Origin of the sequence: Hymenobacter sedentarius (assembly GCF_001507645.1) — a bacterium.
GTDB classification, from domain to species: domain Bacteria; phylum Bacteroidota; class Bacteroidia; order Cytophagales; family Hymenobacteraceae; genus Hymenobacter; species Hymenobacter sedentarius.
This window is the reverse complement of record NZ_CP013909.1, coordinates 1721036-1778706: the sequence shown is the minus strand read 5'-3', so window position 1 is coordinate 1778706 and position 57671 is coordinate 1721036. Positions and strand designations below refer to the sequence as shown.

At 61.7% G+C, this 57671-nt stretch carries 35 protein-coding genes and 2 tRNA genes (1 of these 37 cut by a window edge); 19 read left to right on the top strand and 18 right to left on the bottom strand.

The window, feature by feature from the left end; all coding sequences use genetic code 11:
* Positions 1-91: 91 nt before the first annotated feature.
* Positions 92-2404 carry a patatin-like phospholipase family protein gene (locus AUC43_RS07280; RefSeq protein WP_068191472.1) on the top strand — a complete coding sequence of 771 codons (2313 nt, stop codon included), beginning with the start codon at positions 92-94 and terminating at the stop codon, positions 2402-2404.
* Positions 2405-2434: 30 nt separating this feature from the next.
* On the opposite strand, the gene AUC43_RS07275 is transcribed toward AUC43_RS07280, so the two are convergent.
* From AUC43_RS07275 to AUC43_RS07265, 3 genes are all read right to left on the bottom strand, one after another.
* Positions 2435-3361 (bottom strand): NAD(P)/FAD-dependent oxidoreductase, encoded by a 927-nt coding sequence (locus AUC43_RS07275; protein WP_068191470.1) that lies wholly within the window; start codon positions 3359-3361, stop codon positions 2435-2437.
* 141 nt (positions 3362-3502) lie between these two features.
* Complete coding sequence (locus tag AUC43_RS20865; RefSeq protein WP_157780974.1) at positions 3503-4096, bottom strand: T9SS type A sorting domain-containing protein; 594 nt, start codon at positions 4094-4096, stop codon at positions 3503-3505.
* A 491-nt stretch (positions 4097-4587) separates the two neighbouring features.
* Complete coding sequence (locus AUC43_RS07265; RefSeq protein WP_068191466.1) at positions 4588-7389, bottom strand: 4-alpha-glucanotransferase; 2802 nt, start codon at positions 7387-7389, stop codon at positions 4588-4590.
* A 160-nt stretch (positions 7390-7549) separates the two neighbouring features.
* Between AUC43_RS07265 and AUC43_RS07260 the strand changes: the two genes are divergently transcribed.
* Together AUC43_RS07260 and tamL are read left to right on the top strand one after the other, a co-directional pair.
* Positions 7550-12802: a translocation/assembly module TamB domain-containing protein gene (locus AUC43_RS07260; protein WP_068191464.1), complete on the top strand. Its 5253-nt coding sequence runs from the start codon at positions 7550-7552 to the stop codon at positions 12800-12802.
* Between the two features lie 18 nt (positions 12803-12820).
* Positions 12821-15259, top strand: coding sequence for a translocation and assembly module lipoprotein TamL (gene tamL / locus AUC43_RS07255; RefSeq protein ID WP_068191462.1), 2439 nt, complete (start codon positions 12821-12823; stop codon positions 15257-15259).
* A 228-nt stretch (positions 15260-15487) separates the two neighbouring features.
* Here tamL and AUC43_RS07250 read toward each other — a convergent pair whose 3' ends face one another.
* A complete protein-coding gene (locus AUC43_RS07250; RefSeq protein WP_068191460.1) occupies positions 15488-16666 on the bottom strand; it encodes a hypothetical protein in 1179 nt (392 codons plus the stop codon).
* A gap of 634 nt (positions 16667-17300) precedes the next feature.
* Between AUC43_RS07250 and AUC43_RS07245 the strand changes: the two genes are divergently transcribed.
* A complete protein-coding gene (locus tag AUC43_RS07245) occupies positions 17301-19307 on the top strand; it encodes a tetratricopeptide repeat-containing sensor histidine kinase (RefSeq protein ID WP_068191458.1) in 2007 nt (668 codons plus the stop codon).
* An 868-nt stretch (positions 19308-20175) separates the two neighbouring features.
* Here AUC43_RS07245 and AUC43_RS07240 read toward each other — a convergent pair.
* Positions 20176-20250 (bottom strand) — tRNA-Val (locus tag AUC43_RS07240).
* 99 nt (positions 20251-20349) lie between these two features.
* Positions 20350-20427: transfer RNA gene (locus AUC43_RS07235), tRNA-Val, on the bottom strand.
* Positions 20428-20676: 249 nt separating this feature from the next.
* Between AUC43_RS07235 and AUC43_RS21770 the strand changes: the two genes are divergently transcribed.
* Positions 20677-21573, top strand: coding sequence for a TerB family tellurite resistance protein (locus tag AUC43_RS21770; protein ID WP_068191456.1), 897 nt, complete (start codon positions 20677-20679; stop codon positions 21571-21573).
* 90 nt (positions 21574-21663) lie between these two features.
* Here AUC43_RS21770 and AUC43_RS07225 read toward each other — a convergent pair whose 3' ends face one another.
* Both AUC43_RS07225 and AUC43_RS07220 read right to left on the bottom strand, forming a co-directional pair.
* Positions 21664-22782, bottom strand: coding sequence for a mechanosensitive ion channel family protein (locus AUC43_RS07225; protein WP_068191455.1), 1119 nt, complete (start codon positions 22780-22782; stop codon positions 21664-21666).
* A 99-nt stretch (positions 22783-22881) separates the two neighbouring features.
* A complete protein-coding gene (locus AUC43_RS07220; protein WP_068191453.1) occupies positions 22882-24144 on the bottom strand; it encodes an ABC transporter permease in 1263 nt (420 codons plus the stop codon).
* 241 nt (positions 24145-24385) lie between these two features.
* On the opposite strand from AUC43_RS07220, the gene queA reads away from it, so the two are divergent.
* From queA to AUC43_RS07205, 3 genes are all read left to right on the top strand, one after another.
* Positions 24386-25435, top strand: coding sequence for a tRNA preQ1(34) S-adenosylmethionine ribosyltransferase-isomerase QueA (gene queA, locus AUC43_RS07215; protein WP_068191451.1), 1050 nt, complete (start codon positions 24386-24388; stop codon positions 25433-25435).
* Positions 25436-25527: 92 nt separating this feature from the next.
* Positions 25528-26250, top strand: a complete 723-nt coding sequence (locus AUC43_RS07210; RefSeq protein ID WP_068191448.1) for a 2-C-methyl-D-erythritol 4-phosphate cytidylyltransferase — start codon at positions 25528-25530, stop codon at positions 26248-26250.
* A 158-nt stretch (positions 26251-26408) separates the two neighbouring features.
* Positions 26409-27194 (top strand): enoyl-CoA hydratase-related protein, encoded by a 786-nt coding sequence (locus tag AUC43_RS07205; protein WP_068191446.1) that lies wholly within the window; start codon positions 26409-26411, stop codon positions 27192-27194.
* Positions 27195-27355: 161 nt separating this feature from the next.
* Here the strand turns inward: AUC43_RS07205 and AUC43_RS07200 are convergent, their stop codons facing one another.
* Positions 27356-28201, bottom strand: a complete 846-nt coding sequence (locus AUC43_RS07200; protein ID WP_068191444.1) for a hypothetical protein — start codon at positions 28199-28201, stop codon at positions 27356-27358.
* A gap of 181 nt (positions 28202-28382) precedes the next feature.
* On the opposite strand from AUC43_RS07200, the gene AUC43_RS07195 reads away from it, so the two are divergent.
* From AUC43_RS07195 to AUC43_RS07180, 4 genes are all read left to right on the top strand, one after another.
* The gene (locus tag AUC43_RS07195; protein ID WP_068191441.1) at positions 28383-28988 is read left to right on the top strand and encodes a DUF4142 domain-containing protein; all 606 of its coding nucleotides are present in this window, start codon (positions 28383-28385) and stop codon (positions 28986-28988) included.
* Between the two features lie 52 nt (positions 28989-29040).
* Positions 29041-29640 (top strand): DUF4142 domain-containing protein, encoded by a 600-nt coding sequence (locus AUC43_RS07190; protein WP_071885833.1) that lies wholly within the window; start codon positions 29041-29043, stop codon positions 29638-29640.
* 249 nt (positions 29641-29889) lie between these two features.
* Complete coding sequence (locus tag AUC43_RS07185; protein ID WP_068191437.1) at positions 29890-30594, top strand: DUF4142 domain-containing protein; 705 nt, start codon at positions 29890-29892, stop codon at positions 30592-30594.
* Between the two features lie 97 nt (positions 30595-30691).
* On the top strand, positions 30692-31381 hold the full coding sequence (locus AUC43_RS07180) for a TMEM175 family protein (RefSeq protein ID WP_068191435.1): 690 nt from the start codon (positions 30692-30694) through the stop codon (positions 31379-31381).
* Here the strand turns inward: AUC43_RS07180 and AUC43_RS07175 are convergent.
* Both AUC43_RS07175 and uvrA read right to left on the bottom strand, forming a co-directional pair.
* Positions 31378-31785, bottom strand: coding sequence for a hypothetical protein (locus tag AUC43_RS07175; protein WP_068191433.1), 408 nt, complete (start codon positions 31783-31785; stop codon positions 31378-31380). The two genes, AUC43_RS07180 and AUC43_RS07175, sit on opposite strands and share 4 nt — an antisense overlap.
* A 141-nt stretch (positions 31786-31926) precedes the next feature.
* Positions 31927-34974 (bottom strand): excinuclease ABC subunit UvrA, encoded by a 3048-nt coding sequence (uvrA, locus tag AUC43_RS07170; protein ID WP_233254126.1) that lies wholly within the window; start codon positions 34972-34974, stop codon positions 31927-31929.
* A gap of 262 nt (positions 34975-35236) precedes the next feature.
* On the opposite strand from uvrA, the gene AUC43_RS07165 reads away from it, so the two are divergent.
* Positions 35237-35917 (top strand): hypothetical protein, encoded by a 681-nt coding sequence (locus tag AUC43_RS07165; RefSeq protein ID WP_157780973.1) that lies wholly within the window; start codon positions 35237-35239, stop codon positions 35915-35917.
* Between the two features lie 75 nt (positions 35918-35992).
* Here AUC43_RS07165 and asnS read toward each other — a convergent pair whose 3' ends face one another.
* Positions 35993-37387, bottom strand: coding sequence for an asparagine--tRNA ligase (asnS, locus tag AUC43_RS07160; RefSeq protein WP_068191430.1), 1395 nt, complete (start codon positions 37385-37387; stop codon positions 35993-35995).
* A gap of 198 nt (positions 37388-37585) precedes the next feature.
* Here asnS and rpoN point away from each other — a divergent pair, with 198 nt between their 5' ends.
* The 3 genes from rpoN (at position 37586) to AUC43_RS07145 (ending at position 44707) form a co-directional block, all read left to right on the top strand.
* Positions 37586-39178 carry an RNA polymerase factor sigma-54 gene (rpoN, locus tag AUC43_RS07155; protein WP_068191429.1) on the top strand — a complete coding sequence of 531 codons (1593 nt, stop codon included), beginning with the start codon at positions 37586-37588 and terminating at the stop codon, positions 39176-39178.
* A gap of 204 nt (positions 39179-39382) precedes the next feature.
* Complete coding sequence (locus AUC43_RS07150; protein ID WP_068191427.1) at positions 39383-42205, top strand: PAS domain-containing hybrid sensor histidine kinase/response regulator; 2823 nt, start codon at positions 39383-39385, stop codon at positions 42203-42205.
* A 423-nt stretch (positions 42206-42628) separates the two neighbouring features.
* Complete coding sequence (locus tag AUC43_RS07145) at positions 42629-44707, top strand: OmpA family protein (RefSeq protein WP_068191425.1); 2079 nt, start codon at positions 42629-42631, stop codon at positions 44705-44707.
* A 203-nt stretch (positions 44708-44910) separates the two neighbouring features.
* Here AUC43_RS07145 and floA read toward each other — a convergent pair whose 3' ends face one another.
* From floA to proS, 3 genes are all read right to left on the bottom strand, one after another.
* Positions 44911-45915, bottom strand: coding sequence for a flotillin-like protein FloA (floA, locus tag AUC43_RS07140; RefSeq protein WP_068191423.1), 1005 nt, complete (start codon positions 45913-45915; stop codon positions 44911-44913).
* Positions 45916-45946: 31 nt separating this feature from the next.
* On the bottom strand, positions 45947-46411 hold the full coding sequence (locus AUC43_RS07135) for an NfeD family protein (RefSeq protein ID WP_082684964.1): 465 nt from the start codon (positions 46409-46411) through the stop codon (positions 45947-45949).
* A gap of 170 nt (positions 46412-46581) precedes the next feature.
* The gene (proS, locus tag AUC43_RS07130) at positions 46582-48057 is read right to left on the bottom strand and encodes a proline--tRNA ligase (protein ID WP_068191418.1); all 1476 of its coding nucleotides are present in this window, start codon (positions 48055-48057) and stop codon (positions 46582-46584) included.
* A gap of 271 nt (positions 48058-48328) precedes the next feature.
* Here proS and AUC43_RS21800 point away from each other — a divergent pair, with 271 nt between their 5' ends.
* Both AUC43_RS21800 and AUC43_RS07120 read left to right on the top strand, forming a co-directional pair.
* The gene (locus AUC43_RS21800; protein ID WP_068191416.1) at positions 48329-49714 is read left to right on the top strand and encodes a hypothetical protein; all 1386 of its coding nucleotides are present in this window, start codon (positions 48329-48331) and stop codon (positions 49712-49714) included.
* 79 nt (positions 49715-49793) lie between these two features.
* The gene (locus tag AUC43_RS07120; protein ID WP_068191414.1) at positions 49794-51401 is read left to right on the top strand and encodes an OmpP1/FadL family transporter; all 1608 of its coding nucleotides are present in this window, start codon (positions 49794-49796) and stop codon (positions 51399-51401) included.
* A 192-nt stretch (positions 51402-51593) separates the two neighbouring features.
* Here the strand turns inward: AUC43_RS07120 and AUC43_RS07115 are convergent, their stop codons facing one another.
* Positions 51594-52622, bottom strand: coding sequence for a hypothetical protein (locus AUC43_RS07115; RefSeq protein WP_068191412.1), 1029 nt, complete (start codon positions 52620-52622; stop codon positions 51594-51596).
* A 104-nt stretch (positions 52623-52726) separates the two neighbouring features.
* Between AUC43_RS07115 and AUC43_RS07110 the strand changes: the two genes are divergently transcribed.
* Entirely contained in the window at positions 52727-54967 is a 2241-nt protein-coding gene (locus tag AUC43_RS07110; protein WP_068191410.1) for a S9 family peptidase, read from the top strand.
* Positions 54968-55149: 182 nt separating this feature from the next.
* On the opposite strand, the gene AUC43_RS07105 is transcribed toward AUC43_RS07110, so the two are convergent.
* Both AUC43_RS07105 and prmC read right to left on the bottom strand, forming a co-directional pair.
* A complete protein-coding gene (locus tag AUC43_RS07105) occupies positions 55150-56811 on the bottom strand; it encodes a catalase (protein ID WP_068191408.1) in 1662 nt (553 codons plus the stop codon).
* A gap of 279 nt (positions 56812-57090) precedes the next feature.
* Positions 57091-57671: the 3' portion of a peptide chain release factor N(5)-glutamine methyltransferase gene (gene prmC / locus AUC43_RS07100; protein ID WP_068191407.1), read on the bottom strand. It continues 277 nt past the right edge of the window; 581 of the gene's 858 nt are visible here — the last part of the coding sequence; its start codon lies beyond the right edge, outside the window — the gene reads right to left on this strand; it ends in the stop codon at positions 57091-57093.

The following is a 57671-nucleotide window of genomic DNA, read 5'->3' as shown; positions in this document are numbered from 1 at the left end:
AGGCCCTTTACCTGGCCCGCACCCAACAACCCGCCCCGCACCGGAAGCGTAGAGGAGACTGCTTTGTTTAAAAGCACAGTAACTTAGATTTATGCAAAAAATGATACCGCGCATTGTGGCGCTTTTGGGGTTGGCCTGCTTGCTGCCTTTTGGGGCCTCGGCCCAGCGGGTGGGCGTGGTGCTGAGCGGCGGCGGCGCTAAGGGACTGGCCCACGTAGGCGTGCTTAAAGTATTGGAGGAGAACGGAATCCCCATCGATTACATCATTGGCACCAGCATGGGCTCCATTGTGGGGGCGCTATATGCGGCGGGCTACTCCCCGCGCGAGATGGAGCAGCTAATGCTCACGCCGGAATTTCAGAACTGGGTGAGCGGCAAGCCCACCGAGGACAAGACCTTCAACTACCTCACGGCTGAGCCTTCGCCCTCGGCCCTACGGGTGGGCGTTGCGCTGGACTCCACGTTCAAGGCCCGCATCAGCACCAACCTGGTGAACGACCTCAACCTCAACTTTGCCCTGGCCCGCACGCTGGCCCCGGCCGCCGCGCAGGCCAACTACGATTTCGACAAGTTGTTTGTGCCCTTCCGCTGCCTGGCGGCGGAGGTGTTCACCCGCAAGCAGGTCATCCAGAAAAGTGGCTCGCTGGCCGATGCCGTGCGCAACTCCATGACCGTGCCGCTGGCCTTCCGCCCCATCCGCAACCCCGACGGGCGCTACCTCTTCGACGGCGGCATCTACAACAACTTCCCCACCGATGTGATGCGCAAAGAATTCGCGCCGGACGTCATCATCGGCGTGAACGTGGGCGACGTGGCGTACAAGAAGTACCCCTTCAAGAACGACGACGCGCTGCTCACCGGCACGCTGCTTTTCCTGGGCGCCAACGTGGCCGACACCCTGAGCGTGGGCAAAAACGGCGTATTCATCCAGCCCGACCTGGAAGGGTTCGGCGGCACCGATTTTGACCGGGTGCACGACCTGATTGCCAAAGGCGACACGTCCGCCCAGCGCCAGCTGGAGCAGCTCAAGAAGCGCATCACGCGGCGTGTGGACACGCTGGAGCTCCAGAAGCGCCGGCAGGCCTTCCAGGCCGGCGCGCCCGAGCCCAACTTTGTGCAGGTGCGGGTGCAGGGGCTAAGGCCCGACCAGAACACCTACGCGCAGCAGTTCTTCCGGCGCTCGGGCCGGAACTATACCATCGACGACCTGGAAGAAGGCTATTTCCGGCTGGCGTCGGATGACTTTTTCCGCAACATCTACCCGCGCATCAAGTACGACCCCGCCCAGAAGGGCTACGTGATGAGCGTGGACGCCCGCCAAAACAACAACGTGACCGCTGAAGCGGGCTTTGTGCTGAGCAACCGGCCCCTCGACAACCTGTACGTGGGCGTAGAGTACCGCTACCTGCGCCGCCTGCTGTACTCGGCCACGGCCAACGTGAGCCTGGGCCGCTTCTACAACGGCGCACAGGGCAGCTTCCGCATCAACGTGCCCGGCCGGCTGCCGTTCTACGTGGAGCCCACCGCCACCTACAACCGCTGGGATTACCAGAACACCAGCGGCTTGCTGGGCCGTGACGTGCTAAGCACCCAGGTGCGCCAGCAGGATACCAAAGTGGGCGCGCAAGTAGGCATCAGCCCCAACTACCGTAGCCGGGTTTTGCTCGATGTGGGCGCATTTTACCTGAGCGACGACTACGCCAACGTGTCTGAGATATCCAGCACGACCAAGCTCGACAAAACCAACTTTCGGGGCGGTACCGTGGCCATACAGTTTGCCCGCAACTCCCTCAACCGCAAGCAATACGCTACCAGCGGCAAGCGCGCCGTGTTCACGGTGCGTGGTGTGAGCGGCTCGGAGGACTACAAGCAGGGCGACACTTCCATCTTGCCCGGCTTCTCACAAAACCACCAGTGGGTGCAACTCCGCGGTACACTCGAGAAATACTTCCCTTTGAAGGGCGACAAGCACGCCTGGGGCTACTACGCCGAAGTGGTGGTGAGCGGCCAGGGCACCTTTGCCAATTACCGCTCCAGCATCACCACGGCGCCGGTATTTGCGCCCCTGCCCGACTCGCGCACCTCGTTTATGGACAACTACCGCTCACCGCGCTACGCGGCCGTGGGCTTGCGCTACACCATGCCCTTCCTAGGCAAGCTCGAGTGGCGCAACGAAGTGTTTACCCACGTAAACTACCAGCCGCTGCGGCAGGGCGATGACCAGCGCGCCGTGCGGCTCAACAGCTTTGAGCGCCCCCGCCTCACGGCCAGCACGGGCCTCGTCTTCCAAACGCCGGTGGGGCCGCTGGCCCTGCACGCGCTGTTTTACGACGACCCCGCCCGCCGCTTCAGCGTGTACGGGCACCTGGGCTACCTGCTCTTTCGCAGCCGCGCCCTGGAATAAGCCTGGGTGCTTCGGCGGCCCGCCGTCAGCTCAACGCGGGCATTCCTCGCGGGTAAGGGCTTCGTTGATGACGATGGCAGCCCGGCTGCCGGCCGCCGCGGCCAGCAGGGCCTGCTGGGCGCCGGGGGTGGTGTCGCCGGCCGCGTACAGGCCCGGCACCGAGGTTTGCATGCCCGAATTGACCCACACGGCGCCTTTGCTGGTGTGCCGCGCCCCAAGCTTTTCGGCCAGGGAGCTGCGCTGGTACTGGGAAGCGTGCAGAAACAGGGCCTTCCGCTCGAGCTGGCTGCCATCGGCAAACTCGATGCACTCCAGGTCATCGGTGGCCGAGCCGATGAGGCGCGTGATGTGTTCTTCGCGGATTTTGATGTGCTGCCGCCGCAGCCGGCGCCGGGCATTCTGCGTCAGGTGCCCCGGCCCGTTGGTCACCACCACCACGTCGTGGCTCCAGCGGCTCACCAGCAGCGCCAGGCCCGTTACGATGCGGCCCTGCCCGTACACGGCCAGGGGCTGGTTGCGCACCTCCCACCCGTGGCAGTACGGGCAGTGCAGCACCCCCCGCCCCCACAGCTCCCGGAACCCCGGCAACGGCGGCAGTACGTCCAAGACACCCGTGGCCAGCAGCACCCGCCGGGCCGTGATGCTCACGGGCGTATCGTCGGTGGTTAGACAGCCGGAGGCCCGAAAGCCTTTTTCCAGCGGGATTACCTCGTTAATTTCCAAGCACTGCATTTCCACCGTGGTGTACTGCTGCAGCTGCTCCTGGCCAAGCCGCAGCAGCTCGGCGGGAGGAATGCCGTCGCGCGTGAGAAAGCCGTGCACACCGGGCGAGGCCTCGTTGCGCGGGGGGCCGCCGTCGGCCAGCAGCACCCGGCGCAGGCAACGCCCCAGCGTAAGGGCCGCCGACAAGCCAGCGCTGCCCGCCCCAATAATCAGAACGTCGTATTGAAATTGCATCGAAAAGAGAAAAGAAGCCCAAGCCGTTCTAAACCACCGCCACGGGCCGGAGGTTGCGTCAGACAGCTCAACTAACCCACAAAAAAGCCCCTCCCGAGACGGGAGGGGCTTTTTTCATTTGCCGGTGTGGCGGCAGTTGCCTTATTCTTTGATGAGGCGCTTGGTCAGGTTCACCACCTGGCCGCCGTTTTGGCCGCGCACCAGCAGCGTGTAGCTGCCGCTGGCTACGGTGCGCAAATCCAGGGCGTGGGCCAGGCCCGTGTTCAGCGCCGCCCGCAGCACGGTGCGGCCGGCGGCGTCGAGCACGCTCACTTGGTACACGCCAGCCGGCAGGGCCGTCAGGTCGAGCTTGGTGCCGGCGGCCGTGGCCGGGTTGGGAAACAGGCTAATGACCGGGGCCAGCACCTTGGGGAACGTTACGCTGTGCACGGGCGAGAAGTTCTCCGTGCCATCGGCATCGACCTGCCGCAGGCGGTAGTACACCACGCCCGTAGCCTTGGCGCCGATGCCGGCATCCGTCAGGGTGTAGTCCGTCGCCGCCGAGCTCGTGCCCTGGCCCTTCACCTGGCCAATCTTGGCGAAGTCGGTGCCGTTGAAGCTGCGCTCCACGTCGAAGTGGTCGTTGTTCTTTTCGGAGGCGGTGCGCCAGGCGAGTTGGGCATCCTGGTTTTTCACCGCGGCCGTGAAGGCGGTCAGCTCAACGGGGAGCGGATACGCCCCAATATTGATTGTCACGCCTTGCAAGGTTATGCCCCCGGTAGCGTCGGTTGTTCTGGTTTGTACAGTGTACGTGCCGGACCGCAACAGCGTACGGTCGGTAACGGTGAACTGGTCTGTGCTAGCATTCAGCCCAACCCCGGCCGGAAGGCTCGACCCACTCAGTACGGCATTGGTAATACTCCCGTCCGCATCAGTCACGGTAGCCAGCGAATACCCATTGGCATATGCCCCTGTCTTGGACGGGGCAGAAGTATATATTGACTCGGTTTCGAACAAGTTGACTCCTACCAGTGAAGTGGTTCGGCCGCCCGTAACGTCCACGGTGTTCACGGTGAAGGAATACCGGCCGTTGGCAAGAGCCGTGGCGTCGCTTACGCTTATTTTCCACTTTAGACGCGCCTGCTTTTCCGCCGCCAAATCGCCTGATTCTTTAGGGCTTAAAACAAAAACGGCCCCGCTTATGCGGGGCCGTTCATATAGGTAAGCTTAAAGAAATACGGAGCTAATCAGCTGCGGCCGCTGGCGGCGACCAGCGCCTGCAGCGGCTCGTTGAAGCCTACGGCGTCTACCAGTTCCTCCAGGGGCAGGTGTAGGCGGTACTTCCAGAAGTGCGTGGGGTTGCTGGGCACGTTGATTTGCTCGTCGTGCGGGTTGGCGCGGCGCAGATTGCGGTCCATGGCCAGCAGGTCCTGCAGCGGGAAGATGGCCCACATGGCGGGCGAATGCAGGTGCTGCACCACGATTTCGCGCGCTACCCAGGGCTCGCAATAGAACGGCGCTACCTCGCGCCAGTGGCCCAGGATGGTTTCGAAGAAGCGCTGGGTGCGCACCCGGTCTTCTTCCCACCAGCCGCGAACGGTGCTCATGTCGTGGCTGCTAGTCGTGACCACGCTCAGGTAAGGGGCGGTGTCGGGGTGGCCGAACTCGGTTTCGGGGTTGGAGGGCATGCGCTGGATGTTCAGGCCCAGGATGCCGAGTTCCTTCATCACGCCGGGCACGGAGGCCGGCACCATGCCGAGGTCTTCGCCGCAAATGAGCATGTCGGTGGCGTAGCGCACGGGCGGCAGCTTCACGAGGCCCTGCTGGCGCCAGAACTCCTCGTGGCGGCGGAAGAAGAAGTCCACGTAGATGTCGTCGTAGAGGCGGCGGCGGTCTTCGTCGGTGTCGAGCTCGCGGAACGAGTAGCTCTTGTTCAGGGTGATGCGCGGGTGGTAGAAGTCGTCGCCGGCGGGCACAAACAGCACCTCGTTTACCAGCTGGAACAAGCCCTTCTGCAGCCAGGCAAAGTAGTCGGCGTGCTCGGGCGCGGCGGCCAGCTTCTGGGCGATGTAGGCCTCAATCTTGCGCTGGGTATCCACGGCCTTCTTCAGGTGAATGCGGCCGTAGCTGGCGTCGTACATGTACTCGTCGAACACGGCCTGGGCTTCGCCCTGGAAGATGTCCTGCAGCATGTGCCAGCGGATGTACGGCTCGCACAGGCGGCTGTAGTCGAACCAGCCCAGGCGGCGCTGAATCTCGTGGCGGTGCAGCGGCAAGGCCGGCGAGAAATGGCCCAACAAGCCCTCCACCGATTCAATGGGCATTTCCCAGATGCGGAAGAAGCCCAAGATGTGGTCGATGCGCAGGGTATCGAAGTAGCGGGCGAGGTGGCCCATGCGCTGCTTCCACCACTTATAGCCGTCCAGGGCCATGCGCTCCCAGTTGTAGGTGGGGAAGCGCCAGTTCTGGCCGGTGGTGGAGAAATCATCCGGCGGGGCGCCGGCCTGGCGGTCCATGTGGTAGAGCTCGGGCTGGGTCCAGGCGTCCACGGAGTGGCGGTAGATGCCGATGGGCAGGTCGCCCTTCAGCACCACACCGCGGCTGCGGGCGTAGGCCACGGCCGCGCGCAGCTGCTGGTCGAGGTGAAACTGCGTGAAGAAGAACAGGCCGTACTCGTCGTAGTCAGGAGCGGTTTCGGCGGTGAGTTGAGCTAAGTTCTGCGGGGTGCGGAACTCGGCGGGCCACTGCTGAAAATCGGCGGTACCGAACCGGTCGCGCAGGGCCGAGAAGGCAGCGTAGGGCACCAGCCAATCGGCCTGGCTGCTTAGGAATTCGCGGTAGTCGGGGTTGGCCAGGAAAGCCTTTTTCTCCTGCTGGTAGAGCAGCTTGAGAAACTTCCACTTGGCGTTCATCACCGGCTCGTAGTCCACAAAGTCTTTGGCGTTCAGCTCCTGCTTGAGCTGGGCCATTTCGCTGGCAGCTTGCTTGTCTTTGAGGGTGGCGATGCCTTCGAGATGGATGAACTGCGGATGCAGGGCAAACACCGAAATGGCGGCGTACGGGTAGGAATCGACCCAGGTGTGGGTGGCCGTGGTGTCGTTGATGGGCAGAATCTGCACCAGCTTCAGGCCGGTTTGCACGGCCCAATCGGTGAGCAGCTTCAGGTCGGCAAACTCGCCCACGCCGAAGCCGTTTTCGCTGCGCATGGCAAATACGGGCAGGGCCACGCCGGCGCCGCGCCACGCATCCGGGTAGCGGTAGGCTTCGTCATTGAACACCCGGGCCGCGGTGCGGTTGGTGGTGGCGGGAATCACGCGGTTTTCGCCGCCCTCCATGTCCAGGGCGTGGCCGGCCTGCGCATCCCAGATGGCGTATTTGTACTGGCAGTCCTCGGTAGGGTTTTGCAGCGTGACGGTGCCGGCCCAGGTCGGGAAGTCCTTATCCGACAGCACCAGGCCTTTGGTGTTGTCCCAGGCGCCCAGGGCCGGGTCGGAGCCGAGAACGCACAGGCCGTACTGCGGCGGCACACGCGGCGCCATCAGGCGAAACAGGGTTTGGCCGGCGCCGGGGGCAGCCATGGGAGTAGCCGTTGGGGTTGCTACCGGGGCTACGGTCACGGCTTTGCCGGATTTGGCTTTTTTCCCTTTGCTGGCTGGGGCAGCGGGGCCGTTTGTGGCGGGCCGCCGAAACAGGGCCTTGGTGAAGGCAGCCGTCAGCAGCTCGTTTTCGGGTTGGGCCGGCGAGCGCCAGTAATCGGCCAGCTGCAGGCGCGGCGCGCGGGAAGCATCGTAGGCGATGCTGCGGTTGGGCCCGAATTCCCAAGTCTGGCTGCCGGTGTTGGCGTCGAGCAAGGCATACTTATAGGTAAGGCCTTGTACGGCGGCCGCATCGCCCACGGTCAGCTCATAGCTCCAGCAGCCCGTGGCTTCGTCGTAGAGCATGATGGCCGCACTGGCCAGCTGCCAATTGCCCAAATCGGGGTGGGAGCCGCACACGGCCAGGCGCTGGCCAAACACGGTGCGGTAGGGAAGGGAAAAGCGTATCGTCATGCAATCGGTGAGTTGGGGGGGCGCAAGATAAGGCGGGCATGTGGCAGCCCGCATCAAGCTCAACTATATGCATTCGGCGGCAAATAGTTGCCAACCCGGGCCGTACGTTTTGCGTTTGGAACCTCGTCCCGTTCTGTTCGCCGCTTACTCACCTTCTGCTTTGTCCACTTTTTTTCGCCGTGCCCTTTACGGACTGCTAGGGCTCCTGGCCCTGGTTCTGGTCCTCGTAGTAGCTGTAGTGGTGGTGTTGCAATTTCCCGCGGGGCAGGATTTTGTGGCCCACCGGGCCGAAAGCTACCTGCGCGGCAAGCTCAAGACGGAGGTACGCATCGGGAAATTTCGCACCGATTTCCGCCACGCCATCAACCTCGACGGCGTGTACCTGGCCGACCAGCAGCGCGACACCCTGCTGTCGGTGGGCCACCTCGGCGTCGACCTCGACATCCTGGCGCTGCTGCACAGCCAAATCAACGTGTCGAACGTGGAGCTGAACGACGGCCGCGTGCGCCTGACCCGCACCGAGCCCGACTCGGCAAACAACTACGACTTCATCATCGATGCCTTCGTGGACCCCAACGCGCCCACCGACACCACGGCCTCCAAGCTCAAGTACGACATCGGCAAGCTGCGGCTCACCAACATCTACTTCACCCAAAACGACCAGATAACCGGCTCCGACGTGCGCGCCCGCCTCGGCGAGCTCACGGTGAATATGGACGAGGTAGATGTGGATAAGTCTATCTACAAAGTGGATAACGCGGCCCTCCGTCGAGCTTACATTGCCATTGTGCAAACCAAAACGGCCCCGGAAGTGGATAACCCCGGCCCTACCGAGCCGCTCACGCTCCAGTTTGGCCTAAATAAGGCGACCCTCGACAGCGTGGCCTTTACTTATAAGAACAACCCCGCAGCTCAATTTATCAGCACCAACATTGGGCTGGCCGACATCACGGCCCGCAACATTGACCTGCGCAACGAGCGGATTGACCTCACCAAGCTTACCCTCAAAAACACGCGCTTCGCCTACGCCCAAAACGAAAACGTGCCCGTGGAAGAACGGGTGGTGAACCCTGCCGAGGCCGTGCGCAAGCTCGACGAAGCCGCCGACAAGACCAAGGCCGCCACCGGCCAACCCCTGAAGTGGCGCGTGACCCTGGCCCAATCCGACATCAGCGGCCTGGACGTGGCCTTCGACAACTTCAACCAGCCTAAGCAGCGCACCCGCCTGCCGGCCATGGACTACAACCACCTCCACTTCTCGGATTTGGTGCTGAACACGCGGGACTTTTCCTTTTCCGAAAACCGCACCACGGCCAAGGTAGACAACCTGGCCGGCCGCGAGCAAAGCGGATTTCTGGTGAATAAGTGGCGCGCCGATGTGGTGTACGACTCGGTGCAAATCCGCCTCGACAGCCTCGATTTGATTACGCCGCACACCCGCATCCGGCGTACGCTGGCCATTGGCTACGAAAGCCTGGCGGCCCTGGGCAACTCCAAGAACCTGCCCAACCTGAAGATTGAAGGCGATTTGCGCAACGTGCGCCTCGGCTTCCGCGACATTCTGTACCTGGCCCCGGACCTGGCCAGCACCTCCCCGTTCAATACCGGCCCCAATCAGTCGGTGCTGCTGAACGGGCAGATTGCCGGGCGCGTGGGCAACTTCACGGTGCGCAACCTGGAGTTTGTGGGGCTGCGCAACACGGTGCTGCGCGCCCGGCGCGGCCGCATCCAGGGCCTGCCCAACGTGGACTCGCGGCTGTACGCCGACCTCGATATTCAGCAGTTCAGCACCACCGAGGCCGATATCCGCAGCTTGGTCCCAAAGGGTAGTATTCCAACCAACATCAGCATTCCGCAGTCGCTGGCCGTTAGCGGCACGTTCCGGGGGCGACCTACTACGCTGCAGTTCAACACCAACCTACAGCTGCGCAGCACCTACGGCGACATGGCGTTTAGCGGCAACCTGGGGGCGGCGCAGGCCAACGGCCGCCAGCCGGTGGTGGGCACGTTTGCCACCAAGGGGTTTGACTTTGGCCGGCTGCTGAAAAACCCGCAGCTGGGCCGCGTCACGGCCACCGGGCGCATCAATGCCACGGGCAACCTGAAAGACCCCGGCACGCTGGTGGGCCAGGTGAATGCCAACGTGCAAAGCGCCCGCTACAACGGCTACAACTACCACGGCGTGGTGGCCAAGGTGGACCTCGACCGCAACCGCTACGTCATCAGCGCCAACAGCAAGAACGACCCCAACCTGAACTTGGACCTGCAGGCCGTAGTGAACCTGCGCGACCCGCGCAACCCCACCTACGAAGTGACCTCGTTGAACCTGCGCGGCGCCAACCTCACGGCCCTGGGCTTCTACACCGGCGGCGACCTGCGCGTGCAGGGCAACCTCAACGCCAACCTTACCGGCTCCAGCCTCAACACCCTCAACGGTACCTTCCGGGGAACCAACGTGGTGCTGGTGCGCGACAACCAGCCCTTTGCCTTCGATACGCTGAGTGCCAAAATCACGCAGACGGCCACGCGGGCCGCGCTGGATTTCACCTCCAACATCGTGGCCGCGAAGCTCGATGGCAACGTGCACCTCGGCGACCTGGCCCCGGAGCTGGAGCAGCACCTCGACCGCTACTTCGACCTGCCCGGTGTGCGCTACGTGCCCAGCGCCGCCGACCGCCACTTCACCTACGCCGTGCAGCTGAAAGACGGCAAGCTGGCCACCAAGCTGGTGCCCGGCCTCAAGCAGATTTCGCCCTTTACGCTGGCCGGCGACTACAGCCGCCAGGCCGCCCGCCTCACGGCCAACACCAGCATTCCCATCATCCGGTACAACAACTACCGCATCGATTCGCTGCGCCTGAACGTGGGCTCCGACGCCAGCAAGCTCGATTATGGCTTGCGCATGGCCCAGGCCGCGCAGGACACCACCCTAAAGCTGCGCCGCCCCAGCATCATCGGCAACGTGGCCAACAATAAGGTATTCACCCGCGCGGCCATCCTCGGCGATTCTTCTACCCACGAGCGGCTGGCGCTGGCCGGCACACTGCAGTCCTTGCCCGTGCCCGGCCGCCGCGACCAGGTTATTTACCAGTTTTCGGCCGCCCCCGAGCAGGTGCTCAACTACCAGAACTGGACGGCTGGCCCCAACAACTACGTGCGCTACTACCCCACCGGCGCCGTGGTGGCCGATGGCCTGCGCCTCACCAACGGCCGCAGCAGCCTGGCGTTGCAAAGCCAGAACCCGGCCGTGCCCACTTCGCCGCTGGGCGTCACGTTTACCAATTTTGAGCTAGCCGAGCTCGCCCGCATCGTGCAGCAGCAGGACTCCTTGGTGGCCGGCACGCTCAACGGCACGGCCCGCATCGACAACCTGGGTACTAAGCGCCAGGCCTTCACGGCCGATGCCACGGTGAATAACCTGGTGTTTCAGAAAGCCGCCATCGGCGACATTGCCCTGCGGGCCACCAACCCCGCCCCCAGCCGCTACGACGTGGACGCCCGCCTCACCGGCGGCGCAGCCGGCAGCGTGGGCGGCAGCGGCAACGACGTACACCTCACGGGCACCTACCTGGCCAGCAGCGCCACCCCGCTCAACTTCACCGTGGATGCCAACCGGCTCAACCTGAAACTAGTGGAGCCGTTCTCGGTGGGCCAGGTGCGCAGCGCCACCGGCTTCGTGCACGGGCAGCTGAGCGTGACCGGCGCGCCCGCCACGCCCCAGATTCGCGGCACGCTCACCACTTCCGACGACGCCGGCTTTACCGTGCCGCAGCTGGGCTCGCCCTTCCGCCTGCCCAACCAAGACCTCACGTTTGACAACCGGGGCATTGCCTTCCACAACTTCACCGTGCTGGATTCGGCCTCTAACAAAGCCGTGGCCAACGGCTACCTGCTAACCAAGGACTTCATCAACTACTCCTTCGACATGCGGGCCACGACCAACAACTTCATGGCCGTGCGCAGCACCCGCGCCAACAACGAGCTGTTCTACGGCCGTTTGGTGCTCGATTCGGACACGCGCCTGACCGGGCCGGTTTCGCTCATCAAAGTCGACACCCGGGTGACGGTGGTGGAGGGCTCAAACCTGACCGTGGAATCGCCGAATGCCACGCCCACGGCAGTGGAGCGGGCAGGCGTAGTGGAGTTCATCGACAAAAGCGCCCCGCTCGATACCATGCTGGCCCGCAAAGTGGCGCTGGACACCACCAAGGTAGACGCCACCGGCTACGACCTGACGGCGGTGGTTACCATCAACGACCGCACGCCGTTTACCATCGTCATCGACCCGGTGAGCGGCGATAACCTGCGCGTGCGGGCCGCCGGCACCCTCAACACCAACATTGCGCCGGACGGCACCATCACCCTGAGCGGGCGGCTCGACGTGGCGCGCGGCCAGTACCACATGTCGCTCTACGACCTGGCCTCGCGCGATTTCATCATCCGCCGGGGCTCGTCCATCACCTGGGACGGCGACCCCTACAACGCCGACCTCAACGTGACGGCCCTGTACAAGGTGCGGGCCGCGCCCGCCGAGCTGCTGGCCGGCCAGGGCACCGACGACCCCACCAGCAACACCCTCGCGCGCAACCGCCTCCCCTTCAACGTGCTGCTGAACGTGACTGACCAAATCAGCAAGCCCACCATTGGCTTCGACATCACGCTGCCCGAAAACCAGCGCGGCGCCCTGAGCGGGCAGGTAGAAGCCAAGCTGGCCCAGCTGCGCCAGCCCACCCAGAACTCAGAAATGAGCAAGCAGGTGTTTTCGCTGCTGGTGCTGGGCCGTTTCGTGGCTCAGAACCCCTTCCAGACCAGCAGCGGCGAGGGCGTGGTGGCCAGCCAGCTGCGCGGCAGCGCCAGCGCCGTGCTCACCGACCAGCTCAACAACATCACCGACAAGTACCTCTCGGGCCTGGGCCTGGACCTGGGCCTCACCAACCAGGCCGACTACAGCTCAGGCGAGGCCCGCAGCCGCACCGATCTGAACGTGGCCGTGCGCCGCCAGCTGCTCAACAACCGCCTCACCGTGCGCGTGGGCACCGACATTGCCCTGAGCGGCAACACCGGCACCCAAACCACCACCGGCCAGACGCCCCCCAGCAACCTGGCCGGCGACGTGAGCCTGGAATACTCGCTGCTGGCCGATGGCCGCCTGCGGGTGCGCGTGTTCCGCCAGAATGCTTACGAGGATATTGATGGCCAAATCGTGCGCACGGGCGCCGGCCTGGTGTTCCAGCGCGAGTACCGCGACCTGGCCGACCTGTTCTCGAAAGTGCCAAAAAGCATCAAGGAAGAGCGAAAAGAGAACCGCAAGCAGGAAAAAGTGGAGAAGAAGGCCGAGCAGGATTCCGTCCAGAGCCAGCCCACGGCCCGGGTCGACACTTCGCGGGTGAAGCCGACCGCCAAGAACCGTTAATTATTGATGGATAGTAATATGCTCGATTGGTACCGCACCAAAACCTCACCCCTGCCGGGCACGGCCTCTCTCCAAAAGAGAGGGGTGTCAGACGATGCAAGCCTGCGCGGAACAGGCACCCCTCTCTTTTGGAGAGAGGCTGGGGGTGAGGTTCCCGCCAGTCGTTCCAGTGCCGTTACCTCAATCATCTCCCTTTCACTCCTCATTCTATCGGGCTGCTCGGGGCTGCGCTTCATTCCCGAAGGCCAGAAACTGTACACCGGCAGCAAAGTCACCATCAAGACACCGGAGAAAATCGCCAACCAATCGGCGCTGCAAACCGAGCTGGAGTCCGTGGTTCGGCCCAAGCCCAACGGCTCCATTCTGGGGCTGCGGCCCAAACTGTACTTCTGGGGCCTGGGCCAGGGCAAGACCAAGGGGTTGGGCCACTTCCTGGCCGACAAGTTCGGCGAGCCACCGGTGCTGCTGAAGGACGTGAAAATCAGCGCCACCGAGGGCCTGATGACCAACCGGCTGTACAACAACGGCTTCTTCAAGGCGGGCGTGAGCCACGAGGTGAAAGCCCAGGAAAAAACAGCCCAGGTTGATTACACCGCCACGGTGGGCAAGGTGTACACCATCCAGGAAATTCACTTTCCGGAGCGCGACACGCTGGTCGACGCCGCCATTCGGGCCACGCAGCCCGGCACGCTGCTCAAAACCGGCGATGCCTACAACCTGAACACCTTCACCGCCGAGCGGGTGCGCATCGACAATGCGCTAAAAAACCAGGGCTACTTCTACTTCACGCCCGATTTCCTGCTATTCCAGGTCGACAGCACGCTCAACAACAAGGTGAACGTGTACCTGCGCGTGAAAAGCACGGCCCCCACGCGGGCCACCCGCCCCTACTGGCTGGATGTGGTAAAGCTGAACACCAACTACGTGCTCACCGACACCACCCGGCGCGAGCCGGTGCGGTACCGCGGCTACGAGTATTACCCCGATGAGAAGGTGTTTAAGGCCAAGGCCATTACCAACGCCGCCTTTCTGTACCCGGACAGCCTGTACCGCCGCAAGCGCCGCGACCAGACCATCAGCCGACTGATGAGCCTGAACGTGTTCAAGTTCGTGGAAATCCGCCTGAAGCCGGCCGCCGCGGGCGACTCAGCCGGCCGCGCCCGCCTCGACGCCGACGTGCTGATGAGCCAGCTCAAGAAGCAAAGCCTGCGCGCCGACCTGCAGATGGTGACCAAAAACACGGGCTTCACGGGGCCGGGCCTTACGCTGTCGTACCGCAACCGCTCGGCCCTGCGCGGCGGCGAGCAATTGCTCATCAACGCCACGGCCATTGCCGAAACCCAGACCCGTGCCCCGACCGGTGCCGAATCGCGCAACAATTCCGGGCTGACTTCAACGGAGTTCGGCGTCAATGCCCAGCTGGTGGTGCCGCGCATCCTTTCCCCCGACCTGCCGCTGCTCGACATTACCCTCACCAACTCCGACTTCCAGCCGCACACCACGTTTGGAGCCGGCGTGCGCTACATCACCCGCACGGGCTTTTTCAGCACCTCCAACTTCAATTTAAACTACGGCTACAGCTGGAAAACGAAGATTACCAACGAGCAGGAGCTGCGCCCGATTGACATTGAGTACAGCCTGGTGTCGACCACGCCCGTGTTCGACACCATTCTGACCAAACGCCCGTTTCTGCGCAACTCCTTCGAGCAGCAGTTTATCCTGGGCAGCAGCTATCGCTACACCTACAACCAGCAGGTGCTGGAGCAGCGCCGCCAGCAAATCTTCTTCCAGGGCATGGCCGAGGTGAGCGGCAACGTGGCCGGTGCCCTGAGTGGAGCTTTCGGCTCCAGTAAAGACGACAAAGGCCGCTACACGCTGTTCAGCCAGCCCTTTTCGCAGTACACCAAGTTCGATTTGGAACTGCGCGAGTACTACCGCATCTCGGCCAATCCCACCTCCGGCAACCGCATCGTGGCCCGCCTGCAAGCCGGCATCGGACTGCCTTACGGCAACTCCCGCTCCCTGCCCTACCTGCGCCAGTACGGCATTGGCGGGCCCAACTCCATCCGGGCCTTCGCGCCCCGGGAGCTGGGGCCGGGCACTTACAAGCCGACCCAGACCACGGATAACGCCATCAGCTACTACGACCAGGTAGGCGACCTGCGCCTCGAAGGCAACCTCGAGTACCGCCAGGACCTGGTGCCCTACCTCAAAGGCGCCGTTTTCGTCGACGCCGGCAACATCTGGCTGATGAACGCCGACCCCGACCGCCCCGGCGGGGAATTCAAGGCCAGCTCCTTCCTCAGCCAGATGGCCGTGGGCGCCGGCGTAGGCCTGCGCGTCGACGTGCAGTATTTCGTCATCCGCTTCGACTACGCCGTTCCGCTGGTAGCGCCCTACGGCACGCCCACCAGCACCGCCGGCCGGCTCAACCTGGCCATCGGGTACCCATTCTAGAGAGAAGTTAGAAAGTAGATTAGCATAACAACCAACTCCCCTCCTTACCAAGGAGGGGATGTTCGAGCCAACGGCTCGGACGGGGGTGGTTGAGCCGTTGAACGATGCAAGAACGACTCGGCCTGGAATCGTTCAACGACTCAACCACCCCCGTTTTCGCTGCGCGAAAACATCCCCTCCTTGCTAAGGAGGGGAGCTTGCTGTTCTGCTATCTCAGCCCAATTTTCATCACCGAATTATCGGGCAGCGCTCAAATGGCCGGCTTTCATCGAACAGCTTGCGGTAGGTGATGTGCGTTTTGCAGATTTTGGCGCCAATGGAGCGCGTGGTGGCCAGCATGCGGGGGTTGAAGTCGCCAATCCAGTTCATTTCGATGTCGGTGTAGCCGGCCACCTGGAAGGCTTTTTGGGCGTGCACCAGCATCACGGCGTCCACGTTTTTGCCTTGGTGGGCGGGCACCACGCCATAAATCACCCCAAACATCTTCTTCGGCCGGCGGCGCTGGTAGCGCCACCGCTCCCACAGAAAGCGCAGCTTGCCCACGAGGTCGAGGCGCGGCCCCACGTGCTTTAGAATCTGGTTAAGCTCGGGCAAACTCAGGAAGAAGGCCACCGGCTCGTCGTGGTGGTAAGCAAACCAGAGCAGGCGCTCGTCGAGCACGGGCCGCATTTGCTGCACCAGCTGGCGGGCCTTGTCCAGGCTCATTTCCGGCACGCCGGAGTGGTTGGCCCAGGCCAGGTTGTATACGTGGTGGAAGTCGCGGGCCATGCGCTCGGGGTCGCGCTTCAGGGCGTGGCGAAACTGGTAAGCCGGCTGCTCGGCCGCAAAGGCCTCGGCCCGCTTCCCAAAGCTGGGGTGCAGGGGCATATCGACGTCGCGCCAGCAGGTGTACTGCTTGAAATAGAGTTGAAAGCCGTAGCCTTCGAACAGCTGCTGGTAATACGGCGGGTGCCAAAACATGCCGTAGTTGGGCTCCAGCTCGAAGCCATCCACGAGCAGGCCCCAAAACCGGTCCCGCTCGCCAAAGTTGATGGGGCCGTCCATGGCCTGCATGCCGCGCGCCGCCAGCCACTCCCGGCCGGCGTCAAACAGCGTATTGGCCGCCGCCTGGTCGTTGATGCACTCAAAGAAGCCCAGGCCGCCCGTGGGCAGGTCGGCATCGGCCACGGCGGGCATGTCGCGGTTCAGAAACGCCGCCAGCCGGCCAATTACCTGGCCCGCGTCGTCCGTCAGCACCCATCGAATGGCCTCGCCGTGTGCAAAATTCAGGTTCTTGATTGGGTCAAACACGGCTTCGACCTCGGCGGTCAGCGGACCGATGTAGACCGGCTGCCCGCGGTGCAGGCGGGCGGGCAGGTCATGAAATAGCCGCGCTTGGCGGGCATCAACAACTTTGACTAGCGGCATGGGAAGGGCGCGAACAAATGAGCAAAGCTTCCCAACAACAGAACGGCGGGAACAGCCCGGAAAGGCCGCAAAGAAACACCTGCCAGACCGCTTCAGGCAGCTCCCACTCCGCAAGGCACTGCCGTGGCACGCAAGCAGTACCGTATCAACGGCGCCGAACCATCTACAACATCCTTACTGTCAAAGACAACCGACAATTATTGAGCTGAATTCAGCTCAACTACAGCCAGCAGCGGGAAGGCGACTGTGCTTTCGATGTGCCACGAGTAAGTGAGATAAAGCCCCTCCTACATCTGCAGTTGCGGCTGGGCTTAGGACACCTGACGCAGGCCGTTAATCTGCCGGGCAAAGAATCCTGGGCCAGCGCACTACCAAGGAGCTTTGCTCGCTATATTAGACAATCCCATTTCCTTATCCATGGCAATAACCTGAACAGTAGCAGATTTCCGCGCACCGCTTTGCTGCAAGTTTTCGAGCTAAAAGCAGAGCTTCCTTACAGGAAACAGCACTGTTGGGCTACTGCCACCCCGGCCCGGCGCGATGGAAAGTGGTCCGGGCTGCCCGCCCGTGTTTCGTTCTTCTTCACCCGGATAGAGCTTCTGTTTTTCAGTCAGATAGAACTGCTTTTCCTGTTATGCACATCATTTGGCTGCTGGTGCTGTGGTGGGCTGGCCCGGAAACCTCCTTTCCGGCGCCCCAGCACGATGCCCGGATAGACAGCTTGCAACGGCTGCTGGCCACGGCACCGCCCGATACGGCCCGGGTGCTGCTACTGGCCCAACTGGCCTACGAGCACACCCAAACGGCGCCGCTGGCCACCATTTACTACGGCCAGCAGGCGCTGCAGCTCGCCCAGAAACTGCGGTTTCCGCGGGGCGAGGCCTGGGCACTGGTGCGGCTGGGCTCCGGCTTTCGGGAAGCCGGCAACTACCCCGCCGCGCTGCAAGTAGGGCTGCAGGGCCTGCGCATGGCCGAGGCGCTGCACGACCCGGAGCTAATCGGGCGCGCCACCAACGCCCTGGGCTACCTGAACTGGGAGCAGGGCAACAGCCGCACCGCCCTGGCCTACCTGTTTCGGGCCAAAACGGTGGCCGAAGAAAGCCACAACGTAAAGCTGCTCACCCGCGTGATGGGCAACATCGGCAACGTGTACGTGCAGCTCAACCGCCTCGATTCGGCCCTGCTCTACTCCCAAAAGGGCTACGCGTTGGACCTCAAGCAGCACGACCTGACCAGCGAAGTAGGCGATGCGGCCATGCTCGGCAACATCTACACCGGCCTGGGCCAGCCCCAGTTGGCCCAGCGCTACTACCGCAGCAGCATCGCGCGGGCCACCGGCCAGCACATCACGTTTGCGCTCTGCCGGGCCTACCTGGGCCAGGCCCGGCTCTACCAGCAACAGCACGGGCCCGCGTCCGACTCGGCGCTGTATTCCGGACGGCAGGCGCTGGCTGCGGGGCAGCTGGGCCAATACCCCAAGGGCATTCTGGAAGCCAGCCAGTTTCTGGCCGCGGCATATGCCGCCCGGAGCGACAGCGCCGCCGCATTTCGCTACCTCACGCTGGCCAGCGCCACGCGCGACAGCCTGTTCAGCCGCACCAAGATGGCCCAGGTGCAGGCGCTGGACGTGAGCGAGCGGCTGCGCCAGCAGGAGCTCGCCGACCAGGCGGCTGAAGCTGCCGCCGAGCGCCGCTACCACTGGCTGCTGGCCGCGTTGGCCAGCACCCTGCCGGCCCTGCTGCTGCTCTGGCTCAACAACCGGCACAAGCAGCGCGCCAACCAGCAGCTCAACGCCCGAAACGCCCAGATTGCCAGCCAGCGCGACGAGCTGAGCAGCACCCTGGAGCAGCTGCAGGCCACCCAGGCCCAGCTGGTGCAGCGCGAGAAGATGGCCTTTCTGGGCGAGCTCACGGCCGGCATCGCCCACGAACTGCAAAACCCGTTGGCCTTCGTAAAAAACTTTGCCGACGTGAGTGCCCTGCTCGTGGATGACATGGCCGACGGCAGCCCCCACCGCCCTGCCTCCGACAACAGCCAGGGTATTCTGCTGGCGGGCCTCAAGCAGAACCTGCGCGAAATCAGCGAGCACGGCCAGCGCGCCACGTCCATCATTTCCGACATGCTGGCCCGCTCGCGCCACGGCAGCGCCCCCCTCGCCCCCACCGACCTCAACCAGCTCACCGAGGAATACCTGCGCCTGGCCTACCAGGGCCTGCGCGCCAAGGACCCGTCCTTCCACGCGGCCCGCACCAAGCACCTGGCCCCCGACCTGCGCCCGGTACCCGCCGTAGCTTCCGATTTGGGCCGGGTGCTGCTCAATTTATTTACCAATGCGTTTTATGCCGTGCAGCAACGCCAGAAGCTGGGCGAAGCCGGCTACGTGCCCGAAGTCAGCGTCAGCACCCGGCCGCTTCCCACGGGCCACGTCGAAATCCGGGTGCGCGACAATGGGACCGGTATCCCGGAGGCCGTGAAGGAGAAAGTGTTTCAGCCATTTTTCACCACCAAGCCCACCCACGAGGGCACGGGCCTGGGCCTTTCCCTCTCGCACGGCATTGTTACGCAAAGCCACGGGGGCACCCTCACCGTGGAGTCGCAGGAAGGCGAATTCACCGAGTTCATCATCTGCCTGCCCGGCTAGCCGCCCCGCAAGTGCAGCAGGTGGGGCTTATTGCGGGGAGGAAGGCGCGCCTGTTTCCTGGCCCCATGCTGCCCCCCGCGCAGAGCCCGACGGCAGCGGCCCGCGTAGGTCCTTATTCATTTCAAACTGCCCAAACAGGTAGCAGAAGGGGCATTGCTGCCGCTCATCGCCAGTCCCGGCTACGCGACAAGCCATCGAAATACGCTGCGCAATCCGGCAGCGGGGGTGCGTATGGTATAGGCGCCGCCCGTCCTTATCCGGCATGCTTGAATAAAAAGGAAAGGAGTAGTTCATGGCATAGTCGTTGTTATTATAAACATAGTAACATTTTTTTGAAAAATAAACATGCCTCTCCGATTTTTTTCAAACCAGCGCTACTCCCCTTGCCCTCGGATTCCTAACATCGAATCATTCCAGCACCTTGATTAATAGGTCTATTCTATATTATCAGCCAGTACCGTAGCCAGAGGACGCGCTTTACTATTTTTTTCACCGCCTACTCGCCAGGGTTCACCGTAGCGCGGCTTATCTGGCCGGCTGTGGGTCTTCCCAACGCATTACCCAAATCGCCAGCAGGTCAAGAAGAGGGTCGCCAATAAGTGAAACTCCCGAACCAGGCGCCCGGTGGTCCCGCCCCGGCCAACCGGCTGGTCTGATCAGTTCCTCGGAGCCCTTATTTGCCTAGTCGTTGCTTGCCCACGTGGTACTGAAACGGCCCGTAGCCCATGCCCGAAAGCCAATGGCGGAAACCAAGCCTCGAAAGCCGTGCATATGCCTCATGGCAGTAGCTAGCCATAAGTTGAGCATATGATTGCGGCATAAAACAAAACAGCCACTCAACTTGCGTTTGAGTGGCTGATGATGAATGTGGGAAGTAAAGGATTCGAACCTTCGACCTCTTGCGTGTGAAGCAAGCGCTCTAAACCAACTGAGCTAACCTCCCAAGCAACGGATACAGGCATCGACTATACCTGTATAAACTATCGGGTAAACCGAAAACAAAACAGCCACCTAGCGTTATGTCTAAGTGGCTGTTTCTCAATGGTGGGGGATGTAGGGTTCGAACCTACGACCCTCTGCTTGTAAGGCAGATGCTCTGAACCAGCTGAGCTAATCCCCCGTGGGTGTTTCCGTTTGGGATTGCAAAGATGGGGGGTGTTTTTTTAAGTGCCAAACAATTTTCTGAAATAATCTGCCAGAATCTTCTGCCTTGAGGGCTTTTCAGGCAGCAACAATTTCATTTTCAGGCAAAGAAAATTTAATGAGCGAATTGAAAAAACGGTTTTTAGACTCGCCGCTCCCCAAGCAACGTATTCGCGCCGGCACCGTTAAGCTTCCCACAGTTCGTTCCAACCAACCTTTCTTTCCCATGGATACCCAACTCCTGCAGAATTACTCCGAAGCAGAAAAAACCGCTTATCTGAGCGCCATTGCCAGTCTGGCCACGGCCGACCGCCAGGCTTCGGGCGCCGAAACCCAGTTTCTCCAGGCCCTGGCGCAGCAGGCGGGCCTGTCGGGCGGCGCCACCCAGCAAGTACTGGCCGCCGCCCAGGACTCGTCCAACCAGACCATTCAGCAGAACCTCGACGTTCTGAAGAACAGCGACCTGCGCTTCTCGCTGGTAACCGACCTCATCAGCTTCGCCCGGGCCGATGGCGCGTACGCCAACGACGAAGAAGCTATGATTAGCAAGATGTCGGAGTACCTCGGCATCAACCAACAGCAGAAGCAAACCCTCGAAACGGTGGTAGACCAAGCCGCTACCGTGGCCCACGACCCGCAGGACCCGTCCAAGGAAGGCTTTTTCAGCCGCATCGGCGATAAGCTGTCCAGCGTCGGCATTCCCAAAGCGGCACTTATGACCGGCCTGCTCGGCGTGGTGGCCCCCATGGTCATTTCGCGCGTGATGAGCGGCGGCAGCCAGAACCAGGGCTACGGCAACCCAGGCGGTGGCTTGCTGGGCGGCAGCATGGGCGGCCTGCTGGGCGGTGCGGCCCACAGCGGCCTGGGCGGCATGCTGGGTGGGCTGCTGGGCGGCGGCATGCTCAGCGGCATCCTTGGCGGCGGCAATACCGCTGCCAACATCCCGCAGCAGGGCTCGGCCATCGGCAGCGGCGGCCTGGGCTCCATGATGTCCATCCTGGGCGGCCTAGGCGGCCGGCCCAATACCCAGCCGGCCAGCGCCGGCGGCGGTGGGCTGGGCAGCCTCCTTGGGGGCGGCGGGGGCATGGGCTCTTTACTCGGCGGGCTGCTCGGCGGCCGTTAGGCCAGCCTGGCACTTATCAGATTTAAGCAAAAGACCCTTCCGTAGCGGAAGGGTCTTTTTTTTGTGAACGCGGCGTTGGCAATCGAGCTATCAGGGCCTGGCGGCTACAGCCGCCGCGGCGTCCGGAGCGGTGGCGAAGGCGCCGCCGTGCTGCTCCACCATTTCCACCAGGCGGTAGTTGATGTCTTCTTTCACGTCGAGGTATTCGTCGTAGCTGGTGGTGTCCACGAAGTACTGCACGGTCACTTCCTTGCCCACGGTGGTCAGCGCGTTGAATTTCATCTGCACTTCCTGGGTCACCAGCGGGTGGGCCTGCATGGCTTCCAACGCCCCGGTGATGATGGCATGGAGCTGGGCACTGGTGGTTTTCTGGTCGAAGATGAGCGTGAAGCCCACCCGGCGCGACGTGCGCAGCGAGAGGTTATCGAGGGGCTTGTCAATCATGCTTTTGTTGGGCACGGTGAGGTAGCTTTTCTCGGCGGTGCGCAGGCGGGTGCTGCGGAAGCCAATTTTTTCCACCGTGCCATTCACCTCGCCGGCCTTCACCAGGTCGCCCACGCCGAAGGGCTGGTCGAGGAAGATGGTGAAGGAGGCAATGAGGTTTTCGAGGCTCTCTTTGGCGGCGAAGGCCACGGCCAGCCCACCAATGCCCAGGCCCCCAATCAGGGCCGTTACGTTCACGCCAAACACTTCCCCCAGCACCACCAAAAGGCCGATGATGAGAATCAGGACCTTGAGCAGGTCTTTGGCAAAGGGAAGAAACTGGTTGTCGAGCCGCTGAATGCTCGGCGTGGCACGCAGCTCATTGCGGCGCTGCACCACCAGCAGCGCAAAATCGACCAGCCGAAGCACCACCCAGGTAACGGTGGCAATAAAGCCCAACAGGAACAGGCGCAGCAGCGCCACCTTGGGCCAGGGCTCCTGGCCCACCACGGCATTGGGCGGCAGCGGGTAGCGCAGCACGCTGAACGCGGCATACACCGTGAGCAGCAAAAACAGAACGGACAGGGGCTGGATGAGCAGCTCGCGCATCTCTTCCTCGGTCACGCCGGCCGTGTATCGCTTCGTGAAGCGAAACAGCACCTTGCTCAACAGCCGCGACAGCAAGCGCCGCAACGTGGCGCCCACGAGTAAAATCAGCCCCGCAAGTAAGTATTGGCTCAGGGCATTGCCCAGAATTTCGTAGTGCAAAAAGGGTGGCAGCGTCATTCTAACTAATAAAGTACCCCCAGGCTGCAGCCTGGTTAGCGGGATTTTGAAATAAAGCAGAGCACGCACACGAGCCGCAGCTCCGGGCGTGGCGGCCCGCTACTTGGCCCGAATGGCGATAACCGGGTCCAGGTTGGCGGCCAGGGCGGCCGGCACGATGCCGGCAATCACGCCAATGCCCACGGAAATCAGCAAGCCCAGGATGACGCGCGCCGCCGACATGTTCAGCGGCAGCGCATCCTGGGGCACCAGCGTCACGAGCCACACGAGCAGAATGCCCGCCACGCCCCCAATGAGGCACAGGCAGATGGCTTCGAACAGGAACTGAAACAGAATAAAGAAGTTCTTGGCGCCGAGCGACTTTTCGATACCGATGATGTTCGTCCGCTCGCGCACCGACACAAACATGATGTTGGCAATGCCAAAGCCACCCACCAGAATGGCAAACGACCCGATAACGCCACCCACGATGCCAATGACGCCAAACAGCTTGCCGATGGCAGCGGCTACCATCTCGGGCCGGTTTAGAGCAAAATTGTCCTCATCGCGAGGCTTCAGGCCGCGGATGTTGCGCATGGTGCCGCGCATTTCGTATTCCAAATCCATCAGGCCAGGGTCTTCGTCGCGGCCCTTCACAGCGATGGTGGCGCTGGGGCCGCCCCCAAAGCCGGTGGTGCTCAGGGTAAACATCTTGGTAAACATGCCAAACGGGATAATGCAGTTGGCGTCGTTGCTGGAAATGGTGATGAGCTTCTTTCCTTCTTTTTCCATCACCCCGATTACTGTCAGGGTTTGGCCCCGCGCCTTAAACTGCTTGCCTAATGCGTTGCCGTTCGGGAATAGGTTTTCGGCAATGGTGGCCCCGATGATGGCCACCGGCCGGGCCGCTTCTATTTCCTGGCTGGTGAAGTAGCGGCCCTCCTTCACGGGCATGTTGCTCACGGCACGGTAGTCGTAGCTCGCGCCCTGCAGCACGCAGTCCGACACGGAGTTGGAGCCGGCTTTGAGGGTGTTGCCGCTGTTGGCAGCGAAAATCGCAATACCCTTATTGTTGGGCCCCAGCTGCTTGCGCAGCTGTTGGTACTCGCGCGGCGTTGGCACGGGCCGTTTGAAATACTTCCACCACGGAAACCCCGAATCGAAGGCAAAAGGCCATTTGCTGACGTAAATGACCTTGTCGCCGGCAAAATCCAGGCTGCTGCGGATGTTGGCCTCCAGCGAATCGACGATGGTGAACACCGCGATGATGGCAAATATGCCCACCGTGACGCCCAGCAGCGACAAGATGGTCCGCAGCAAGTTGGACTTGAGGGCATCCAGGGCAAAGCGAAAACTCTCCAGGGTGAGGCGAAGCGTGAGCATAAACAGGACGCAAATAGGAATGAAGAACGGGGAAAGGATGTTTCCAAAGAAGACCCGGCGCTCCGGACTCTCCATGCTTCATTAATCGAAGCCTCAAAAGACGGAAATAAGCAGGGAAGTTGCTGAGACCTAAAGGCCGTACGGGTTGCGGCCGTGCACGAAAAAATAGATACTACGAGAAAAAGCCGTACTTTTGCCTCCCCAAATTTCCGTATCTTCCCCCCAATACTGCCCTATGGCGATGAAATTGCATGAGTTCAAGTTCGAACTCCCCGAAGAACTGGTAGCTCTGCATCCGGCCCGCAACCGCGACGAAAGCCGCCTCATGGTGGTGCACCGCGCCACCGGCCAGATTGAGCACCGCACCTTCAAAGATATCCTCGATTATTTTGTCGAAGGAGACGTGATGGTTCTGAACGACACCAAAGTTTTTCCGGCCCGTCTGTACGGCAACAAAGAAAAAACCGGCGCCAAGATTGAAGTTTTCCTGTTGCGCGAGCTGAACAAGGAGCTGCGCCTGTGGGACGTGCTGGTGGACCCCGCCCGCAAAATCCGCGTAGGCAACAAGCTGTACTTTGGCGAGTCCGACATGGTGGCTGAAGTTATCGACAACACCACTTCGCGCGGCCGCACCATCAAGTTTCTGTTTGATGGCACCGACGAGGAGTTCCGCAAGGCCCTCTACGAGCTGGGCGAAACCCCGATTCCGAAAGAGGTTATCAACCGCGAAACCGAGCCCGCCGACAAAGAGCGGTACCAGACGATTTATGCCGAGCACATTGGTGCGGTAGCGGCTCCTTCGGCGGGCCTGCACTTCACCCGCGAGGTAATGAAGCGCATGGAAATCAAAGGCGTGGAGCCGGCGTACGTGACACTGCACGTGGGCCTGGGCACCTTCCGCACGGTAGACGTGGAAGACCTGACCAAGCACAAGATGGACTCGGAGAACTTCATCGTAACCGCTCCGGCCTGCGAAATCGTGAACAAGGCGCTCGACGCCAAGAAGAAAGTGTGCGCCGTGGGCACCACCACCATCCGCGCCATGGAGGCGTCGGTGTCGGCCAATGCCCGCATGAAGCCCACCCAGGGCTGGATTGACCGGTTCATCTTCCCGCCCCACGACTTCAAAATTGCCAACTGCCTGCTGACCAACTTCCACATGCCGGAAAGCACGCTCATCATGCTGGCGGCCGCCTTCGCCGGCTACCCCCTGCTGATGGAAGCCTACAAGGAAGCCATCAAGGAGAAGTACAAGTTCTTCAGCTACGGCGATGCCATGCTGATTCTGTAGTAGCAGCACCCGCTGCTTGCTGCGGCAGATTTTTGAGCGCCGGAGACCCGCCCTGGGTTTCCGGCGCTCTTTTTTGTTTGAACTTCGCGGCAATGAATCCTTCGTCCCGTTCCTCTCCCCAATACCCACATCCGCCGGTTCCTCGCTTCGCAATTTTGGTGGCCGGCGGCAGTGGCACCCGCATGGCCGCCGACCGGCCCAAGCAGTTTCTGCTGCTGCACGGCGAGCCCGTGCTCCTGCACACCCTGCGCCGCTTTGCTGAACCGGCGCTGGGCGTGGCCGAGATAATTGTGGTGCTGCCCGCCAGCCAAATGGATACTTGGCAGCAACTCTGCCAGCATCACCAGGTGCGCATCCCACACACCCTTGTGCCGGGGGGGAGCACGCGCTGGGCTTCGGTGAAGGCCGGTCTGGGCGCCCTTAGTCCGTACCCGGGAGGGCTGGTGGCCGTGCACGATGGCGTGCGGCCCCTGGTGTCGCGCCTCGTGGTGGAGCGCACCTATGCCGCCGCCGCCACCTACGCCGCGGCCGCGGCCGCCGTGATGCCCAAAGACTCCGTGCGCCTGGTATCGCCGCACGGCTCTTCGGCTCAGAATCGCAGCCGGCTCCGGCTCATGCAGACCCCCCAAACGTTTGAGATTGACTTGCTGCGCCGCGCGTACGCCATGCCCGAACTGGCTTCGTTTACCGACGACGCGACCGTGGTCGACGACCTGTGCCGCGTGCAGCTGGTGGAAGGCGACTACTGCAACCTAAAAATCACCACGCCCGAAGACCTCATAGTGGCCGAGGCGCTACTAAGCGCGACTGCGTAACGAAGTAGTAGCGTGCGTGGGTGGAAGAGCTTCGCTCCCGGCAGCCTGAGCTATTGCCAAAGTCCCGGAGAATCCGGACTGTCGTTATTTGCAGGCAACTTTCTTACTCGGGTCTCTTTCCGATTTCCCACTCTGGCGCTCCGCCACTCAGTTACTCCATGGAATACACCAGCCTGCTCTACAACGTGCGCCCCGACGGCGTGGCCACCATCACCCTGAACCGTCCGGACGTCTTCAACGCCTTCAACGACGCGTTGAGCTACGAGCTGCAGGATGCCCTAAAGCAAGTGGCGCACGATGCCGCCGTGCGGGCTGTCGTGCTCACGGGCGCCGGGCGGGCCTTCTGCTCGGGCCAGGACCTGAAAGCCGCCCAGGGCGCCGAGCAACAGTCGTTCTCCGATTCGCTGCACCAGCGCTACAACCCCATTATCCGGGCCATGCGGGCCTTGCCCAAGCCGATTATTGGCCGCATCAATGGTGTGGCGGCCGGGGCCGGCTGCTCCCTGGCCCTGGCCTGCGACGCGCTGGTGGCCAGCTCCGAGGCTTCGCTGATTGAGGTGTTCATCAATATCGGGCTGGTGCCGGACTCGGGCTCTTCCTGGTTTTTGCCGCGCCTGGTGGGCACGCTCAAAGCCTTCGAGCTGTGCAGCCTGGGCTCGAAAGTGCCCGCGGACGAAGCCCTGCGGCTGGGCCTGGTCAACCAGGTGGTTTCCCCCGAGCAGCTTGATGAGGCCACGTACGCGCTGGCGGCCCGGTACGCCGCCGCTCCCACCAAGTCGATTGGGCTGATTAAGCAGATGCTGAACAAGGCCGGCGCCGCCACCCTCGACGAGATGCTGGACTATGAAGCCCACTGCCAGCAGGTTGCCGGCGAATCGGAAGATTATTGCGAAGGCGTGAAAGCCTTTAGCGAGAAGCGGAAGCCCGTTTTTAAGGGAGCTTAAAGCAGCACTGGCAATGCTGAATTTTGAATAGTGATTTGGCACCAAACGGAACTTGAAGGCTGAGTTGCCGGCACTGCGACTGGTTGAGCTAAAAACCGGCAAGCCCTACCACAAAAAAAGCCCTCCCATGACTGGAAGGGCTTTTTTTGTGGTAATTAGCACTACCGCAGGGTAATGGTTTTGGTGCGGCCGTTGATGGTTACGCTGGCGATTTTGTCGCAGTCGTGGGTGCCGCTTGGGTCGTAGTTCAGCAGCATAGATTTGCCGTTGGAGTTGGTAATGGTCACGGTGCCTTCTACAAAGTACTTAAAGCAGTCGCCGCGCTTAATGAGGGGCGTTTTGATGACGGTGCTGTAGTTCACGTTGCGGCGGTTGGTGCCATTGGCCGAGCCGGTTACGCTAAACACGTCGTCGGAAAACTGGGGCGTGCCGAAACCAGCCGTTTGGGTGAAGACCCAGTTGGCCGTCCAGGAATGGGTGCCGCCGTTGTTGGCCCGGATGATGCTGGCGTTGGTCACGTCGACCGAGAACGAGCCCTGGCCCAGGTCCGTGAAGGTGCGGGTAGCGGTGTGCTGGTTGTCGTTCACGAAGTAGTTGGTGCGCGTGACCACGGCACCGGCGCGGCGCGTGAGCACGTCGGTGGTGAAGCGAACCAGAATCTGGCCCCGGCGGTAGCGGCCATCGGGGCACAGGCAGTTGGTGGAGCCGAAATCAATGGTCAGCGTGCGGGCCGCAAAATCGTAGGTGCGGGTGGCGCAGGCGCCAAACTTGAGCCGGAACTCGGCATCGGAGGTACTGAACGCGGAACCTTGCACGCCGGGGTTTACCGGTCCGGCCGACTGCATAGCGTCCGAGCTGATGGCGGTTTCGATGTTGTCCTCGCTGCGGTCTTCGGCGGTGGTAATGTCATCGGGCGAAATATCGGAGTCGCGCCGGCAACCGGTGGTGAGCAGCAGGCCGCTGGCCAGGGCAGCAAAGGCGAGCGAACGCAGTGAAGAAGTACGCATAAGGGGATGAAAAAAGGGTTAGGTGAGGGAAATGCAAGCTGGAGTTTAGGTCGGTTGGAGGCAAGCATACTGCCTGGGTTTAAAGCACCTCCAAAAAAAATATGCCTTTCGCCCAAAGAACCTGGCCCGGGGGCCGTCGTATAGCTGGTTATCTATAAGCCATTCCCCCAATTCCTTCGCCATGCGCGGCTCGTTGCTCCTCTCCTTCCCTTCCCGGCCGCTGCTTTTCTCCCTGGCGGTGGCCTGGCTTACGGCGTGCTCTTCGGATGGGGGCGGCAAGGACGCGGTGGAGTCGGCCACGGCTCAGAACGAGAGTAAAATCAGCTCGGCCGACGTGACCGAAAAGCAAGAGGCCGATGCTCGGTTTCTCGTGAAAACCACCAGCAATGCCCTGCTGGAAGTGGAGCTGGCCAAGCTGGCCCAGGCGCGGGCCACCACCCCCGCCGTGCGCGCCTACGGCACGCGCCTGGTGCAAAACCGGCTGGACCTGCTGGCCGCGCTGCGCACCCTGGCCGATGCCAAAAAGCTGGCCTTGCCCGCCGCCCTGGGCGCCGACGAGCAAGCGGCCTACCACGAGGTGAGCACCAAAACCGGCAACGAGCTCGACAAAAGCATTATGAAGCTGCTGGTGAAGGCGCAGAAGCAAGACGACAATGCCTTCGACGACATGAAAGACGACGCGTACGACGGGGACATTCGCGGCTTTGCGGCCAAGTACCAGCGCCCCGTGAGCGAAGAACTGGACGGGGCCAAAGAAGTGGCCGACGTCACGGATGATTTGCCCTAGAGCTGCGCCGCAGCTCTAGTTTTCCTTTACTTTCACCTTTTCACTCATTGCCATGAAACGCTCGCTTATGATGCTGACCTGTACGGCTCTGATGATGGCCGGCACCAGCTGCACCTCCAACGACTCGGTTAAGGAAGCCCAAAAGACCAATGAAGCGAAAGCCGACAGCGCCACGACGGCCACGGAAACGGGCAAACTCGAGGAGAAAAAGATGGATTACGATTCCGAGTTCCTGACAAAGGCCGCCAGCGGGGGCATGCTGGAGGTAGAACTGGGCAAGCAGGTGGCCACGCGCGCCGTGACGCCGCAAGCCAAGGAATTTGCCCAGAAAATGGTGACGGACCACACCAAAGCCAACGCCGAGTTGAAAGCACTGGCCGCCAAAAAGAACATCACCCTGCCCGCCACGCTCGGCGACGACCACACCAAAGTCATGAAGGATGTGACAGAGGAAAAAGGCGTGAAAATGGACCAGGAATACCTGAAAGAAATGCTCAAGGACCACCAGGAAGACGTGAAGGAGTTCACCGATGCGTCCATTAAAGCTTCCGACCCCGACATCAAAGCCTTTGCGGCCAAGACCCTGCCCGTGCTGAAAAGCCACCTCGACATGGTGACCAAAATGCGCCCGGCCGTGGACGCACGGAAATAACCCGGGTAGCGGCTTTGTCCTGCTGGCCTGCCCTGCCTGGGCAGGCCAGCTGTTTTTATTGCTGCCTTGCAGCGCCCAGCTTATTGACAATCAGCGAATGATATTGAGCTATCGGAAACAATAAAATATACCCGAACATGTAACAACTTTCCCTTAACTGCCCGTACTACTTCTACTTCCGGCCGGCTGGCGATTTATTGGTCTGGCTGAGCTACGCACTTCTTTCCTTTCCACACAACCCTTTCTATTATGAAAAGCACCCTCTTTCCTTTACTGGCCACCGGCCTGCTGGCTCTGGCTTCTTGCGGCGACAACAAGTCGAAATCCGCCGAAACCGGCAATGCCAGCGACAACACCATGACCAGCTCGGCTACCGGCGGCGACACCGTGTCGAGCACCATGCCGGCCGGCTCTGAAAAGGCCGCCAACCAGCCCCAGAACGCGGGCTCGGCTCAAGGCACTACCACGGGAGGCATGGCCATGGGCGACCCCAATGGCCCCACCGCGCCGCACAAAGACGACAAGGAGTTTATGATGTCGGCCGCGCATAGCGACCAGAACGAAATTCAGCAAAGCAAAATGGCCTTGGCCAAAGGCGTGACCGGTATGGCCAAGGACATGGCCAATAAGATGATTGCCGACCACTCCAAGTCTACGGCCGACCTTAAAATAATTGCCAAAAAGAAGGGCGTGACCCTGCCCACCGACATGGACGCCGAGCACAAAGCCATGAAGCCGGCCATGGAAAAACTCACGGGTAAAGCGTTTGAGCAGAAGTACATGGCCCAAATGCAAGCCGACCATCAGAAGACGGCCAACACCATGATGGCCCACGAAAGAATGACCAAGGACGCCGACCTGAAAGCCTTTATTAGCAAAACGCTTCCCGTAGTGCAGCAGCACCTGGCTATGGCTCAAAAAAATAATAATGGCAATGGTAATATGAAGATGTAACCAGCTGCCTAACTGGCTGGCCCAAAGCCCACCTGCTCCACGCGGGTGGGCTTTTTTGTGTTTATCTCAAAATATAAACCCTGGCTCACTTCCCCGCATGTCCCACTCCCCCGACACTGGCCTGCACCCCTACGACCGCACCGAGTTTCAGCTCGAACGCATCATTCTGTTTTCCGACGCTGTATTTGCCATTGCCATCACGCTGCTCATCATCGAGATAAAAGTTCCGGAGCTGCACCACCGCACCGAGCACGAAGCTCTGGTGAGCCTGTTGCGGCTCATTCCCAAGTTCGTGGGCTTCTTCATCGGCTTCTTTGTCATTGCCACCTACTGGGCCGCCCACCACCGCATCTTTCGGTTTGTGCGGCACTACAACGATGGCCTGATTTGGCTCAATATTTTCTTTTTACTCAGCAATGTCCTCATGCCCTTCACGTCGGCGTACTACGGCGAGTACCCGCAGCTCAACGTGCCCTTCGTGCTCTATTGCACCAGCGTTATCGGCACCAGGCTGTTGCAGCTGCGCATGCAAAGCAGCCTGGCCAACCCCAAGTACGGTTTCGTGCACCCGGACGTGGCCGCCCACCCCGACCTGGACCCGTGGCGGCCCCTGATTCCGGTGAGCGTATTCCTGCTGGGCATCATCCTGGTGCTGACGTTACCCAGCCCCTGGTTCGGCCGGTTTGTGCCCATCCTGATATTTCCGTTCGTGCTGCTGTACGGTCGCCGCTACCGGCGCCTCCTGCGGGAGTTCGAAGCCCGGCAACCGCTGGTGCCCACCCATTAGCGCACCGGCGCGGCGGCCCACTGCAGCTTGTAGGTATCGCAGCCCAGGCCGGTGATGTTCATGCGAAAAGTGCCCGTCGCGGCCGTTTTGGCGCTGAAGTCGCCCTGCAGCTCGAAGCGCCAGGTGCCGCCGGTGGGCGGGTCGAGGGCCACGCCGCTCACCTTGCCGTTCACGATGGAAAAAGTGTCTTTGGGGCCTACCACCTGGCGTTCGAGCCGGCCGCTGCACCGCCAGTAGCCGTCAAACGTCAGCTCCGACAGGGTCTTGCCATCGGGCGACACCACAAAGCTGATTTTGTCGCCTTTCATGCCATTGCTCACGCTGCCCATCCACCGCGTGCTTTTGGGTGGCGCCGTGGCAATGGCAACGATGAGCAGACCGGAGAAGAGTACAGATTTTAGCATAAGCAGTAATAAGGTGGGAAAAAGAGGGGCTAAACTACCCGTATTCTCCACAGCCACCAACAAAAACACCGTCGGCAGCCCACAAATTTGTGGGTTGCCGACGGTGCTGGCTAAGAATCAATAAATTGCTTTTTCTATTTATTAAGCTTTCTCCGCTTTGGCCTCGCTGTACTTGCTGATTTTCAGTTCCTCGGCCAGGAAGCGGGCCGTGTGGCCTTTGTCGGATTTGGCTACCTGCTCGGGCGTACCCTGGGCCACAATGGTGCCGCCACCCGCGCCGCCTTCGGGCCCGATGTCGATGACGTGGTCGGCTACCTTAATCAGGTCCAGGTTGTGCTCGATGATGAGGACGGTGTTGCCCTTGTCGGCCAGCTTTTGCAGCACATCGGCCAGGTGGTTGATGTCTTCGAAGTGCAGACCGGTGGTAGGCTCGTCGAGGATGTAGAACGTCTTGCCGGTGTCTTTTTTGCTGAGCTCGGTGGCGAGCTTCACGCGCTGGGCCTCGCCGCCCGAGAGCGTGGTGGCCTGCTGGCCCAACGTGAGGTAACCCAGCCCAACGTCGTTCAGTGTTTTGATTTTGCGCAGGATGCGGGGCTGGAATTCGAAGAATTCCACGGCCTTTTCCACCGTCATGTCCAGAATGTCGGTGATGGACTTGCCTTTGAAGCGCACTTCGAGCGTTTCGCGGTTGTAGCGGCGGCCTTTGCAGGTCTCGCAGGGCACGTGCACGTCGGGCAGGAAGTTCATCTCGATGGTCCGAATGCCCGCGCCTTCGCAGGTTTCGCAGCGCCCGCCCTTTACGTTGAAAGAGAAGCGCCCGGGGCCGTAGCCGCGAATCTTGGCTTCGGCCATCTCGCCAAACAGCTGGCGGATTTCGGTGAACACGCCCGTGTAGGTGGCCGGGTTCGAGCGCGGCGTGCGCCCGATGGGCGACTGGTCCACTTCAATCACTTTATCCACCAAATCCAGCCCTTCGATGGCACTGTAGGCCAGCGGCTCCTTCTTGGCGTTGAAGAAGTGCTGGTTCAGAATCGGGTACAGCGTGTCGTGGATGAGCGTGGATTTGCCCGAGCCCGATACGCCCGTCACGGCCACCAGCTTGCCGAGCGGCACTTTCAGGGTCACGTTTTTGAGGTTGTTGCCCTTGGCGCCTTTCAGCACCAGTTCAGCACCTTCGCCCTTGCGCTTTTTCTTACGCATTTCGATGTGCTTCTGCCCGCTCAGGTACTGCGAGGTGAGCGAGCCGGAGTTCAGAATCTCCTTGGGCGTGCCCGAGGCCACGATGTGGCCGCCGTGAATGCCCGCGCCAGGGCCAATGTCGAGCACGTGGTCGGCGTGCAGAATCATGTCCTTGTCGTGCTCCACCACAATCACCGAGTTGCCGATGTCGCGCAGGTGCTGCAGGGCCTTGATGAGGCGCTCGTTGTCGCGCTGGTGCAGGCCGATGCTCGGCTCGTCCATGATGTAGAGCACGCCCACGAGCTGGGTGCCAATCTGGGTGGCGAGGCGAATGCGCTGGCTTTCGCCGCCGCTCAGCGTGCGCACCGGGCGGTGCAGGTTCAGGTAATCCAGCCCAACTTCCAGCAGGAAGCCGATGCGCTTGCGGATTTCCTTGAGCAGCTCGCGGGCAATGACATTCTGGCGCTCGGTGAGCCGGTCTTCCAGCCCCTCAAACCAGCCAGCCAGGTCGTTCAGGTCCATCACCGACAGCTCGCCGATGTGCTTGTCGGCCATCCGGAAGTGCAGGCTTTCCTTTTTCAGGCGGTAGCCCTGGCATTCGGGGCAGGTCTGTGCTTGGGCATATTGAGCTATCCACTCGCGGATGTTGTCCGACTCGGAGTCCATCTGCCGGCGCAGAAAGGGAATAATGCCCTCGAAGGCCTCCGTATACTGGCTTTTGCTGTCGTCGGCCTCGTCTTCTGAGATGCCGTGGAGCAGGCGCTTGAGCAGGTCCTCGGGCAGCTTGTCGATGGGCGTGTTCAGCGTGGCCTTGTGCTTTTTGAGGATGACCTGCAGCTGCTGGAAAATCCAGATGTCGCGGTAGTCGCCCAGCGGCGCGATGCCGCCGCGCGCAATGCTCAGCTTGCGGTCGGGCATCACGCTTTCTTCCGTGATTTCCTGCACCTCGCCCAGACCGTTGCAGGTGGGGCAGGCGCCGTAGGGCGAGTTGAAGCTGAAGGTGTTGGGCGCCGGGTCATCGTAGGCGATGCCGGTGGTTGGGTCCATCAGGAAGCGCGAGAAGAACTGCGGCTGCGCTTTTTTCGCATCCGGGTCGAGCACCAGCATGGTGCCCTTGCCGTGCATCAGCGCATTCTGCACCGAGCCGCTGAGGCGGAACCGGTCCTCTTCCTTCACCACGAGCCGGTCAATCACGATTTCGATGTCGTGAATCTTGTAGCGGTCCACCTGCATCTTGGGCGTGATGTCGAGCAACTCGCCATCCACGCGCACTTTGGTGAAGCCCAGCTTGGCAATCTTCTGGAAATCTTCGCGGTAGTGGCCTTTACGGCCTTTCACCACCGGCGCCAGCACCACCAGCTTCTTGCCGTCGAAGTGCCGGAGGATGTAGTTGATAATCTGGTCGTCGCTCTGCCGAATCATCTTCTTGCCCGTGGCGTAGCTGTAGGCCTCGGCGGTGCGGGCGTAGAGCAGGCGCAGGAAGTCGTAAATCTCGGTGATGGTGCCCACCGTGGAGCGCGGGTTGCGCGAGGTGGTCTTCTGCTCGATGCTGATAACCGGCGACAGGCCCTCAATCTTGTCCACGTCGGGCCGTTCCAGCCCGCCCATGAAGCTGCGGGCGTAGGCCGAGAACGTCTCCATGTAGCGGCGCTGCCCCTCGGCATAAATGGTATCGAAGGCCAGGCTCGACTTGCCCGAGCCCGAGATGCCCGTGAACACCACCAGCCGGTTGCGCGGAATCTTGACCGACACGTTTTTGAGGTTGTGCTCGCGGGCGCCGTACACTTCTATGAAGGGTGCTTCGAGGTGCTGCGAGGCGGGGCTGTGGCCGTTGAGCTGGCCGCTAGTGTGCTCCGTGAGGGGGCCGGCAGCGGGGAACTCAGTCATCGTGCGCACCGCGGCGGCGGTTTCGGCGGCGCTGGCAGCACCGTCTTTGGCTGGGGTTTTCAGCGCGGCGGCTTTGGCTTTGGGTGCTTTGGCAACCGGGGTAGCAGTGGATTTTTTGGCCATTCAGAAACGCAGCGAATAAGTGCGCAAAGGTACGAAAAAGGGAGCCCGATGGCTAATCACAACCGCATATTTGCCAGTCGCATTAGCCAGTTGGAATAGGCGAGTTGGTGCACAACAGCAACGCCCCACAGTTTGTGCCCGCATTTGTAAATGGTCGGCTTGAACGCTGTGCCCGGCCGCCCCGTATTAGCCCCGCGCTTATTGGCACTGTCCTTGCCAATGGCTCAGCAGTAACTCTTTCGCTTTCACTTTGCCGCTTCTTATGAAACATCTCCTTAAGCCCTTACGCGTTGCGTTGCTTAGCGCCTTCGCGCTGGTCGCCGCGCCGGCTGCCCATGCCCAGGTCAACATCACCCCGCCCAGCTGGGGGCCGGCCGTGCCGGCCGGGGCGCAGTATTACTACATCCCCGAAACCAATGGCTTCTACGACGTGCCGGCCCGCCAGTACATCGTGTCGCGCAATGGGCAGTGGGTGCGCACCACCACCCTCAGCGGCTATGACCCCAGCGACTTCCACCCTGTGGTAGTAGACTATGTGGGCGCTCAGCCCTGGACGCGCTACGACGAATACCGCAACCGCTACCCCCGTGGCGGCAACCCCAGCAACGGCTCATTGCCTCCTGGCCAAGCCAAGAAGCAAGGTTACCGCGCCAACCCCAGCAACGGCGGCCTACCTCCCGGCCAGGCCAAAAAGCAATACCGCGACCGCGACGATGACCGCAACCGAGACGACCGCGACCGTGGGCGCAACGGCGGAATTTACGTTCCCCTCCCCGGTGGGCGCCTGCCAGACGGACGTTACCCCAACGACCGGCGCGATGACCGCCGGTACGACTCGCGTAACGACCACCGTGATGACCGCCGCAATGATAATGATGATAATGACGACGACCGCGGCAAAGGCCACGGCAAGGGCAAGAGCAAGGGCAAAGACCGTGACTAGCCCGGTATTGAATAAGCACAAAAAAGGCGACTCCATGCGGAGTCGCCTTTTTTGTGCTAGCTGCCTTCGATGATTTTAAAACGCCGCGTTCTTGGGGAAGCGCGGGAAGGGAATCACGTCGCGGATGTTGGCCATCCCGGTTACGAACAGCACCAGGCGCTCGAAGCCCAGGCCGAAGCCGGAGTGCGGCGCGGTGCCAAACTTGCGCAGGTCTAGGTACCACCAGAGGTCTTCGGTGGGCACGTGCATTTCGGCCATGCGGGTGGTGAGCTTGGTGAGGTCTTCTTCGCGCTGCGAGCCGCCGATGATTTCGCCGATGCCGGGAAACAGCACGTCCATGGCGCGCACGGTGCGGCCGTCCTCGTCCAGCTTCATGTAGAAAGCCTTGATTTCCTTCGGGTAGTTGGTCAGGATAACCGGCTTCTTGAAGTGCTTCTCTACGAGGTAGCGCTCGTGCTCGCTCTGCAGGTCGGTGCCCCAGTCCACGGGGAATTCAAACTTCTGCTTCGCCGATTTCAGGATTTCGATGGCCTCAGTATAGGTCAGGCGCTTGAAATCGGTTTCCACCACCGAGTTGAGCCGGCCTAGCAGTTCCTTGTCGTACTGCTCGTTGAGGAAAGCCAGGTCGTCGGCGCAGTGTTCGAGCGCATACTTCACCAGGCTTTTGAGAAAGTCCTCGGCCAGGTCCATGTTGTCTTCCAGTTCATAAAAGGCCATTTCCGGCTCAATCATCCAGAACTCGGCCAAGTGGCGGGCCGTGTTGGAGTTTTCGGCCCGGAAGGTGGGGCCAAAGGTGTAGACCTTGCCCAGGGCCATGGCCGCAATCTCGCCTTCGAGCTGGCCCGATACGGTAAGGTTGGTCGCCTTGCCGAAGAAGTCTTCGGTGAAGTCCACGGAACCGTCGGCGGTGCGGGGCGGGTGCTCGGGCGCCAGCGTGGTCACGCGGAACATCTGGCCCGCGCCCTCGGCGTCGGAACCGGTGATGATGGGCGTGTGGACGTAGTAGAAGCCGTTTTTGTTGAAGTACTCGTGCACGGCAAACGCCAGGGCATGGCGCACGCGCAGCACCGCCCCGAAGGTGTTGGTGCGGGGGCGCAGGTGGGCGATTTCGCGCAGAAACTCCAGCGAGTGGCCTTTCTTCTGCAGCGGGTACTCCTCCGGGTCGGCTTTGCCGAGGACGGTAATTTCGGTGGCCTGGATTTCGACGGTCTGCCCTTTGCCCTGCGAGGCCACCAGCGTGCCGCGCACGGCCACCGAAGCGCCCGTAGCTACGTCTTTTAGGCTATCTTCCGGAAACTTTTCGGCATCGGCCACCACCTGGAGGTTGTGGATGACGGAGCCGTCGTTGACGGCGATGAACGCGACGTATTTGTTGCTGCGGCGGGTGCGAACCCAACCTTTGACGAGAACTTCGCGGTCGAGCTCCTGGCTCGACAGAAGTTGCTGCACGGTGGACCGTTTGAGGGACATAACTTAGCGGAGAAGCGGGTGATAAGGGGGCAAAGGTAGCCGTAACTCCAACTTGTAGTTGGAGAATAGCGCCGCAATGCGTGAGTATAGCGTTGGGGCTGCCCTGGCTGGCAGCGGGAGGTGCGGTCGTCGCCAACTTTTCATGCCAAATTTTAGTAAAAATGGCTGCCGGCCCGGCCTTTTCGTATTTTCGTTTCTATGCAACGCCTCGACCTTAAACAGCTCCTTTCCCAAAAGCTTAGCCCGCAGCAGATTCAGTTTATTAAGCTGCTGCAGATTCCTACGGCCGAGCTTGAAACCCGCATCAAGGAGGAGATGGAGGTAAACCCCGCCCTGGAAGAGGACGAGGCCGACGACGAGCCCGAGGAAATGGAGCGCGACGAGGACGACAGCGACGACTCAGACGACCCGGATGCGTCCCTCGACAACGACGAAAACACGCTCGACGAAGACTTTGACGACCGCGGCGCCGACCAGGAAATGGCCGACGAAATGCCTGAGCCCGAGCTTCAGCCCAAGGACGAGAGCCCCGCTGACAGCGAAGCCGCGCCCGACAACACCGACCTCGACCTGAGCGACTACCTCAACGACGACGAAATAGCCGGCTACAAGATGCAGGGCGACGGCCCCGGCGAAGAAGAGGAGCGCGACACGCCCCTGGCCGACACCAGCGGCTCGCTCATGGATTCGCTGCTCGACCAGCTCCATTTTGCCGACCTCGACGAGCGCCAGGAGGCCATTGGGCAGCAGCTCATCGGCTCCATCGACGGCGATGGCTACATCCGGCGCGACCTCTCAGCCATTGCCAACGACCTGGCCTTTTCGCAGAATCTGGAAGTGACCGTGACCGAGATTGAGGCCGTGCTGCGCGTGATTCAGGGCTTCGACCCGCCCGGCATCGGCGCGCGCGACCTGCCCGAGTGCCTGCTCCTGCAGCTCGAGCGCCGGCCCCAGGATGAGGCCACCACCAACGCCGAGCGCATTCTCACCGAAACGTTCGACGAGTTCAGCAAGAAGCACTACCCCCGCATTCAGCAGAAATTGGACCTTGAGGACGACGAGCTCAAGGAGGCCATCAACGTCATTCTGAAGCTCAACCCCAAGCCGGGCGGTAGCGGCCCCAGCGGCCTGGGCAAGACCCAGTACCTCATGCCGGACTTCATTTTGACGAATGACAACGGCGTCTTCAACCTGACCCTGAACGCCCGCAATGCCCCCGAACTGCGCGTGAGCCCGGCCTACACCGAGATGTTCCGGACCTACGACAAGGCGGCCAAGAAGGACGCCAAGATGAAGGAAGCCGTGACCTTCGTGAAGCAGAAGCTCGACTCGGCCAAGTGGTTTATCGACGCCATCCGGCAGCGCCAGAACACCTTGCTGCGCACCATGAACGCCATTGTGGAACTGCAGCGCGACTTCTTTGCCGAAGGCGACGAAGGCAAGCTCAAGCCCATGATTCTGAAGGATATTGCCCAGCGCATCGGCATGGACATTTCAACGGTGAGCCGCGTGGCCAACTCCAAGTCCATCCAGACGGAGTTCGGCATCTACCCGCTCAAATACTTCTTCTCCGAAGGCATTGCCACCGACTCGGGCGAGGACGCCAGCAGCCGCGAGGTGAAAAGCATCCTGAAAGAACTGATTGGCAAGGAAAGCAAAGAGCGGCCCCTGAGTGACGACAAGCTGGAAAAGATGCTCAACGCCCGCGGCTACAACATTGCCCGCCGTACCGTGGCCAAGTACCGCGAACAGCTCAATATTCCGGTGGCCCGCCTGCGCAAAGAACTTTAGCGCTGCGCGTCGCTGAATGAGGAATGAGGAATGAAGAATGAGGAATGAGGAATGAGGAATGAGGAAGTTCGGGCCCTTCAGCTCAATTCCCAATTCTTCATTCCTCATTCCTCATTCTTCATTCTTCATTCTTCATTCTTCATTATTAATTGCGCGCAGCGCCATCACAGCGTTCTGGTTACTGTCAGGCATCTTTGCAAGGTGATGACAGCTGATGACCTCTCGCTCCTGCCGGACGACCCGGCCGAACTCCGCGCCCTGCTCCTGGCCGAACGAGCCCGCTGTGCCGAGGCGCAGGCCGAGGCGGCCCGGCTGCGCACCGCTGGCCGCATCCCCCAGTTCAATCCCAACCCGGTTTTGCGGCTAAATGCTGCCGGGGAACTGCTTTATGCTAACCCGGCGGCGGCCATGCTGGCCGATGAGCTGCAAGCCACAGGGCCCTCGCGGGTGCGCCCGCAGCTGATGCAGGCGGCCATGCAAGCGCTGCGCAGCAGCGAGAAGCTGCAACGCGACTTGCTGGCCAACGGCCTGCAGTTTCTACTGTTTGCGGTGCCGGTGCCGGAAGAGGGCGTTGCCATGCTGTACCTCACCGACGTGACCGCGCAGCGGCAGGCCGAGCAGGAAACCCGCGAGCAGCGTGAGTTCTACGAAACCATTCTGGCCCACTTGCCGGCCGTGGTGACGGTGCTCGACCCCGACCAGCGCTACCGCTACGTGAACCCCTATGCCGAACCCGACCCGGCGCTGCGGAAGGCGCGGGCTGGGCAGAATTTTGCCGACCACTGCGCCAACGTGGGGCTGCCTCCCGCGCTGGCCGTGCGCCGGCGCCGCCTGTTTGAGCGCGCGGTGACCAACCGCGAGGTGGTGAGCTGGGAAGAGCGCTGGCCGGGGCCCACCGGCGAAATCGCCATTTATTGGCAGTGTTATTACCAGCCCATCTTTGGGGCCGATGGGGTGCTGCGGGAAATGATGTGCTACGGCCTCGACATCACCAACCGGCGCCAGGCCGAGGCGCGCTCCCGCCAGAGCGAGGCCCAGGCGCTGGCCCAGCAAACGTTCACCAACCTGGTGCTGGACCTCAACCCCAACCTGATTTGGGTGCGCGACGCCGAAGGGCGGACCATGTTTGAGAACGCCGAGATGGTGGCCCTGCGCAGCCGCGCCCGCCAGCTGGCGAACACGGACTCCATGGAAGCAGCCCTGAGCAAAGAGGAAATCGAGACATCGGTGCGGGCCGACCAGCAAGTCCTCCAGACGGGCGAGCAGCTCACCATTCAAACCTCGGTGAAGCTGGCTAATGGCGAAGTGCGCTGGTACCAGACCGTACGCTGCCCGCTGGTGCTGGCCGATGGCACGGCCCAGGTACTCGGCGTGAGCACCGACATCACGGACCTCAAGAACGCCCAGCACGCAGCCGAAGCGGCGGCCACGTCCCGCGAGAATTTCCTGGCCAACATGAGCCACGAAATCCGCACGCCGCTAAATGGCGTGCTGGGCATGACCAACCTGCTGGTCAAGACCGGCCTCAACGAGCAGCAGCGCAACTACACCGCCATCATTCAGCATTCGGGGCGCCACCTGCTCAATGTGGTAAACGACGTGCTCGACATGGCCAAAATCACCTCCGGCAAGCTGGATTTGGAACAGTCGGCCTTCAACCTCTGCGATTCGATGGGCAAGGCGGCCGAGCCGCTGGTGATACAGGCGCAGGAAAAGGGCATCCGGGTGGTGGGCACGCTGCTGCGCGACTCCTGCCCCCTGCCGTGGGTGGTGGGCGATTCGTACCGGCTCAACCAGATTCTGATTAACCTGCTATCGAACGCCATCAAGTTTACGCCGTCGGGCGGCACGGTGTCGGTGGGCGGGTACTTTGTGAGCGAAACCGAGGACACCCTTACCACCGAGTTCCGGGTGACGGACAGCGGCATTGGCATTGCGCCCGACAAGTTGGAGAGCATTTTCCAGGAGTTTACCCAGGCCTACGCCGACACCACCCGGCAGTTTGGGGGCACCGGCCTGGGCCTGAGCATCAGCCGGGCGCTGGTGGCCCAGATGGGGGGCCGGCTCACGGTGCAAAGCCAGTACGGGCAAGGCAGCTCGTTTTCGTTCATTACGACCCTGCCCAAAGCCAGCGCCGAGGCCCGCCGTACGGCCATGGCTCCCATTGTGCCGGTGCAGGAAGCGGCCGTGCGCGGCCGCCGCGTGCTGCTGGTAGAAGACAACCCCGTGAACCGCGAAGTAGCCCAACTGCTGCTGGAAAGCCACGGCGTAATCGTCGACGAAGCCGCCAGCGGCGTCGAAGCCCTGGTGCTATTCGAGCAGAGCCGCTACGACGTCATCCTCATGGACATCCAGATGCCGGGCATGAACGGTCTGGAAGCCACGGCCCACATCCGCGCCTACCCCGATGCCGCGCGGGCCGCCACGCCCATCCTCGCCCTCACGGCCAACGCCTTCCGGGCCGATGCGGAAAAGTACGCCGCCGCGGGCATGAACGACACCCTGTCCAAGCCGTTCGACGAAGCCGAGCTGCTCAGCAAGCTGGCCTCCCTGATTTCGGGCGCCAACGGGCCTTTGGTGGAATTACCGCGCCCGAATTCCCGCCCCGATGCCCCTTCGACGGAGGCACCCGCGCCGCCGAGCGAACCCGCCGCGACGCCAGACGCCAGTCCGGCCGCCGCGCCACCCGAGGAGAAACCACCCTTCGACCTGGCCCTGCTTCACCAAACGGCCCGCGGTAACACGGCCTTCATGAACCGCATCCTGACGTCCTTCCGCACCAACACGCCCGGCAGCGTAGCCGACCTGCGCGCCGCCCAGGCCGCAGGCAACTGGCCCACCGCGGCCGCCGTGGCCCACAAGCTGCGGCCCTCGCTGCAGCTGCTCGGGGCCGCCGGCCTGGCGCCCTGGCTCCAATGCCTGGAGGCCGCCACCAGCTCCGATGCCGAACGCCAAAGCGCAGCCGGCCAGCTGGCGCTGGCGCTGGAAGAGCTGCTGCGCGTGCTGCCGATGGAAGTGCCCGCCTGACGAGATTCCGCTTCCGTAAGAATGCTCCCTTATTGCCCACCGCTTGCCCAACTGGCTTTTATGGTCGGTGCCCGGGTGGTAATGCACCGGCTGGCAACGTGTCCCTTCCCACCAGTACCTGCGAGCGGCTCAAGCTCTAAGCGCATCTAGCTAAATTCCCACTTGGCCAGCGCGCCTATCCCAAGAGCAGCGCCTGGCCCGCCACGGCCCAAACGCGCCGAAAACCACCTAATTATCCCCTCCAAACCAGCCCTATCAAACTGCTGCGAGAAGCTGCAACGGGACGGCAATGCACGGCGCGATGTGGCCCGGGAACTAGTTTTTCATTAGGTTAGCTGTAAATAAAGCCGCCTGGGCCTGCTACTACGCTGATACTCTGGCCAGCCATGCCCCTGGAGTTTTACTTTTTCTGCTATTCCTTCTATGATTAATTCCTTTGTGTCGCGCCTATTGGCCCTTGGGCCGGTAGCGCTGTTGCTCCTGGCCGCCCCCACCGCTCAGGCGCAACACGTACTGTGGGCGGCCCGCCTGGTGGCGGTGTCGTCGCAGAAATCGGAAGGCAAGGAGCCCTTCTCGCCGGCTCAGGTACTGAGCACGCCCAATGCCCTGCCACTGGGCCAAATCAGCAACGACGCCTGGATTCCGAAAAAAGAAGGGCCGAATGAGTTCATCGAGGTTCGCTTTGCCCGCTCGATAGCCGCCCAGCAGGTGACGGTGGTTGAGAACTTCAACCCTGGATCCATCACCAAAATTGAGCTGGTTGATACCAAAGGCGGGCACCACGAGGTGTACTCCAACGACAACCCCGGCCCGCTGCCCGAGCCCTTCCGCACCCTGGAAGTGCGCTTCCCCGCGGCCGAATACCGCACGCTGGGCGTGGTGGTGCGCATGAACACCGGCAAGGTGGAAGGCGTGAACCAGATTGACGCCATCGGCATCGCCGACGTGGCCTCCACCATGGTAAAAAAGGCCTTTGATGCGCCCAAAGGCCCCGACGCGGTGCTTTCCACGCAGTTCGACTCGTCGCTGGTGAATCTGGGCCCGAACGTGAACACGCGCTACGTGGACACGCACCCCGTTATCTCGCCCGACGGCCGCACGCTGTACTTCGCCCGCCAGAGCCACCCCGGCAACGTGGGCGGCAGCCGCGACCCGCAAGACGTGTGGTACTCCAGCCTGGCCAGCGGCAAAAACAAAACCTGGAACCAGGCCAAAAACCTGGGCAGCCCCGTGAACACCCCCGACGACCCCAACGGCCTGGCCTCGGTGTCGGCCAATGGCCAGAGCGCCATTCTCATCAACATCTATAACCGCGACGGCACCCTCGACCCCTTGGGCTGCAGCCTCAGCAAGCGCACCCGCATGGGCTGGACGCAGCCCATCCCGCAGGACATCAAAGACTTTATCAACAACGACAAGGAGCACGTCGATTTCTTTCTGGCCACCTCGGGCAAGGCCCTGCTGATGGCCGTGGACCGCCCCGACGGCAAAGGCGGCCAGGACATCTTCGTGAGCTTTCCCGTGCCCGATGCCCCCAATGCCTGGACCAAGCCCAAGAATCTGGGCCCGAACGTGAACACCGACAAGTCGGACTTTGCCCCCTTCCTGGCCGCCGACGAAAAGACCCTGTACTTCGCCAGCGAAGGCAGGGGCGGCTACGGCAAATCGGACATCTTCTACACCAAGCGCCTCGACGATACCTGGACCAACTGGAGCCCGCCCCGCAACCTGGGCCCGGTGGTGAACTCGCCAGACTTCGACGCTTACTACACCATTTCGGCCGCCGGCCAGGATGCCTACCTCGTGTCCTCGCGCAATGGCATCGACAACTCCAAGGACATATTCCGCATTTCGCTGGCGCCCGCCTTCCAGCCCGAAGTGGTGACGCTGGTAACGGGCCGCGTGCTCGACGTGAATACCAAGAAGCCCGTGCGTGCCATCATTCACTACGAAAACCTGCTCACGGGTGAAGAAATCGGGGTCACCGAAACCGACCCCGTCGACGGTTCCTACACCATTGTGCTGCCCAGCGGCGTGCAGTATGGCATGCGCGCCGAAGCCAAAGGCTACCTCGCCGAAAACGCCAACCTCGATGTAACGGCCAAGGACAAATACTCGGAGCAGAAGGAAGACTTGTTCCTTGTGCCCTTCAACGTGGGCCAGACGGTGAAGCTGAACAACATCTTCTTCCAGCAGAGTAAGTACTACCTGAACACCAGCTCCTACCCCGAGCTCGCGCGCCTCATCCGGATTATGAAAGATTACCCCACGGTGGAAATCAAAATCTCGGGCCACACCGACAACCAAGGCGACCCTGCCCTTAACCTGAAATTGAGCCAAGACCGGGTGAACGAGGTGAAGAAATACCTCAGCAGCCACGGCATCAACGGCGGCCGCATCACCACCGAGGGCTACGGCGGCACCAAGCCCATTGCCAGCAACGACCAAGAGGAAACCCGGGCCAAGAACCGCCGCGTAGAGTTTACCATCACGAAGAAGTAAGCCCTGCGCTTAGCTTACTGTCTGTCATTGCGAGCGTAGCGAAGCAATCTGTCCTGGTCTCAGCGACTAGCCTCCTAATGTGAAAAGCCCCGGCTCTGCTCAGAGCCGGGGCTTTTTTATTTGGGCTTGTCACAACTCAGGGGCTGGTCGCAGGGAGAGGACGGATTGCTTCGTCGTGCCTCCTCGCAATGACAAACGGGACGTTAGCTCTGTCGCCCTTCTTCCCTGCCCGGCTTGATGCTGCCGCTGCCGCTACCGCCGGGGTTCGCAATGGAATCGCGCATTTCGGTATCGGCCTGCACGTTGCGCATTTTGTAGTAGTCCATCACGCCCAGGTTTCCGCTGCGGAAAGCCTCGGCAATGGCTTTGGGAATCTCGGCCTCGGCTTCTACCACGCGGGACTTGGCTTCCTGAGTTTTGGCGCGGTTTTCCTGCTCCACGGCCACGGCCATGGCGCGGCGCTCTTCTGCGCGGGCCTCAGCTACGCGCAGGTCGGCTGCTGCCTGGTCAATTTGAAGTTTGGCCCCGATGTTTTCTCCAATGTCTACGTCGGCGATGTCGATAGAGAGGATTTCGAACGCCGTGCCCGCATCCAGGCCTTTGGAGAGCACCAGCTTGGAAATCTTGTCCGGGTTTTCCAGCACCTCCTTGTGCGATTTCGACGAACCGATGCTGGTCACAATGCCCTCGCCTACCCGCGCCAGAATGGTTTCTTCGCCGGCACCGCCCACCAGTTGGGCAATATTGGCGCGCACCGTAACCCGGGCAATAACAATGAGCTGAATGCCATCCTGCGACACCGCCGCCACGTTGGGCGTGTTAATCACCTTCGGGTTCACGCTGGTGGTCACGGCCTCAAACACGTTGCGCCCCGCCAGGTCGATGGCGGTGGCCTGTTTGAAGGAAAGCGGAATATTGGCCTTATCGGCCGAAATCAGGGCCTTGATGACGCTGGGCACGTTGCCCCCGGCCAGGAAGTGCGTCTCCAGGTCGTTGGCGGTCAGCTGCAAGCCGGCCTTGGTAGACGTAATTAGCGAATTGACGATGAGCGAAGGCGGCACCTTCCGAACCCGCATGAAAGCCAGCTGAAACAAGCTCACCCGCACCCCCGAAAAAATAGCCGTGACCCACAGGCTGATGGGGAAAAAGTACAGGAACACGAGCAGCACAACGGCTGCTACCGCCAATGGAAATAAGGGGAAATTCATGCCGTAAGGTAGCGCAGAATTTTACACCCAACTATGCAGCTGCTACTATAATGCGGTTGTGCTCAATTCCCAACACGCGCACCTGGCTGCCGGTGGCCACAAATTCGCCCCGCGTCACCACTTCGCGCCGCTCGGCCCCAAACAGTGCCGTGCCCGACGGCCGCAGCGCCGAAAGGGTACGGCCCACCGTGCCGGGCGCTACGTCGGGCCACCGCACATCCTTCACCGCCGCGGTATTCACGCTGGTGAGGGCCACACGCGCGAGGTTTTTGGGCCGCAGCCCCACGTACACTATCAGCCCGGCCAGTACCACCACACCGGCCAGCGCGTAGTGGCCAACGGGCGTGCCCAGGTCACGGTACCCCATCCAGACCCCTATCACAAGCAGCACAAAGCCCACCACTCCCACTACCGTAGTGCCGGGAATAAAAATGACCTCAGCCGCCACAAACAGCAGGCCGAACAACAGCAGCATCGCAATAGTGAGCCAAGGCATGGGAAGTCAGGAAATATTTAACCTAATTACGTTAATATCAAACAAAAAAACGTCATGCTGAGCTGGCCGAAGCATCTCTACCACAATCCTAATTCTTGATTAGTTGTGCCGTAGAGATGCTTCGGCCAGCTCAGCATGACGTTCTCTCAAATTGGCTTTTAAACCAATTCCTAATAAGCGCGGGCGAAGTAGGCGCGGCGCGTACTTGGCTTGCCGGTCACCATGCAAATGCCGTCTTCGTCGGGCTCGTTCAGGGCCAGGCAGCGCACGGTGGCTTTGGTTTCGTCCTTGATGCGCTCTTCCGTTTCGGAAGTTCCGTCGTAGTGCGCCAGCACGAAGCCCGCCTCATTGTCGAGCACGCGCTTAAACTCGTCGTAGCTATCCACGCGGGTGGTGTGGGTTTCGCGGAATTTCTTGGCCTTGGCGTAAATATTGAGCTGAATGTCGTTGAGCAGCTGGTCGACGCTGGCCACGATGTCGGCCAGGGGCAGGCTCATTTTCTCCTTGGTGTCGCGGCGGGCTACCTCCACGGTGCCATTGTCGAGGTCGCGGGCGCCAATGGCCAGGCGCACGGGCACGCCCTTCATCTCCCACTCGGCAAACTTGAAGCCGGGGCGCTCGGTGTCGCGGCTGTCCACTTTCACGGCAATGCCGCGCGCGATGAGGCCCTGCTGGATGGGCCGGATGCGCTCAAGCAGTGCGTCGAGCTCGCCGGTCTTGTAAATGGGCACGATGACCACCTGAATCGGGGCCAGCTTGGGAGGCAGCACCAGGCCTTCGTCGTCGGAGTGGGCCATTACGAGGGCGCCCATTAGGCGGGTGCTCACGCCCCAGCTGGTGCCCCACACGTGCTCCAGGCCGCCTTCTTTGGTGGCATAGGTCACGTCAAACGCCTTGGCGAAGTTCTGACCCAGGAAGTGGCTGGTGCCGGCCTGCAGGGCTTTGCCGTCCTGCATCAGTGCCTCGATGCAATAGGTATCCTCGGCGCCGGCAAACCGCTCGTTGGGGGTTTTTACGCCCTTGATAATGGGTAGGGCCATGTGCTCCTCGGCAAACTCGGCGTACACGTCGAGCATCTGGCGGGTTTCGGCCACAGCTTCTTCGGCGGTGGCGTGGGCCGTGTGGCCTTCCTGCCACAGGAATTCGGCGGTGCGCAAAAACAGGCGGGTCCGCATTTCCCAGCGCACCACGTTGGCCCACTGGTTGATGAGCAGCGGCAGGTCACGGTAGCTCTGCACCCAGTTTTTGTAGGTGCTCCAGATGATGGCCTCAGAGGTGGGGCGCACCACCAGCTCTTCCTCCAGCTTGGCGGCCGGGTCCACGCGCAGCTTGCCGGGGTGGTCGGGGTCGGTCTGGAGGCGGTAGTGCGTTACCACGGCGCATTCCTTGGCAAAGCCCTCGGCGTTTTTCTCCTCGGCCTCGAACAGGCTTTTTGGGATGAAAATGGGGAAATAGGCATTTTCGTGGCCAGTGCGCTTGAACATATCGTCGAGCTGGCGCTGCATTTTTTCCCAGATGGCGTAGCCGTAGGGCTTGATAACCATGCAGCCCCGCACGGCCGAGTTTTCGGCGAGCCCGGCACGCTTCACTAACTCATTGTACCAAAGCGAATAATCTTCTTGACGGGTGGGCAACTTTTTGCTCATGGGAGGCATCTTAGAATTAATTGAAATAGTCCTGATTTCTGGTACAAGATTTGACTCCACCAAGTGGCACCGTTTCGGGGTCAAATTACGTTACTAATGCGCGGACATAGCATTGAGTCTATTTGCTGGATTGCCCGCACTAGGTGGGCAGTGGCAACTTTCTTCGTGCGGGCTGCTTGTTAATCTATTGCGGAGTACTGTTCCTTCATTCAGCTTCCTCCGTTTGCGTCGTTACTTTACCGTAAGCCTCCCCACTTTTTAGTTTTCAGCCATGAAAAACCTGCTCACCGCTTTTTTGCCCGCTTTGGCCTTGCTCGCGTTGGGTGGCTGTGCGAGCACTGCGGGCCTCGCTTCGTCGGAAGACGATGGGGTCTATTATTCTTCTAAAGACCATACCACGGCGGTGGTGAGCACGGCTACGGCGCCGGCCAGCACCAACGAAGCCGCCAACCCCGACTACCACGGCAACACCAACCAGCCATCGGCGCGCCAAAACAGCGGCTCGGATCAGTACTACGACAACACCTATACCTACATGCGCGGCGTGCCGGGCTACGGCCCCGGCGTGACGTACTACACTCCCTACAGCCCCTACACCAGCCTGAGCTACTCCGGCGGCTACGGCTATGGCTGGGGAGCCGGCGCTTGCGGCTTTTCTCCCTACGCATACTGCGACCCGTTTTATAGCCCCATCTACAGCCCCTTTGGCTACGGATACGGCTCGAGCCTTAGCATCAGCCTTGGCTTTGGGCGGCCCTATGGCTACAGCAGCGCCTACTACGGCTATGCCCGGCCCTATGCCTACGGCTACGGCGGTGGGTTCTACGACCCGTTCTACTACAGCAGCCCCTTCTACGGCGGCTACTACGGCCGGGGCGCTTACTATGGCAACAACTACTACGGTAGCAGCTATTACGGCGGCAACAACTACAGCTACGGGAACCGGTATTCGGGTGGCGACAACGCTCGTCCCCATACCTCCGGCCACCGCACCGACCGTTCCTCCGACGACCGTTACTCGTCGGGTGGCAACGTGAGCAACCCGGGCGGCGCTGGCACAACCGGTACTGGCAACGGCCGCGTGCGGAACGATGACCGCGTGGCCATGCCCAACCCAACGACCCAGCCTTACACCTCGGCGCCCAACGAAGGCCGGGTACGTACGCAGGAAACTGCGGCCCCTCAGCCTACTGAGTCGACGCCCGGCCGCAACGCCTATAACGAACCCCGCCGGCCGGAACGCACCGAGCAGCCCTCGTACCGCGACATGAGCCAGCCCACCGAGGGCGGCCAGGTAACGCGCGACAACAGCCGCGGCCGGTGGCGCAACGATGAGGCCGCGCCCCAGGGCAACGACCGGGCCCAGCCCCAGGAAGGCCAGCGCCGCCGGGGTGGCTTCTTCCAGAACATCCTAACGGAGCCGAGCAACAGTGGGAGCCAGGCCACCGAGCAGCCTTCCCGCCAGCGCGCTTACGAACAGCCGCAGCAGCCGCAACGCTCCTACGAGCAGCCCCAGCAGCAACAGCAGCGCGCTTATGAGCAACCGCAGCCCCAGCGGCAGCAGTCGTACGAGCAGCCGCAGCGCTCCAGCGAGCCCTCGTACTCCGCGCCGTCCAACAACAGCGGCGGTGGCCATAGCCGCAGCCGGCCCGACTAAGCGCTGATTGCGTCCCTTCCTGCATATCTCCCAAGTGAGCCGGCCCAACGGCCGGCTCCTTCTCTTCCTACCCCACCCCATGAAAAAACGGATAATTTGGCTTAGCCTGGCCCTCGTAGTCGGGCAGGCCAGCCACGCTTTTGCCCAAGGCGCGACCGATGCGCTGCGCTATTCCCGCCTGCAGTTTGGCGGGCCGGCCCGCACGCTGGGCATCGGCGGGGCCAACGTCGCCCTGGGGGCCGATTTCGGCAACCTCACCAGTAACCCGGCTGGCCTGGGCATGTACCAGAAGTCGGAAGTGCATTTCACCCCGGGCATCGGTGTGGGGCGCAGCGAAGCCCGCATCGAAGGCAACACCCTGGGCGCGCAAAGCGAGGACAAAAACAGCCTGCACGTGGCCAGCGGCGGCCTGGTGTTCACCACCCGGCGCCCCGACAGCGACGAAAGCACCAACTGGCGGGCCGGCTCTTTCGGCATTGGCTTTACCCGGCTGGCCGATTTCAATACGGCTTCCCGCTACACGGGCCAGCTCACCGACCGGACCGTGAATGGCCGCATCGTCTCGGGCGACAACCAGTCGTACCTGGCCTCGCTGCGCGGCCTGGGCAGCCAGGGCTACTTCGACGACCTGCGGGCCCAGGGCAAATCCGGCGACTACACCACGGAAGATGGCCTGGCCTACGGCGCGTACCTGACCAGCATTTTCAAAACCCGCCGGCCCGGCGCCACGGGCCAGGACTCGGTTGGCTCGCGGGTGCGCCGCGGCCCCATTGGGCAGTCAGAATTCATTTCGTCCAAGGGCTCGATGTCGCAGTTTGACCTGGGCTACGGCGCCAGCTACCGCGACCGGCTGTACCTGGGCATCGGCATCGGCATTGTTACTTCCAACTTTACCCGGGTGCGGGAATTCACCGAGACCGAAACCGACCCTACTACCCACCTCGCGAACTACACCCTGTACGACCAGCTGAAGACCACCGGCTCGGGGCTGAATGCGCGCCTCGGGGCCATTTACCGGGCCACTGATGCCCTGCGGGTGGGCGCCTCCATTCAGACGCCCACATTTATGCGGCTTTCCGACACCTACAACTCCAGCATTACCACCACGTTCAGCGCCCAGGGCACCGACATCGTATCGCCCTCTCTGCCGGCCGGGCCCATCGGAACAACTTCAGTCGAAGGGCTATACCCTCCTTATTCCTACACGCTTACCACGCCATTTCGGGCCAATGGTGGGGTGGCCTATACCCTAAGCAAGCACGGCTTCGTGACCGGTGACGTAGAATACGTGGGTTACGGCCAGGCCCGCCTGCACAACGACTCGCAGGACCCCAACGGCGATACCCGGTCGTTTAGCGCCGAAAACAGCGACATCCAGGCCCGCTATAAAGATGCCGTCAACGTGCGCCTGGGAGCCGAGGGCCGCTTCGACGTGTTTCGGGTGCGGCTGGGCTATGCCCGCTACGGCGACCCCTATAAGTCCGATAGCAAAGGCGAGCGCGCCCAGAACTTCTTTACCGGCGGCCTGGGTTTGCGCCAGGGCAACTTCTTCCTCGACGCCGCCGCAGTATACACCTCCTTCAACCAGCTCTACACGCCATACACCTTGGGCAATGGCCTGCAGCCGGTGGTGAAGGTCGACAACAACCGCTTTACCACCAGCCTCACGGCGGGCATCACCTTCTAGCCACTTACCCACGATGCTACGCAAAAAGGCGTCCTCCTTATCGGGGACGCCTTTTTTGTGCGTACAAGTGCGGTTTCGGCGTGCGTGTAGGACAGTAGCGCGGACTTTTAGTCCGCGAGGCATTAGCTGGCACGGACTCGCGGACTGAAAGTCCGCGCTACTGCCCAGCCACTCCGAAACGGCTTTAAATGGCTATTTCCGAACCCTCACCGAGCATGATAACGCGGGCGCGGTGCCCAGCACCACATCGGAAACCAGCAGCAGGCCGGTGTGAGTGGCCGTGCCTTCGGCGATGCGGAAGGCAATCACCTGGTTTTTGGTCAACGTGCCCGTGGTCAGGGGGTCGGGAAAAGCCGTGCCGTTGGTAAAGGCAGCGTTGAAAGCTGCGGCTGTCGTGGCGGTGCTGAATTCAGCAAGGGTTAACCTGGTGGCGCGCAGCTCGGTGGCGCGGCGGTTGGCTACCGGCCATCTCGCGGCGTTGAGTACCAGGGCCCGGGTATCGGCCGGGGCGCTGAAGCTGACGGTGGTGCCGTCACTGGACAGGGCTATCAGGTCGACGAGCGGCTGATTGCTTTGCAGGGAGTTTTCCTGGTTCAGAAGGGCGTATTTGGGCAGCAGCAGGCCAAAGCGTAAGTTAAGGAACACGCGGGCGCGGGCTCGGGTACTCCGGGCGGCGCGGGTGGTGTCGGTGCGGGGCACGGGCCGCAGCACGGTGGTGTAGCTATGGTACACGGCCGCAGAATCTGCTTTGCGCACCGTGAGTCGGTAGGCCCGCGAAGCCGTCTCGCCCGCAGCATCCGTAGCGGTGTATTGCCAGAGTTCGGTGCCCGAAGTCGAGCGCGCCGAGAACCGGTTCTCGAATAGAAACTCCCCGCCTTTGGGCGAATCGTTGTTTGAGCCCACGATGGGGTTTAGGAGCGAGTCGAGGTACACGATTTCCTTCTCGGGCGGCCCGGTTTTGGGGTCGTAGCCAGAGATGGGCACCGGGTAGAGGATGGGCTCGGGGCCTGGCTTGTAGGTGACGGTGATGCGCAGGCGCTTGAGCCGGTTATCGTTGCCCACGGCGTAGGCCCGGGTGGTGAGCGTATCGGTGGGGTTCACCACCTTGTTGCCCGACGTGAGAGTGGTATTGCCGATGAAGTCAAGCTGAACGGGGGTCGCCGTTTTAGAGCAGGCACCCAGGAGCACGGGCAGGAAAAGCAACAGGAGGCGAAAACGCATAGGGCAAAGGTAACGGGAGCCACCCGGCCTGCGACCTTGCTGCCAGCGGGTATTATCTTTAACGTTCAGTTCCCTCCCTTATTTCGCTCACGCTTTTCCCTTTTATGCGTTTTCGTTTTTTTGCGCTGGCCGCCTTGCTGGCCGCCAACGGCCCGGCGTTGCTACCGGGCCTCACTTCCTCCCCGATTTACGCCCAGCAAAAGCTGCCGCTGACCCTGGAAGACATTTGGGCCAAGCCCACGTTTCGCTCGGCCAGTGTGCCGGGCTTCAATTGGATGAACGACGGCCGGTACTACTCGGCGCTGGAAGGCGGCAGCCTCGTGCAGCACGAAGTGACCACCGGCAAGGCCCTGCAAACGCTGGTAGCCGCCACCGACCTGCAACTCCCCGGGGCGACCAAGCCCCTCGAGGTAGATGGCTACTCTTTTAACGCCAACGAGCAGAAGATTCTCTTCACCACCGGCACCGAGCCCATTTACCGCCACAGCGCCCGGGCCAGCTACTACGTGTTTGACCGCGGCACCAAGAAACTGACCCCGCTGAGCGCTGGCGGCAAGCAGGGCTACGCCACGTTCTCGCCCGATGGCCAGCGCGTGGCCTTCACCCGCGACAACAACGTGTTTGTGACGGACCTGGCCACCATGAAGGAAACCGCCGTGACCACCAACGGCGTGAAAAACAACCTCATCAACGGCTCAGCTGATTGGGTGTACGAAGAAGAATTCGGCTTTGCCCAAGGCTTCTTCTGGTCGCCCGACAGCAAGCAAATTGCGTTTTACACCTTCGATGAAAGCCAGGTACCGGAGTACGACATGCAGGAATGGGGCAGCCTCTACCCCAAGGAATACCGCTTCAAATACCCCAAAGCTGGCGAGAAAAACTCGGTGGTGAGTGTATCGACCTACGACGTGGCCAGCGCCCGCACCGTGAAAATGGACGTGGGCCCCGAGCCCAACCAATACATCCCACGTGTGATGTGGACCACGGCGCCCAACACCCTCAGCATCCAGCGCCTGAACCGTCTGCAGAACAAGCTCGAAATCCTGCACGCCAACGCCACCACCGGCTCAACCCGCGTGGTACTGACCGACACCAACCCCGCCTACGTCGAAATCAACGACGATTTGCGCTACCTGGCTGGCGGCAAGCAGTTTGTGTTCACCAGCGAAAAGGACGGCTACCAGCACCTCTACCTGCACGACATGAACGGCAAGCAGGTGCGCCAACTCACCAAGGGCCCCTGGGAAATCAGCCAGATTAACGGCTTCGACCCCAAGACCGGCTACGTGTACTACACCAGCACCGAGGGCTCGGCGCTGCAGCGCCACCTCTACCGCATCAACCTCAAAGGCTCGGGCAAAAAGCGCATCAGCGACGCCGGCAACGGCACCGACGTGGTGAACATGAGCCCCGACACCAAGTACTTCCTCAACATCCACTCGTCGGCCGGCGTGCCGGCCGTGACCAGCCTGCGGGAAGGCAGCACCGGCAAGGTAGTGAAGACGCTGGAAGGCAACGCCAAACTGCGCGAGACGTTGAGCCAGTACGACCTGGGCAAGCTGGAGTTCCTGACATTCAAAACATCGGAAGGCGTGGAGCTAAACGCTTGGATGATTAAGCCCAGCAACTTCGACCCCAACAAGAAATATCCCGTGCTGATGCACGTGTACGGCGGCCCCAGCTTTGGCAGCGGCAGCACCCAAACCGTGCTTGACAATGCAGGCGGCGGCACGGCTTTTACCAACTACCTCTGGCACCAAATGCTGGCCGAAAAAGGCTACATCGTGGTTTCGGTAGAAAACCGCGGCACCTCGGGCCGTGGCTCGGCCTTCCGCAAATCCACCTACGCCAACTTGGGCAAGCTCGAAACCATCGACCAGGGCGAAGGCGCCAAGTACCTGGCCACTCTGCCCTACGTGGATAAGTCGCGCATCGGCATCTGGGGCTGGAGCTACGGCGGCTACATGACCTCGCTGGCCATGACCAAAAACGCTGACCTGTTCAAGATGGGCATCGCCGTGGCGCCCGTCACCAACTGGCGCTACTACGACACGGTGTACACCGAGCGCTACCTCAAAACGCCCCAGGAAAATCCCGCGGGCTACGACGAGAACTCGCCCGTGCAGTTTGCCCAGAACCTGAAAGGCAAGTTCCTGCTCGTGCACGGCACCGGCGACGACAACGTGCACTTCCAGAATTCCATCGCCTTCGTCGACGCCCTCATCAAGGCCAACAAGGACTACCAGACGCTGTATTACCCCAACCGCAACCACGGCATCGCCGGCGGCAACACGCGCCTGCACCTCTACCGCCAGATGACAAATTTCGTGCTGCAGAACCTGTAGGATTAGAAAACAACCCTAAAGCCCGTCATGCTGAGCGCAGCCGAAGCATCTCGCGTGCAGCAGTAATTGAGCTAGCTCAACGAAGCGACCGTCATGCTTCGGCTGCGCTCAGCATGACGGTCGAAAGGCAATAAAAAAGGGCTCCCAATCGGGAGCCCTTTTTTATTGATTGCTTAGTCGGATTAATACGGCTTGGCGTCGTGTGCAATGGCTTCGGCTTCATGCACGGCGGCCGAGGCTTTGCTTTCGTTGGCTTGCGTGGCGCCGGCGTTACCGTTGCGGGCGTTTTGCAGGCCCTCGGCCAGGCGACGGCCCCAATCGGCGTCGCACTGGCTGCAGAGGTCAATCATCTTGTCCTGGATGACCTGGGCGGCGTCGGCGAGGGCGCCGGTCATGTTGTTGATGAGGTCGTTGCGCTCCCATTCTTCGTGCAGGCGGTAGCGCTCACCGGCTTGCTTGAAGTTGTTGGTGCGGTCGATGGCCTGGCGCACCAGGCGGCCTTCGTACGCCGGCATGTGCTCGGCACCGGCGCGGGGCGACTCTTTCAGGCCCTGCAGGCTGCTGGGCTCGTAGTTCACGTGCAGGTTCTGGCCGGGGGCCGAGTCTACGTGGTAGGCCATCTGGCCATCGCGCTGGTTGGTGGCCACGTGCTTTTTGGGCGCGTTGATGGGCAGCTGCAAGTAGTTGGTGCCCACGCGGTAGCGTTGGGTGTCAGAGTACGAGAAGGTGCGGCCCTGCAGCATCTTATCATCCGAGAAGTCGAGGCCGTCGACCAGGACGCCGGTACCGAACGCGGCCTGCTCTACTTCGGCGAAGTAGTTTTCGGGGTTTTTGTTCAGCGTCATCTTGCCCACGGGCAGGTGTGGGAACTGGTCTTCGGGCCAGATTTTGGTGTCATCCAGCGGGTCGAAGTCCAGCTCCGGGTGCTCGTCGTCGCTCATAATCTGCACGCGAAGCTCCCACTGCGGGAAGTTGCCGGCCTTGATGGCCTCGTACAAATCCTGGGTGGCGTGGTTGAAGTTCTTGGCCTGAATGGCTTCGGCTTCGGGCTGCGTGAGGTTCTTGATGCCTTGCAGGGGCTCCCAGTGGTACTTCACCAGCACGCCCACGCCTTCTTTGTTCACCCACTTATAGGTGTTCACGCCGGAGCCTTGCATCTGGCGGTAGTTGGCCGGAATGCCCCAGGGCGAGAACAGGAACGACACCATGTGCATGGCCTCGGGCGTGTTGCAGATAAAGTCGAAAATCCGTTCGCCGCTCTGGCGGTTGGTTACCGGGTCGGGCTTCTGCGAGTGAATCAGGTCCGGGAACTTGAGGGCGTCGCGGATGAAGAACACCTTCAGGTTGTTGCCCACCAGGTCCCAGTTGCCGTCTTCGGTGTAGAATTTTACCGCGAAGCCGCGCGGGTCGCGCAGGGTTTCGGGCGAGTGGCCGCCGTGGCCCACCGTGGAGAAGCGCACAAACACTGGGGTTTCCTTGCCGGGCGTGTTGAACAGCTTGGCGCGGGTGTACTTGTCAATGGCCTCGTCGCCCACTTTGCCGTAGGCTTCGAAGATGCCGTGGGCACCCGCGCCGCGGGCGTGCACCACCCGCTCGGGCACCCGCTCGCGGTCGAAGTGGCTGATTTTCTCCAGGAACTGGTAGTTCTCCAGGGTGGCCGGGCCGCGGTTGCCCACGGTGCGCAGGTTCTGGTTGTCGTAGACGGGGTGGCCCTGGCGGGTGGTCAGCGTGTTGGCGTTTTCGCCGGCAGCCAAACGGCCGTCCTGCGAGCTGCCCGCTCCGGTCACGGCCGTACCGTTTTCGCCGGCGTTGGCGCCGCGCGTCTGGTCTTGCTCTTGACTCATAGATTGGTGAGTTAAAAAAGTTGAAAGAATAACAACGTATGCTGCGCAAATAACGCCATTAATGGGGTGGTTGTTTGAAATCGTTGCCCCCAAAATAGCGTAGGCAAGGGAGCATTAATGCTGCTGTGTGCGTAAATGAGACGTGTTGCTCAGCAAAATTGAGCTGACATGATTCGGGCTTTTTCCGGAGCAATTGAGCTGCTGAGCCGCTTTTTTCTTTCCCAGCGCCTCGCTATCCGTTGCCTGACGGCCGGCATTGCTTCCTGAGTTTAACGAAAATTAGGCGCGGGTGCCGCGCACAATTCGGGGCTTGCCGAACATATCGGCCAGCACGCGCACGTCCGCGTAGCCGTGCTCGATGAGCAGGGCCGCGGTGTCGGGGCCCAGGGCTTCGTTGATTTCCAGGTACAACCCACCCCCGGGCCGCAGCAGCTCGTGGCCCAGGTCGCGCAGGCGGCGGTAGAAGAGCAGCGGGTCATCGTCGGGCACAAACAGGGCGGTGGCGGGCTCCCAGGCCAGTACGTTATCCCGCATCAGGGGCCGCTCGCTTTCGCGTACATAGGGCGGATTGCTTACCAGCACATCCAGCGTGCCCGGAGCCACTCCGGCGGGCAGGCTTTGTAAGATATCTACTTGCTGAAAGACCACCGTGGGGGCATAGCGGGCGGCGTTGCGGCGCGCTACGGCCAGGGCCGCTTCCGAAATATCCACCGCCAGCACATCGACCTGGGGCAGGGCATCGGCCAGGGCAATGGCCAAGCACCCCGAACCGGTGCCCACGTCGAGTACGTGGAGGCCGGGGCGGCCCTGCTGTTCCAGGGTTATCACCCGCACCAGCTCTTCGGTTTCGGGGCGCGGGA

Excerpts from the sequence above, each read along its gene's own strand:
- AUC43_RS07245 (WP_068191458.1), top strand. The coding sequence starts at position 17,301 with ATGCACATCATTTGGCTGCTGGTGCTGTGGTGGGCTGGCCCGGAAACC.
- AUC43_RS21800 (WP_068191416.1), top strand. The coding sequence starts at position 48,329 with ATGAAAAACCTGCTCACCGCTTTTTTGCCCGCTTTGGCCTTGCTCGCG.
- AUC43_RS07265 (WP_068191466.1), bottom strand. The coding sequence starts at position 7,389 with ATGACGATACGCTTTTCCCTTCCCTACCGCACCGTGTTTGGCCAGCGC.
- AUC43_RS07200 (WP_068191444.1), bottom strand. The coding sequence starts at position 28,201 with ATGCGTACTTCTTCACTGCGTTCGCTCGCCTTTGCTGCCCTGGCCAGC.
- AUC43_RS07195 (WP_068191441.1), top strand. The coding sequence starts at position 28,383 with ATGCGCGGCTCGTTGCTCCTCTCCTTCCCTTCCCGGCCGCTGCTTTTC.
- proS (WP_068191418.1), bottom strand. The coding sequence starts at position 48,057 with ATGAGCAAAAAGTTGCCCACCCGTCAAGAAGATTATTCGCTTTGGTAC.
- AUC43_RS07205 (WP_068191446.1), top strand. The coding sequence starts at position 26,409 with ATGGAATACACCAGCCTGCTCTACAACGTGCGCCCCGACGGCGTGGCC.
- AUC43_RS07190 (WP_071885833.1), top strand. The coding sequence starts at position 29,041 with ATGAAACGCTCGCTTATGATGCTGACCTGTACGGCTCTGATGATGGCC.
- uvrA (WP_233254126.1), bottom strand. The coding sequence starts at position 34,974 with ATGGCCAAAAAATCCACTGCTACCCCGGTTGCCAAAGCACCCAAAGCC.
- AUC43_RS21770 (WP_068191456.1), top strand. The coding sequence starts at position 20,677 with ATGGATACCCAACTCCTGCAGAATTACTCCGAAGCAGAAAAAACCGCT.
- AUC43_RS07175 (WP_068191433.1), bottom strand. The coding sequence starts at position 31,785 with ATGCTAAAATCTGTACTCTTCTCCGGTCTGCTCATCGTTGCCATTGCC.
- AUC43_RS07280 (WP_068191472.1), top strand. The coding sequence starts at position 92 with ATGCAAAAAATGATACCGCGCATTGTGGCGCTTTTGGGGTTGGCCTGC.
- queA (WP_068191451.1), top strand. The coding sequence starts at position 24,386 with ATGAAATTGCATGAGTTCAAGTTCGAACTCCCCGAAGAACTGGTAGCT.
- asnS (WP_068191430.1), bottom strand. The coding sequence starts at position 37,387 with ATGTCCCTCAAACGGTCCACCGTGCAGCAACTTCTGTCGAGCCAGGAG.
- AUC43_RS07225 (WP_068191455.1), bottom strand. The coding sequence starts at position 22,782 with ATGACGCTGCCACCCTTTTTGCACTACGAAATTCTGGGCAATGCCCTG.
- AUC43_RS07110 (WP_068191410.1), top strand. The coding sequence starts at position 52,727 with ATGCGTTTTCGTTTTTTTGCGCTGGCCGCCTTGCTGGCCGCCAACGGC.
- AUC43_RS07135 (WP_082684964.1), bottom strand. The coding sequence starts at position 46,411 with ATGCCTTGGCTCACTATTGCGATGCTGCTGTTGTTCGGCCTGCTGTTT.
- floA (WP_068191423.1), bottom strand. The coding sequence starts at position 45,915 with ATGAATTTCCCCTTATTTCCATTGGCGGTAGCAGCCGTTGTGCTGCTC.
- tamL (WP_068191462.1), top strand. The coding sequence starts at position 12,821 with ATGCTCGATTGGTACCGCACCAAAACCTCACCCCTGCCGGGCACGGCC.
- AUC43_RS07220 (WP_068191453.1), bottom strand. The coding sequence starts at position 24,144 with ATGCTCACGCTTCGCCTCACCCTGGAGAGTTTTCGCTTTGCCCTGGAT.
- AUC43_RS07250 (WP_068191460.1), bottom strand. The coding sequence starts at position 16,666 with ATGCCGCTAGTCAAAGTTGTTGATGCCCGCCAAGCGCGGCTATTTCAT.
- rpoN (WP_068191429.1), top strand. The coding sequence starts at position 37,586 with ATGCAACGCCTCGACCTTAAACAGCTCCTTTCCCAAAAGCTTAGCCCG.
- AUC43_RS07105 (WP_068191408.1), bottom strand. The coding sequence starts at position 56,811 with ATGAGTCAAGAGCAAGACCAGACGCGCGGCGCCAACGCCGGCGAAAAC.
- AUC43_RS07165 (WP_157780973.1), top strand. The coding sequence starts at position 35,237 with ATGAAACATCTCCTTAAGCCCTTACGCGTTGCGTTGCTTAGCGCCTTC.
- AUC43_RS07145 (WP_068191425.1), top strand. The coding sequence starts at position 42,629 with ATGATTAATTCCTTTGTGTCGCGCCTATTGGCCCTTGGGCCGGTAGCG.
- AUC43_RS07150 (WP_068191427.1), top strand. The coding sequence starts at position 39,383 with ATGACAGCTGATGACCTCTCGCTCCTGCCGGACGACCCGGCCGAACTC.
- AUC43_RS07115 (WP_068191412.1), bottom strand. The coding sequence starts at position 52,622 with ATGCGTTTTCGCCTCCTGTTGCTTTTCCTGCCCGTGCTCCTGGGTGCC.
- AUC43_RS07185 (WP_068191437.1), top strand. The coding sequence starts at position 29,890 with ATGAAAAGCACCCTCTTTCCTTTACTGGCCACCGGCCTGCTGGCTCTG.
- AUC43_RS07120 (WP_068191414.1), top strand. The coding sequence starts at position 49,794 with ATGAAAAAACGGATAATTTGGCTTAGCCTGGCCCTCGTAGTCGGGCAG.
- AUC43_RS07275 (WP_068191470.1), bottom strand. The coding sequence starts at position 3,361 with ATGCAATTTCAATACGACGTTCTGATTATTGGGGCGGGCAGCGCTGGC.
- AUC43_RS07180 (WP_068191435.1), top strand. The coding sequence starts at position 30,692 with ATGTCCCACTCCCCCGACACTGGCCTGCACCCCTACGACCGCACCGAG.
- AUC43_RS07210 (WP_068191448.1), top strand. The coding sequence starts at position 25,528 with ATGAATCCTTCGTCCCGTTCCTCTCCCCAATACCCACATCCGCCGGTT.